Annotated in this window: 50 protein-coding genes and 10 pseudogenes (1 of these 60 cut by a window edge); 30 read left to right on the top strand and 30 right to left on the bottom strand. The window is 68.5% G+C overall.

The features are described 5' to 3' along the window. Positions 1 to 853, top strand: the 3' portion of a protein-coding gene (locus ACFY0K_RS05425; RefSeq protein ID WP_390638698.1) for an endo alpha-1,4 polygalactosaminidase. The gene continues 50 nt to the left of window position 1, outside the view; the window shows 853 of its 903 coding nt (coding positions 51-903); its start codon lies beyond the left edge, outside the window; its stop codon occupies positions 851 to 853. A gap of 91 nt (positions 854 to 944) precedes the next feature. On the opposite strand, the gene ACFY0K_RS05430 is transcribed toward ACFY0K_RS05425, so the two are convergent. The 9 genes and pseudogenes from ACFY0K_RS05430 to ACFY0K_RS05470 form a co-directional block, all read right to left on the bottom strand. After that, positions 945 to 1,652, bottom strand: coding sequence for a polysaccharide deacetylase family protein (locus tag ACFY0K_RS05430; protein WP_390638699.1), 708 nt, complete (start codon positions 1,650 to 1,652; stop codon positions 945 to 947). A 474-nt stretch (positions 1,653 to 2,126) separates the two neighbouring features. After that, complete coding sequence (locus tag ACFY0K_RS05435; RefSeq protein ID WP_390638700.1) at positions 2,127 to 2,708, bottom strand: ATP-binding protein; 582 nt, start codon at positions 2,706 to 2,708, stop codon at positions 2,127 to 2,129. A 4-nt stretch (positions 2,709 to 2,712) separates the two neighbouring features. Then, positions 2,713 to 3,105 (bottom strand): DUF2267 domain-containing protein, encoded by a 393-nt coding sequence (locus tag ACFY0K_RS05440; RefSeq protein WP_390638701.1) that lies wholly within the window; start codon positions 3,103 to 3,105, stop codon positions 2,713 to 2,715. Positions 3,106 to 3,665: 560 nt separating this feature from the next. Beyond that, complete coding sequence (locus ACFY0K_RS05445) at positions 3,666 to 4,166, bottom strand: Hsp20/alpha crystallin family protein (protein WP_390638855.1); 501 nt, start codon at positions 4,164 to 4,166, stop codon at positions 3,666 to 3,668. Between the two features lie 54 nt (positions 4,167 to 4,220). After that, entirely contained in the window at positions 4,221 to 4,904 is a 684-nt protein-coding gene (locus ACFY0K_RS05450) for a general stress protein (RefSeq protein WP_390638702.1), read from the bottom strand. Between the two features lie 776 nt (positions 4,905 to 5,680). After that, positions 5,681 to 6,379, bottom strand: a complete 699-nt coding sequence (locus tag ACFY0K_RS05455) for an HAD family hydrolase (RefSeq protein ID WP_390638703.1) — start codon at positions 6,377 to 6,379, stop codon at positions 5,681 to 5,683. Positions 6,380 to 6,395: 16 nt separating this feature from the next. Further along, complete coding sequence (locus ACFY0K_RS05460; protein WP_390638704.1) at positions 6,396 to 6,887, bottom strand: MFS transporter; 492 nt, start codon at positions 6,885 to 6,887, stop codon at positions 6,396 to 6,398. Positions 6,888 to 7,348: 461 nt separating this feature from the next. Continuing rightward, positions 7,349 to 7,846: pseudogene (locus ACFY0K_RS05465) on the bottom strand (erythromycin esterase family protein); the annotation flags it as partial. Next, positions 7,800 to 8,009 (bottom strand): hypothetical protein, encoded by a 210-nt coding sequence (locus ACFY0K_RS05470; protein WP_390638705.1) that lies wholly within the window; start codon positions 8,007 to 8,009, stop codon positions 7,800 to 7,802. The pseudogene ACFY0K_RS05465 and the gene ACFY0K_RS05470, both read right to left, overlap by 47 nt. Before the next feature lie 325 nt (positions 8,010 to 8,334). On the opposite strand from ACFY0K_RS05470, the gene ACFY0K_RS05475 reads away from it, so the two are divergent. After that, on the top strand, positions 8,335 to 8,688 hold the full coding sequence (locus ACFY0K_RS05475) for a hypothetical protein (RefSeq protein ID WP_134404607.1): 354 nt from the start codon (positions 8,335 to 8,337) through the stop codon (positions 8,686 to 8,688). Between the two features lie 324 nt (positions 8,689 to 9,012). After that, the gene (locus ACFY0K_RS05480) at positions 9,013 to 9,264 is read left to right on the top strand and encodes a hypothetical protein (RefSeq protein WP_390638706.1); all 252 of its coding nucleotides are present in this window, start codon (positions 9,013 to 9,015) and stop codon (positions 9,262 to 9,264) included. Positions 9,265 to 9,909: 645 nt separating this feature from the next. Here the strand turns inward: ACFY0K_RS05480 and ACFY0K_RS05485 are convergent. After that, positions 9,910 to 10,491: a TetR/AcrR family transcriptional regulator gene (locus tag ACFY0K_RS05485; RefSeq protein ID WP_390638707.1), complete on the bottom strand. Its 582-nt coding sequence runs from the start codon at positions 10,489 to 10,491 to the stop codon at positions 9,910 to 9,912. A 183-nt stretch (positions 10,492 to 10,674) separates the two neighbouring features. Between ACFY0K_RS05485 and ACFY0K_RS05490 the strand changes: the two genes are divergently transcribed. Continuing rightward, the gene (locus tag ACFY0K_RS05490) at positions 10,675 to 11,136 is read left to right on the top strand and encodes a cupin domain-containing protein (protein ID WP_390638708.1); all 462 of its coding nucleotides are present in this window, start codon (positions 10,675 to 10,677) and stop codon (positions 11,134 to 11,136) included. Then, positions 11,133 to 11,477: a hypothetical protein gene (locus ACFY0K_RS05495; protein WP_390638709.1), complete on the top strand. Its 345-nt coding sequence runs from the start codon at positions 11,133 to 11,135 to the stop codon at positions 11,475 to 11,477. Before ACFY0K_RS05490 ends, ACFY0K_RS05495 begins: the two co-directional genes overlap by 4 nt. A 111-nt stretch (positions 11,478 to 11,588) precedes the next feature. Here ACFY0K_RS05495 and ACFY0K_RS05500 read toward each other — a convergent pair. Further along, a pseudogene (locus tag ACFY0K_RS05500) lies at positions 11,589 to 11,965 on the bottom strand (transposase); the annotation flags it as partial. Between the two features lie 18 nt (positions 11,966 to 11,983). On the opposite strand from ACFY0K_RS05500, the gene ACFY0K_RS05505 reads away from it, so the two are divergent. The 3 genes and pseudogenes from ACFY0K_RS05505 to ACFY0K_RS05515 all read left to right on the top strand — a co-directional run. Beyond that, positions 11,984 to 12,433, top strand: a complete 450-nt coding sequence (locus ACFY0K_RS05505; protein ID WP_390638863.1) for a hypothetical protein — start codon at positions 11,984 to 11,986, stop codon at positions 12,431 to 12,433. Between the two features lie 286 nt (positions 12,434 to 12,719). Continuing rightward, the gene (locus tag ACFY0K_RS05510; RefSeq protein ID WP_390638710.1) at positions 12,720 to 13,439 is read left to right on the top strand and encodes a DUF6082 family protein; all 720 of its coding nucleotides are present in this window, start codon (positions 12,720 to 12,722) and stop codon (positions 13,437 to 13,439) included. A gap of 32 nt (positions 13,440 to 13,471) precedes the next feature. Then, positions 13,472 to 14,038 (top strand): annotated as a pseudogene (locus ACFY0K_RS05515) (transposase family protein); the annotation flags it as partial. 200 nt (positions 14,039 to 14,238) lie between these two features. Here the strand turns inward: ACFY0K_RS05515 and ACFY0K_RS05520 are convergent. Then, positions 14,239 to 18,321 (bottom strand): carboxypeptidase regulatory-like domain-containing protein, encoded by a 4,083-nt coding sequence (locus ACFY0K_RS05520; RefSeq protein ID WP_390638711.1) that lies wholly within the window; start codon positions 18,319 to 18,321, stop codon positions 14,239 to 14,241. Positions 18,322 to 18,906: 585 nt separating this feature from the next. Here ACFY0K_RS05520 and ACFY0K_RS05525 point away from each other — a divergent pair. Next, positions 18,907 to 19,932: a LuxR C-terminal-related transcriptional regulator gene (locus ACFY0K_RS05525; RefSeq protein WP_390638712.1), complete on the top strand. Its 1,026-nt coding sequence runs from the start codon at positions 18,907 to 18,909 to the stop codon at positions 19,930 to 19,932. Between the two features lie 70 nt (positions 19,933 to 20,002). Here ACFY0K_RS05525 and ACFY0K_RS05530 read toward each other — a convergent pair whose 3' ends face one another. Next, the gene (locus ACFY0K_RS05530) at positions 20,003 to 20,746 is read right to left on the bottom strand and encodes a TetR family transcriptional regulator (protein WP_390638713.1); all 744 of its coding nucleotides are present in this window, start codon (positions 20,744 to 20,746) and stop codon (positions 20,003 to 20,005) included. A gap of 102 nt (positions 20,747 to 20,848) precedes the next feature. Between ACFY0K_RS05530 and ACFY0K_RS05535 the strand changes: the two genes are divergently transcribed. From ACFY0K_RS05535 to ACFY0K_RS05545, 3 genes and pseudogenes are all read left to right on the top strand, one after another. Further along, positions 20,849 to 21,331 carry an SRPBCC domain-containing protein gene (locus ACFY0K_RS05535; protein WP_390638714.1) on the top strand — a complete coding sequence of 161 codons (483 nt, stop codon included), beginning with the start codon at positions 20,849 to 20,851 and terminating at the stop codon, positions 21,329 to 21,331. Positions 21,332 to 21,365: 34 nt separating this feature from the next. After that, a pseudogene (locus ACFY0K_RS05540) lies at positions 21,366 to 21,572 on the top strand (TetR/AcrR family transcriptional regulator); the annotation flags it as partial. Positions 21,573 to 21,664: 92 nt separating this feature from the next. Next, positions 21,665 to 22,642 (top strand): L-threonylcarbamoyladenylate synthase, encoded by a 978-nt coding sequence (locus ACFY0K_RS05545; protein ID WP_390638715.1) that lies wholly within the window; start codon positions 21,665 to 21,667, stop codon positions 22,640 to 22,642. A 306-nt stretch (positions 22,643 to 22,948) separates the two neighbouring features. Here ACFY0K_RS05545 and ACFY0K_RS05550 read toward each other — a convergent pair whose 3' ends face one another. Beyond that, positions 22,949 to 23,590: a carbonic anhydrase gene (locus ACFY0K_RS05550; RefSeq protein WP_390638716.1), complete on the bottom strand. Its 642-nt coding sequence runs from the start codon at positions 23,588 to 23,590 to the stop codon at positions 22,949 to 22,951. 69 nt (positions 23,591 to 23,659) lie between these two features. Between ACFY0K_RS05550 and ACFY0K_RS05555 the strand changes: the two are divergent. From ACFY0K_RS05555 to ACFY0K_RS05585, 7 genes and pseudogenes are all read left to right on the top strand, one after another. Continuing rightward, positions 23,660 to 24,122, top strand: a pseudogene (locus ACFY0K_RS05555) (glutathione-dependent formaldehyde dehydrogenase); the annotation flags it as partial. 380 nt (positions 24,123 to 24,502) lie between these two features. Beyond that, positions 24,503 to 25,276, top strand: coding sequence for an SDR family NAD(P)-dependent oxidoreductase (locus tag ACFY0K_RS05560; protein WP_390638717.1), 774 nt, complete (start codon positions 24,503 to 24,505; stop codon positions 25,274 to 25,276). 135 nt (positions 25,277 to 25,411) lie between these two features. Further along, positions 25,412 to 26,422, top strand: coding sequence for an aldo/keto reductase (locus tag ACFY0K_RS05565; protein ID WP_390638718.1), 1,011 nt, complete (start codon positions 25,412 to 25,414; stop codon positions 26,420 to 26,422). 57 nt (positions 26,423 to 26,479) lie between these two features. Then, positions 26,480 to 26,896 carry an SRPBCC family protein gene (locus tag ACFY0K_RS05570; RefSeq protein WP_390638719.1) on the top strand — a complete coding sequence of 139 codons (417 nt, stop codon included), beginning with the start codon at positions 26,480 to 26,482 and terminating at the stop codon, positions 26,894 to 26,896. Positions 26,897 to 26,937: 41 nt separating this feature from the next. After that, a complete protein-coding gene (locus ACFY0K_RS05575; protein WP_390638720.1) occupies positions 26,938 to 27,984 on the top strand; it encodes an aldo/keto reductase in 1,047 nt (348 codons plus the stop codon). Positions 27,985 to 28,337: 353 nt separating this feature from the next. After that, positions 28,338 to 28,667: a GPR1/FUN34/YaaH family transporter gene (locus ACFY0K_RS05580; protein WP_390638721.1), complete on the top strand. Its 330-nt coding sequence runs from the start codon at positions 28,338 to 28,340 to the stop codon at positions 28,665 to 28,667. A gap of 592 nt (positions 28,668 to 29,259) precedes the next feature. Next, a complete protein-coding gene (locus tag ACFY0K_RS05585; RefSeq protein ID WP_390638722.1) occupies positions 29,260 to 30,135 on the top strand; it encodes an SDR family oxidoreductase in 876 nt (291 codons plus the stop codon). A gap of 226 nt (positions 30,136 to 30,361) precedes the next feature. Here ACFY0K_RS05585 and ACFY0K_RS05590 read toward each other — a convergent pair whose 3' ends face one another. After that, the gene (locus ACFY0K_RS05590) at positions 30,362 to 31,438 is read right to left on the bottom strand and encodes an NAD(P)-dependent alcohol dehydrogenase (protein WP_390638723.1); all 1,077 of its coding nucleotides are present in this window, start codon (positions 31,436 to 31,438) and stop codon (positions 30,362 to 30,364) included. A 330-nt stretch (positions 31,439 to 31,768) separates the two neighbouring features. On the opposite strand from ACFY0K_RS05590, the gene ACFY0K_RS05595 reads away from it, so the two are divergent. From ACFY0K_RS05595 to ACFY0K_RS05610, 4 genes are all read left to right on the top strand, one after another. Beyond that, the gene (locus ACFY0K_RS05595) at positions 31,769 to 33,151 is read left to right on the top strand and encodes an NADP-dependent succinic semialdehyde dehydrogenase (protein WP_388720050.1); all 1,383 of its coding nucleotides are present in this window, start codon (positions 31,769 to 31,771) and stop codon (positions 33,149 to 33,151) included. Positions 33,152 to 33,294: 143 nt separating this feature from the next. Beyond that, entirely contained in the window at positions 33,295 to 34,170 is an 876-nt protein-coding gene (locus ACFY0K_RS05600) for an NAD(P)-dependent oxidoreductase (protein WP_390638724.1), read from the top strand. A gap of 32 nt (positions 34,171 to 34,202) precedes the next feature. Continuing rightward, entirely contained in the window at positions 34,203 to 35,003 is an 801-nt protein-coding gene (locus ACFY0K_RS05605; protein ID WP_390638725.1) for a maleylpyruvate isomerase family mycothiol-dependent enzyme, read from the top strand. A 10-nt stretch (positions 35,004 to 35,013) separates the two neighbouring features. Further along, positions 35,014 to 35,493 carry an alpha/beta fold hydrolase gene (locus ACFY0K_RS05610; protein ID WP_390638726.1) on the top strand — a complete coding sequence of 160 codons (480 nt, stop codon included), beginning with the start codon at positions 35,014 to 35,016 and terminating at the stop codon, positions 35,491 to 35,493. Positions 35,494 to 35,544: 51 nt separating this feature from the next. Here the strand turns inward: ACFY0K_RS05610 and ACFY0K_RS05615 are convergent. The 3 genes and pseudogenes from ACFY0K_RS05615 to ACFY0K_RS05625 all read right to left on the bottom strand — a co-directional run. Next, positions 35,545 to 35,637, bottom strand: a pseudogene (locus ACFY0K_RS05615) (IS5/IS1182 family transposase); the annotation flags it as partial. A gap of 64 nt (positions 35,638 to 35,701) precedes the next feature. Further along, complete coding sequence (locus ACFY0K_RS05620; protein ID WP_390638727.1) at positions 35,702 to 36,943, bottom strand: IS110 family transposase; 1,242 nt, start codon at positions 36,941 to 36,943, stop codon at positions 35,702 to 35,704. 230 nt (positions 36,944 to 37,173) lie between these two features. Continuing rightward, positions 37,174 to 37,699, bottom strand: a pseudogene (locus tag ACFY0K_RS05625) (transposase family protein); the annotation flags it as partial. Between the two features lie 235 nt (positions 37,700 to 37,934). Here ACFY0K_RS05625 and ACFY0K_RS05630 point away from each other — a divergent pair. The 3 genes from ACFY0K_RS05630 to ACFY0K_RS05640 all read left to right on the top strand — a co-directional run bounded on the left by ACFY0K_RS05630 (position 37,935) and on the right by ACFY0K_RS05640 (position 40,498). Beyond that, on the top strand, positions 37,935 to 38,891 hold the full coding sequence (locus ACFY0K_RS05630) for a serine hydrolase domain-containing protein (RefSeq protein WP_390638728.1): 957 nt from the start codon (positions 37,935 to 37,937) through the stop codon (positions 38,889 to 38,891). Between the two features lie 110 nt (positions 38,892 to 39,001). Beyond that, complete coding sequence (locus tag ACFY0K_RS05635; protein ID WP_390638729.1) at positions 39,002 to 39,256, top strand: hypothetical protein; 255 nt, start codon at positions 39,002 to 39,004, stop codon at positions 39,254 to 39,256. 381 nt (positions 39,257 to 39,637) lie between these two features. Continuing rightward, positions 39,638 to 40,498 (top strand): alpha/beta fold hydrolase, encoded by an 861-nt coding sequence (locus ACFY0K_RS05640; protein WP_382722922.1) that lies wholly within the window; start codon positions 39,638 to 39,640, stop codon positions 40,496 to 40,498. A gap of 58 nt (positions 40,499 to 40,556) precedes the next feature. On the opposite strand, the gene ACFY0K_RS05645 is transcribed toward ACFY0K_RS05640, so the two are convergent. Beyond that, the gene (locus ACFY0K_RS05645) at positions 40,557 to 41,087 is read right to left on the bottom strand and encodes a YbhB/YbcL family Raf kinase inhibitor-like protein (RefSeq protein ID WP_390638730.1); all 531 of its coding nucleotides are present in this window, start codon (positions 41,085 to 41,087) and stop codon (positions 40,557 to 40,559) included. Between the two features lie 192 nt (positions 41,088 to 41,279). On the opposite strand from ACFY0K_RS05645, the gene ACFY0K_RS05650 reads away from it, so the two are divergent. After that, positions 41,280 to 41,417: a hypothetical protein gene (locus ACFY0K_RS05650; RefSeq protein WP_390638731.1), complete on the top strand. Its 138-nt coding sequence runs from the start codon at positions 41,280 to 41,282 to the stop codon at positions 41,415 to 41,417. Positions 41,418 to 41,957: 540 nt separating this feature from the next. Here ACFY0K_RS05650 and ACFY0K_RS05655 read toward each other — a convergent pair. From ACFY0K_RS05655 to ACFY0K_RS05695, 9 genes and pseudogenes are all read right to left on the bottom strand, one after another. Further along, positions 41,958 to 44,108, bottom strand: a complete 2,151-nt coding sequence (locus tag ACFY0K_RS05655) for an FUSC family protein (protein WP_390638856.1) — start codon at positions 44,106 to 44,108, stop codon at positions 41,958 to 41,960. Between the two features lie 197 nt (positions 44,109 to 44,305). Beyond that, positions 44,306 to 44,760 (bottom strand): annotated as a pseudogene (locus ACFY0K_RS05660) (formate dehydrogenase); the annotation flags it as partial. 336 nt (positions 44,761 to 45,096) lie between these two features. Next, the gene (locus tag ACFY0K_RS05665) at positions 45,097 to 45,624 is read right to left on the bottom strand and encodes a gluconokinase (RefSeq protein ID WP_390638732.1); all 528 of its coding nucleotides are present in this window, start codon (positions 45,622 to 45,624) and stop codon (positions 45,097 to 45,099) included. Next, entirely contained in the window at positions 45,611 to 47,044 is a 1,434-nt protein-coding gene (locus ACFY0K_RS05670; protein ID WP_390638733.1) for a glucose-6-phosphate dehydrogenase, read from the bottom strand. The genes ACFY0K_RS05665 and ACFY0K_RS05670 overlap by 14 nt, the downstream gene beginning before the upstream one ends. Next, complete coding sequence (locus tag ACFY0K_RS05675) at positions 47,041 to 48,888, bottom strand: glycoside hydrolase family 15 protein (protein ID WP_390638734.1); 1,848 nt, start codon at positions 48,886 to 48,888, stop codon at positions 47,041 to 47,043. The genes ACFY0K_RS05670 and ACFY0K_RS05675 overlap by 4 nt, the downstream gene beginning before the upstream one ends. Positions 48,889 to 48,956: 68 nt before the next feature. Next, positions 48,957 to 49,808 carry a zinc-binding dehydrogenase gene (locus tag ACFY0K_RS05680; RefSeq protein ID WP_390638735.1) on the bottom strand — a complete coding sequence of 284 codons (852 nt, stop codon included), beginning with the start codon at positions 49,806 to 49,808 and terminating at the stop codon, positions 48,957 to 48,959. 283 nt (positions 49,809 to 50,091) lie between these two features. Next, positions 50,092 to 50,391: pseudogene (locus ACFY0K_RS05685) on the bottom strand (DUF2267 domain-containing protein); the annotation flags it as partial. Then, entirely contained in the window at positions 50,288 to 50,974 is a 687-nt protein-coding gene (gene grpE, locus ACFY0K_RS05690; RefSeq protein ID WP_390638736.1) for a nucleotide exchange factor GrpE, read from the bottom strand. The pseudogene ACFY0K_RS05685 and the gene grpE, both read right to left, overlap by 104 nt. 147 nt (positions 50,975 to 51,121) lie before the next feature. Next, entirely contained in the window at positions 51,122 to 51,616 is a 495-nt protein-coding gene (locus ACFY0K_RS05695; protein WP_390638737.1) for a MarR family winged helix-turn-helix transcriptional regulator, read from the bottom strand. Positions 51,617 to 51,821: 205 nt separating this feature from the next. Here ACFY0K_RS05695 and ACFY0K_RS05700 point away from each other — a divergent pair, with 205 nt between their 5' ends. From ACFY0K_RS05700 to ACFY0K_RS05710, 3 genes are read left to right on the top strand one after another with little or no spacing between them, the layout of a single operon-like run. Continuing rightward, complete coding sequence (locus tag ACFY0K_RS05700) at positions 51,822 to 52,574, top strand: SDR family NAD(P)-dependent oxidoreductase (RefSeq protein WP_390638738.1); 753 nt, start codon at positions 51,822 to 51,824, stop codon at positions 52,572 to 52,574. Further along, positions 52,571 to 53,431, top strand: a complete 861-nt coding sequence (locus tag ACFY0K_RS05705; RefSeq protein ID WP_390638739.1) for an MBL fold metallo-hydrolase — start codon at positions 52,571 to 52,573, stop codon at positions 53,429 to 53,431. The genes ACFY0K_RS05700 and ACFY0K_RS05705 overlap by 4 nt, the downstream gene beginning before the upstream one ends. A gap of 12 nt (positions 53,432 to 53,443) precedes the next feature. Continuing rightward, complete coding sequence (locus ACFY0K_RS05710; RefSeq protein ID WP_390638740.1) at positions 53,444 to 53,629, top strand: hypothetical protein; 186 nt, start codon at positions 53,444 to 53,446, stop codon at positions 53,627 to 53,629. On the opposite strand, the gene ACFY0K_RS05715 is transcribed toward ACFY0K_RS05710, so the two are convergent. Both ACFY0K_RS05715 and ACFY0K_RS05720 read right to left on the bottom strand, forming a co-directional pair. Continuing rightward, positions 53,611 to 53,817, bottom strand: a complete 207-nt coding sequence (locus ACFY0K_RS05715) for a hypothetical protein (RefSeq protein WP_390638741.1) — start codon at positions 53,815 to 53,817, stop codon at positions 53,611 to 53,613. The two genes, ACFY0K_RS05710 and ACFY0K_RS05715, sit on opposite strands and share 19 nt — an antisense overlap. Beyond that, a pseudogene (locus ACFY0K_RS05720) lies at positions 53,814 to 54,356 on the bottom strand (transposase); the annotation flags it as partial. The gene ACFY0K_RS05715 and the pseudogene ACFY0K_RS05720, both read right to left, overlap by 4 nt. Positions 54,357 to 55,122: the final 766 nt, after the last annotated feature.

Raw genomic sequence — 55,122 nt, forward strand, 5'->3', positions numbered from 1 at the left:
CGCTGTCGCTGTCGTCCTGGCCACAGCCTCCCTCACAGCAGGCTGCTCCAGCACCACAAACGACACGGGCACCACCTCCGAAACGGGCACCACCACTGCAACGGGCAGCGCCTCGAAAGCCCCGAGGGCGAAAGTCTCCACACCGCCCGTCCATGCCGGCGTCGACTACCAGCTCGGCGGCGCCTACACCCCGCCGAAGGGCGTCTCCGTGGTCTCCCGCGACCACACGGCGTCGCCCGCCGCGGGCCTGTACAACATCTGCTACGTCAACGCGTTCCAGGCCCAGCCCGACGCGGAGCAGGAGTGGGACGCCGACCTCCTGCTGCGGGACGCCGCCGGGAAGGTCGTCATGGACGAGGACTGGGGCGAGGCGATGCTCGACATCAGAACCCCGGCCAAGCGCACGCGGATCGCGAAGAAGGTGGACGACTGGATCGACGAGTGCGCCGACAAGGGATTCGACGCCGTCGAGCCGGACAACTACGACAGCTACACCCGCGCCCCGCACGGACTGCTGACCGCAGCCGACGCCGAGGCGTTCCAGACCCTGCTCACCCGCCACGCACACTCCCGGCACCTTGCCATCGCCCAGAAGAACACCCTCGAACTCGCCAAGGACCGCAAGCGGGTCGGCCTCGACTTCGCGGTGGTGGAGGAATGCGGGCAGTACGACGAATGCGGGTCCTACGTCGACGCGTTCGGCGACCACGTCATCGTCGTCGAATACACCGAGAAGGGCCTGAGGAAGGCCTGCGCGGGCTGGGGCGACCGGATCAGCGTCGTCCGGCGTGACCTGGACGTCACACCGGCCGGTCACGACGGCTACCTGCGCGATACCTGCGACCGTCACTGAGGACGGCCCGCCAGCTGTCGACGATGCCCCGCGACGGCATCTCCCATGGGCCCGGAGCTGTACGACGACGTCAGCGGGGTCACCTGCCGGTTCACCTGGTCGGCGGCTGGATGTAGTCCTCAAGGCGGGCCACGGCGAAGCCCTGTTCATGGATGCGCCGGAGCAGGTTGGCGAACATCTGCGTCATCGTGGTGCCCTTGAGCTCGGACGGGCCGCGGAAGTGGGCCAGGATGATGTCTCCGGGGTGCAGCTTCCTGTCCGCTGACTGGTACTGCATGGTGCGGATCTGCATGGACTCCCGCCACCACACGATCGCGCGGGGTCCGCACTCTCCGACCGCGATCTTGGTGTTGGTGTTGTACGCCCCGTAGGGCGGGCGGAAGAGCAGCGGCGCGGTGCCGTACTCCTTGGTGAGGACCTTCTGGTCGCCGCACACCTCTTCCTTCTGGCGGGCCAGCGGGAGGGTGCTCATCACGGGGTGGTGCAGGGTGTGGTTCTGGATGTGGTTGCCCAGTGCCTGCAGCGGCCGGAAGTACGCGTAGTCCGATTTGACGGCGTCGTTCATCAGGAACATCGTGATCGGGACCCTCAGGTCCCGCAGCATCCGGATGAAGGCGGGGTCCTTCTCCTGCCCGTCGTCCATCGTGATGAAGACGACCTTCTGCGTGGTCGGTATGCGGGTGAAGACCGGAACGGTTCCGGTAGCCGAGAGCCGAACCGGCTTCTCGGCCGGCGGCCGCGGGGCAGCGGGCAGTGGAGTCAGGCCCCACTTGCGCCAGGTCGCCGCGGAGTCGGACATGGCGGGCGCGGTACTGACGGCGCCGTTCGGTACGGCGGGCCGGGAGGCGCGGGCGACATCACCGGAACCGCCACCGGCGCCGCAACCGCCCACCGCCAGGCCTACTGCGACCGCCCCTGTCACTGACCGGTACAGCCTGCCCCGGTTCCTGCGCTTTTTCACCGTGACCGTCCTTCAGCTGACGTCGATCTTTGATCAGCCGAAAGATAATCCAGCAACACTAAAAAAGGATCAACAGTCAGGTGTGAGTGCACCAGGTCGTGCCCTTTTGCACCTGAGGAGCGTGCTCTCCCGACAGCACGAGTCGCCTGCGTGTCGTCGCGTGGACGAGTACGGCGGGGAGGCCGGCGGCGTCCAGGAGGGTTCGCTGTCCCCGTCCGTGCCGCGTTGCGGCCCTGAACGCCCGCCTGCGCCGGTGCGACGCCCTTGGAGATGCCCAGGTGGGCTGCCGCCGGGTGTCCGTGCTGGTGGCCATCAGAAATCCATGCCTGTGGCCAGCGGTGTTCCGCTAGGCGGCGTCGACGATTCGGTAGTCGCCTCGGCGGCGTCCCCGCCGACCGGAAGCAGGCCGATATCGCGGATGGCAATCAGATCGGCCCCGCAGATCCGGAAGACCGTGCGGGCGGTGGAGCCGTCGCCCTTCGACTTGCCGATCGCGGCGGCGAGGATCCCACGACTGAACCAGGCCACCCGCGGGTCCTTCTCGATCGCGGCCAGGGCCAAACCCTCGATGAAGTGTGACTTGCCGGTTCCGACCGGGGCGAGTACGACGTTCTCCGTGCGGCCGTCCCACTCCAGGGTGATCAGGGAGTTCCGGGTGGGTCCGCGATGGTGGAGTCCTCGGTCCGCTATGACGCGAGGGTCTTGCCGGCGGGAAGGTTCGCCGAGTGACGGGAGAAGGCGCCGGGTTGTCGCATGCGGCGCATCAGCTTGTCGAGCTGCGAAGGCCTCCTCGACGTCCTTGAGGAGCCGGGTTGGCCTTGTCCAGCATGGTGTCGAAAGAGGAGAAACCTGTATCAACCTTCTTTCGTGGCCCTTTCGTTCCGGGCGCCTCACGGGCTCAGTCCCCGAGGTCGGCCTTGCCGAACAGGACCGCGTAACTGGAGGGGAGTTGGCTGATGATCTGATTCAGTTCTCCACCGGTGACGGTGTCGGCAACGGTGGTCAGGACCGCGCTGGCGTCCCACTGCGCGGTACGCGGCCGGGCATGGGTGCGTTCGGCGACCCGGCGGTAGAACTCTTCGATCCCGAAGCCTCGCTCCTGCTGCGGCGCGGCGTGGTCGAGAACTTGTCGCAGTGGGCCGGGCAGCTGGGATGCGAGGTCCTTGACCTCTCCCGGGCTGATCCGTTGGGCCAGGACTTCCAGCACTGCGTTGGTGACGTCCGCGGCTTCGTCTTGGTCGTTGTATTCGCCTCGCTCGCGCACACGGGCGAGGAATCCGTCGTATTTCATAGCTGCCTTCCTTCTGCACGCCCCGGTCACCGTTGATCGAGGGGGGTCGTCAGGTGCGCCGGCGGGCCGACCGGGTCCGCCCGCCGGTGCGTAGCTGCCGTTCGCAAGGAGTGCCGTACGGACTTCACGCAGGGGACGGCGGAAGCCCCCGGTGCTCAGGAACGGTCGGCAGTTCCCTCTCGTGTGTGGCCTGCCGGATGCGCGCCGGCCGGAGGCGGTCTCGTGCATCCTGTGACGCGGGCTCGTTGTGTCGGGCTGCCTCGGTTTCCTCAGCGGTGAGTGGACGGGCAGTGTTCTCCAACAGGAGGGAAGCAAGCGATATCCCACGGCCCAGACGCGGAGCGTTGCGCACGGGCATTCGACCGCGAGATCTGGCGGGCACGGGCCGACGAGCACCGCTGGTTCTGCTACCCCTTCGGCTGCTGCGCACTTGGCCTCCGCGGCGCCGAAAGGAAGCCGGTGGGGATCCACGTAGCGCGTCTCCGCCGCCGTGAGTGGTGTCGAGTCTCGCCGGCCCGGCCGCAATCCGGATGGGTGCCCGGAACCGCGGCGCCCGCGTCTCAGCCGCTGCTCTCGGTACTCTCACTCGTCTCGGTGATCTCGACGTGTCGCGGCTTCGCGACGTCGGCCTTGGGGACGGTGATGCTGAGCACTCCGTCCTGTATCTCGGCCTTGACCTTGTCCGAGTCCAATTCCCCGGGCAGCCGCAAACGGTACTCGAAGGCTCCGACGCGGCGGGTGCTGCGGCGCAGCACACCCTTGCGCTCCCGCTCCTTGATCTCTCCGGTGACCACGAGTTCGGGACCGTTGGCCTCCACGTCAATGTCCTTGCTCTTCACGCCGGGGAGTTCGATCTCTATGTGGAACGCGTCCTCGGACTCCGACACGTCCGCAAGAGGCGTCCACGCAACCGCGGGTGCCGCGCCCACCGTGGACTCCAGCAGGCCGCTCATCTGGTTGAGCAGGTCGTCGAACTCGACCAGGGGATTGACAGGGGTGGGTGCCCAGACTGGCCTTTCCTGCAGGCCGCCACCACGGTGGCGCCGGACGGGCATGGCCATCGCCATCGCCATCGCCTCCTTCTTCCTTCTCGTGATCTCGTCGTCCGCCATTCGTCATGCGAGCCATGCGGACTCTTTGTGACGTATGCGTGGGGAGACGTCCGAGTGGCCCGTGACAGCTGACGCGCCTGTGGTGCCGGGTACGGCCGAGTGCCCCAGGTGTCGGTGCACGAAGTGGATGGCCATCGCGCCCTCACCGGGCGCGGGGGCTACCCGCTTCACCGAGCCGCTGCGCGGGCGGCGGCCCCTGGAGGAGGGGCTCTCCGGGTTCGCGCCGGCCCCGCTGTCCGGCCCGGCGACCAGCTGGACGGCGTCGTCGACGGCGTCCTCGTCGGCCACGACGTCGTGGCGGCTGGGCTCGATCGAGCGGACCGATGCGAAGTTCCGGCGGCCGCCCCGGGCCGCGTGCAGGAGCACACCGAGCAGCGCGCCGACGACCGCTCCGAAGATCAGCCCGTACAGGGCGAGGAGCAGACCGGAGACGACCGGATTCAGCCAGTTCAGCAGCCCGAAGAGCCAGCCGACGAGTACGCCGGGCAGCGCTCCGGTGGCTGCGCCGTGGAGGGCGGCCTCGCCGTACCCCATTCGCCCGAGCACCTGTTGGACAAGGCGCAAGTCCTGACCGGTGATCGCCACCTTCTGAAGGGGAAATCCCTGGTCGGCGAGGTGATCGACGGCAGGTTCGGCCTCCTGGTACGTCGAGGACGTGGCAATGGCCCTGCGGGCCTGCTCGGTCATGGGACTCCTTCTGCCGACGGACCGCCGAGCGGTCCCGACAGGCCCCAGAGTGGCTGTTCGCCCGGTCGCCCCGCCTGCGCCCAGCGGGTCGAAAAGTGGCACCGGCGGTCGGTCTGCGAGGACAGGGGGCGGGACGACGATTCGGGGTCGTGGCTCGCTGCGGGGTACCTCAGGGTCCGGCCCGACATGTGACGGCGGGGCTCGATGTTCCGACGCTAGGGATTCTCTCCCCCGCTTGGACGCTCAGGAGACGGGGTGGCACCCGGGACGCCACCGTGCCCACGGACGGGCAGCGGCATGGACCCACCCGAACGGCCGCCCCGCTCGGGGCCGACGCCACGAACCGGCGGCCGTACGGAGGCGACCGCCACGGCTGACCGGCCCGTGGGGTGGAGAGCGGGCCCAGCGGGCCCACTTCCACCGTGCACCGCCTGCTCCCACCGCGTGCGACCAGGCCGCCGGATCAGCCGGGCGTGGGGTGGTGCGGCCCGGGCAAACTGCTCCACGACGGCGGCGCAGAAGGCAGGCAGGTCGGCTGGGCTGCGGCTGGCGACGAGCTGCCCCGCATCCATGAACAGCTGCTCGCGTGCCAGTGCGGACTGGGGCAGCGGGTCCACACCACCGCCGTGCAGTGCGCACCGATGCGGTGCGCGTCGGTGGTGGACACGCGGTATCCCCGGTGCGGATACGGGGAACCGTCCCGGATTCGGGTGTCGGGCACAGGATCCCCGGCCCCCGGGTGCCGGCCGGACCGCCCGGGGACGGGTACGTCGCGCTCAGGCGCCGTGCGCGTCCCGGACGCCGAGTTCGTCGATGTGCCCCAGCAGGTCGAGGGGGTCGGCGTACGCCCGGAACGCCTGGGCCCGCTCCAGTTCGTCCTGCCCGTATCCTCCGGACAGCAGCCCCACTCCGAGTGCCTCCGCCCGCCGTGCAGCCAGCAGATCCCACACACTGTCTCCGACGACGACACAGTCGCGGGCGGGGATTCCGAGCCGCGCCGCACCCGCCAGGAACAGATCGGGGTCGGGTTTGGCGCGGCTGACTTCCTCGCGGGTGACCGTCGGCACCTCAGGCGGCACGGAGAGTTTCGCGAACATGGGTGTGGCGTCGTTCCTGCGGGCGCTGGTGGCGATCGTCCAGGGCACGCCGCGGTCCGTCAGCGTCCGGAGAAGCTCGGCGGCTCCTGGCAGCGGCCGGATGGCGTCCATCCAGCCTTCGAAGTGGCGGTGGTGGGCGCTCTGCAGTTCATCGGCCTCCTTCGGCGTCAGCCGTACGCCGGTCTCACGCATCATGGCCTGCACGAGCAGGCCACCGCTCATCCCGATCCTCCGGTGGATCCGCCAGATCGCCAGGCCGACGCCCATCTCGCTCAACGCCTGCTGCCAGGCGATGACGTGCTGGTAGACGCTGTCGACGAGTGTCCCGTCCAGGTCGAAGACGAACGCCGCGGGCCGGGTGGCCGTACCGTCGGACATCTTCCACATCCTCCCGTCAGCGGCCGGCTCGGGCCGGCGGGGTACAGGCACCGGAGCAGTCGCCAGAGCAGCAGCGGACCGAGAAGTTGCCGATCGCGAAGAGAAATATGCAGCGCGGCATCGCGCCAGGGGCCACCGCGAAGTAGCCGCTGACTATCGTGCCCAGGTCGAAGCTCACGGCGTTGTACAGGAACGCCTGCCCGAGGGAGAGGGCCAGGCCCAGCAGCGTCCGGCGCGGATAGCGCTGTGCCGCCACCCGAGCGATCTCCCGGAACGGGATCGACGCCTGCTGCCGTCCGGCGAGGTACCTGCTGGTCGGCGGCAGTTCGATGCCTTCCTGGGCTGGCATTTCCGACTCGATGCGGTCCACGATCTTCTCGGCTTCCTTCTCCCACCCATGGATGAACAGCCAACGAGCGCTATCCGGAACGTTTCGGCGGACCAGCATGACCCCCAGTCCGAGCAAGCCGCCGTTGCCGAAGGCCACCCGCCAGCCGCGGGGAACCATGCGGTGTTCAGCAGGACGAAGCGCCCAGGCTCCCGACGGCGGCCCCGACCCAGTAGCTGCCTTTGATGGTCAGGTCGACCCGTCCGCGGCTGCGGGCGTGATGAACTCACCGGGGCCGACATCGGCGTGAGCACTCGGCGGTCGACGAATGCCATGCTGCGCGCCGGGCATGCGATCGGCATCGGTGCACCGTGACCAAATCGCGCGGTCCGAATCGACCCAGCGGGCTGAGACACCACGGACGAGCGGGCGGTTCGCGGAAGGCCGGCAATGTACGGCGCATGGGTCAGGAATCCGGCCTGTCGCGAGACGGCACCGGAGCAGTTGGGTTGAGCTACGACCTCCACCCCAGCGGAGCTCTGAGGGTCGTCCAGCTGCCGGTCGGACTGCCTGCGGCAGTGGAGTCCGTAGCGCTCGCGAGCCCGCTTCGCCGCCTCGGGATCGACGCGGTCCAGGTAGCTGATGACTTCCTCGATCGAGCGGTACAGGCTGTACAGGTCGAGACCGTAGAAGCCCGCTCTCGCGCGCTCACCGCCGGAGACCCGGTCGTTGTGTTCCCGCAGCCATCCCACGAAGTCCAGCACGGCGGTGTTCCGCCACATCCAGGTGGGGAACCGCCGAAAGCCGCGCAGTGACTCCTCGGCCGTGACGTCGTCGCTGCGGTCCCGGACGTAGCGGTTGACCCGGTAGGCGTCGGGCCAGTCGGCCTCGGCCGCGACCGCGCAGAAGCCCTTCTCCTCGATCAGTCGCTGCGTCGTGCAGGCGCGCGCCTGGTAGAAGTCGTGCGTCCCGTGAGAGGCCTCACCAGGACCACGGGTGTCCTGCGTTCGGGGCCAGTACCGCCATGCACACACCGTGACGAACGGTCGACATGCCACCGAGACACACCAGACCCAGTTTGAGGCGCCGTGCCTACGGACTGCTCTGGCGTTTCGCCCGGCGGCGCCGGTAGAGGCCATGCAGGCTGAGGACGACCATCACGCCTGCCGTCAGCGGCCACCACCACGAGCTCCCGTCCTGGGCCGTCTGTATGCCCTTCCACAACAGAGCGGTCGAGAGCAGCAGCCCGAGCAGTCCCATGGCGAGGTCGAGCGGGCCGTCATCCCTGAACGGATTCTGCATCTTCGTGTTCTCTGCTCGGCGGGCGCGCGCGATCACGGCGTCGGCGAGTGCAGTGACTACCTTCTTGAAGTCATCGCCTGCATGCAGGTTGAGAAACGCGCGCGCACGCGGAGTGACAGTAGGTCAGTCCCTCAGCACCACCGCACCGCTCGACTTCGAAGACCCCGCAATCCGCGACGTCCAGGTCGTAAGCGTCTGGATAAGGGCCGTCCCGTAACTGCTGGTCACGGTGTGGAAACTGCGTGGCTGATGAGTTCGCGGTGCCGGTATCGTCCGCTGTCCCTACCTGCCGCACCAGCGGCCCACGTTCAGAGAGCGATGCAGAGTGACCAGCCAGCAAGCAACGACGACCCTGTGGCGCCCCACCGGCCCCAAGGAGCTGGATCTGGTTCGGGAGCTGAACTGGCGTGCCTGGCCGCCCCGGCTGCCCGAGCAGCCGATCTTCTACCCGGTCCTCAACGAGGACTACGCGGTCAGGATCGCGCGGGACTGGAACGTGAAGCACGATGGCGCCGGCTTCGTCACTCGTTTCGAGGTCGAATCGGAGTTCTTGAGCCGGTATCCCATCCAGCAGGCCGGTGGGCAGACGATCCTCGAGCTCTGGGTTCCGGCCGAGGAGCTGGACGACTTCAACGCCCACATCGTCGGCGAGATCCAGGTGGTCCACGAGTTCCGTTGAGGCGAGAAGGCCTGCCGGCGGGGCACGCTACGGTGCGAGGATCCCGGCGTGGCGGGTGTGATCACGGTGCCGGAGCCGTCCTTGCGTCAGAACGCACTCGTAGCAGCCTAGCCCGCACAGCCTCACAGCCGGGATTTCAGCACGTCGACCTCACATCGTCCGCAGGGCCCGCTCGGACGCCGCGTCGCGGTCCGGTTCGTACTCGATGCATGCCGGCTCGGTGTTGCGCGTCAGCGGTGCTCGACGTAGGCGACGAATCCGCCCACTGATGCTCCTATTGATCGTCAAGGTGGGCGCTCGCAGGGAGCGAGGTACCTTCACTCCATGTCACTCACTCCCGACAGCGAGGTCAGTAGCCGCGACGAGTTCGTCGCCTTCGTCCGAGAACTGCACCAGGACTACCTCCGTCGGGGGCACGAATGGGAGAACCAGAGCCTCGATCAGTTCCTTGAAGCTCTCGCGGCGTGGATGGATGCCTCGCCGGCCTGGTACCGAAACCTCGGGAAGGAGATTCCGGAAGAGGGGGATTGGACCTTCCTGGCCAGGGCCCTTCAAGCCGCCACCGTCTATGAGTGAATCCGCTCCTGAAGCAGTCAGGCCGCGGTGAGCTGGATCAGCAGGTACTGCACCAGCACGGGCGTACCGAACACGTCAGGGTCCGACAGATTCAGTGGTCCGCCGGCGACGGCATGGGTGACAGCGCCCCCTCTGTACGGTCACCGTCCTCGACGGCCCACCGCTGGCTCCGATCGAGGAGAACGGGCTCATGGGCTGGAAGTGGGTGGTAGGCGGAACTTACGCGGTGACCGTCGATCCGCAGGACCATGCCCCGCTCAGGCGAGGGGACAAGCCCGGACCCCCGGTGATCCAGCAGTTCCTGCAGATCCCGCCCGGCCTCGGCCTGGCCTTCGCCCTGCGGCGGCCCGCAGGGTTGCTCCTGCGTCGACGACGCGTCCCGTCAGCCGGGCCCACTCAGCCGTAGCGGCTGTGAGTGAGCGGCGCCTGGTCGCCGACAGTCTCACCCGCTGGTCCTGGGACCCGGTCTGGCGCTCCCGGACAGCGATGTGTCCGGTATGGCGGGCCGGCTCCGGCTCACGAACTGGCGGGCGGGTGCGCACCTGCCGCACGGTGATGCTGACGGCTATGGATCCGAGGTCTCGTTCGCCAGGGCCGGCGACTCGGGCGAGGCCGCCCGCAGGGCGATCCCAATGAGACCACCTGTCAGTCGGTGGCGGGTCCGGCGGGGTTGGCTGCGATTGCCGCTGCGGTCATCTGCCGTGCGGTGGTCGCGAGGCTGGCGATCGCGTCGTCGGGGGTCAGGCCGCAGAGATCGATGAGGGCGAACAGTGACTCGGCGCTGATCACGAGGGCGAGACCGCGGACCAGTTGTTCCACGTCCGCGCGCTGCGTGGAGCCGCACCTGTCGGTCCAGGGGGCAAGGGCGTGCTCGATGAGGGCGAAGCGGCGGACGGGACGGTCCTTGGACGTCGCGGGTTTCGCGATGGCCGAGGCGACGACCACGCGGACGGCACCCTGCCTGCGCAGCACCGCCCGGCCGAGGATCTCTGCGGCCTGACCGATCCGTTCGACCGGGTCGTCGCTGCGCGTCGCCGATCGCAGGACCGCGACCAGGTCCTCCGTCATCACGGCGGCGCGCAGGAGTGAGAGGAGGTCGGGGAAGTAGCGATAGGCGGTCGCTTCGGAGACCCCGGCCTCGGCCGCGACTGCCGGCATCGTGATCTCCGCCCCGGTGTCGGCGAGGTCGCGGGCCGCCGTGACGATCGCCGACCTGGTGCGTTCCATCGTCTTACTGAGCCCGCTCGGGCGACTCCGCTCGGCCATGATCACCCTTCCGTACCGGACGACAGCATATCGGGCGAGGCCGCCGAATGAGAGTGGACTCTTTTTTTGAGAGTCCACTTGCATTGGGATCCGGATCGATCATATGGTCCTGGCGTTGACCACCCCACCAGTCAGGGAGACTCCATGGCCAAGGTGTCCATCACCGGTCCCGGCGAGGGCGAGCTCATCGTGAACGGCCCGTCGACGATCAGGATCCTCGAGGACGGCAGCAACACCGACCACCGCCTGGGGATGGGTGAGATCACCATCCCGCCGCACACCGCCGGTCCTCCGCAGCACCGCCATGCACAGCACGACGAGGGCTTCTACATACTCTCGGGCAGCGTGCGGTTCACCGTCGGGCAGGACGACTACGACGCCGGAGCCGGTACGTGGGTCATGGTCCCGCCGGGCGCACCGCACACGTTCGCCAACGTCACCGACGAGACCGCGGTCATGCTCAACACCTTCACCCCGGATCTGTACGTGCAGTACTTCCGTGACCTCAAGGCGATGGTCGAGTCCGGGCAGCCGTTGTCACGCGGTGCCGTCGCGGAGGTCTGGACGAAGTACGGCACCGAACCGTCGACCGAGTACGCCTCGTGAGCGTTCTCCTGGCGGCCAACACTGTCGGTGCGGTCGCCGGCATCGTTTTCGCCCTGGTGGGAGGTGTGCGCCCGGCGGTGCTGAGTGAGAGCGGTACGCCGACCGCCGGCGAGCGCTTCTACGGCTGGATGTACGCGACCAGGGGAGTGCCACTGGGGGTCGCGGCCCTCGTCGCACCGCTCGCGTGGTCGGGTCCCGCCGGCTCGCTCATCCTCTGCGCGGCCGCCACGGCCCAGGTGGGCGACGCCGTCATCGGAGTCGCCACTCGGAAATGGACGATGATCGCGGGTGCCTCGCTCCTGACCGCGGTCCACGTCGCAACGGCCGTCGCCACCGCGTGAGTGCGACCCCCCTCCCGATCCAGGCAGGACGCGTGCGGGGTGCAGTGCGACGTCGCGTACGAAGTGCCGGCGGCCCATCTCGATCAGGTCCGTGACCACCTGGCGGAGCTAAACGGCGGCGTCGTCCTCGGGCCCGAGACGAGCGGCGTCAAGGAGCTGGCATCAGGACGTCGTCCCGATTCGAGGGCGGCGACGAGCGAGTACGGCCGGCCAGGGAGGAACTGGTCTGATGACCGAGCGCTGCGGTCGTAGACGTGGCGGAACAGACGCTCCGCGCTGGCCGGCGCGTCGGGGCGGAGCCAGTTGCTGACGTCCACCGCCAGGACCAGGCGGCCGTCTGCGGCCTGCGGCATGGGCAGACCAGCCAGCACCTGCCGCAGCCGGGGCACATCCACGTTCCCGCGGTTCACTGCCTCGTACATCGCGCCGTGTCCGCGCCGGTGCTCGGCCACCAGTGTCAGGTCGATCGGCAAGGTCACCCGACCGTCCGCCCCGTGTGAGCTAGGGTGATCACCATGCGATGGGGGGATCGCCCGGTGTGGATCCGGTGCACGGTCGCGGTGTACGTGGTCGGATTCCTGGAAGGGACGGCAGCGCACGGGTACCTGCTGGCGACGGGCGGGCTGAATGCCTACGACTACGCGCCGGTACTCGTCCAACTGCTCTTCCATGTGCTCTTGCTGCTGGATCCGCTTGTCGCGCTGGCGATCATCCGTGCCCGCCCTGCTGGGCCGTTGTTCGCTGCCATGGTCATGCTTGCGGATGTGCTCGGCAACTGGAGCGTTGCGTGGAGCGCGATCATGACGCATCCCACCGCGTTTCTGCGTCCGACAGGGCTGTTGCCGATCACACTCTTCGCCATCTTCGTTCTGCTCACGGCGCTTCCGCTTCGTCGAGCCCTGGCGTCAAGTGGTGACGTCGATGTCTGCGTTTCATCTCCGGCCGAGGCACGATGACGCTCAGCGCGTCGGCCCGGCGGGCGTCTCCCGTGGCTCAGACCACAAGGGACAAGCTGAGTGCCTGTTCCTGAGCTACGGGCTGTCCCGTAAACGATCTTCGGTCGGTGTGGCGGAGTTCTTCCGGCGGGCGACGGTGACCTTGTGCAGGCGGACGATGCCGAGCAGACGGGCTGCACGTAGGCTGCCCCCTGGCTCGGCCTAGTCACTGGGACAGGCTCGCCTGGGGGTGATTTACCTGATAGCTCGTCATCGGTCTGTAGCTGCAGTAGCAGTGGCTCGCCGGGTGGGCAGAGCTCTGGGGCTGGTCGCCGCTGCGGCGGCCGTGCTGGCGGCGCTGCTGTTGTCGCCGTTCGTGCTGGAGGACATCTCCGGCTCCAAGGGCGTGGACTGGAACAGGTTGAGTCAGGTCGGCGCGGCGTACGGCTTCACGTCGGCGATCGTCTCGGCGCTCGCGTTGGCCGGCGTCGCTGCTTCGCTGGTTGTTCAGAACCGCCAGGCCAGGGCGGAGCAGGTCCAGGGAATCCGCAGTTACTACCTTGAGCTGGTCCGCCTGGAACTTGATGACATGGCGCTCTACCAGCCTGTTTGGGGCGCCACGGACATCGCCGATCCCCATGACCGCAAGCGGCATGTCTATGCCGATCTGATGATGAACTACGCGTGGATGGGCTTCGAAATAGGGACCATTCGCGAGCCTCTCCTGCGGGACATGCTGGCCGGGATGTTCACCGGAGAGGCTGGGCGGCACTACTGGAGCAGGGCCCAGATCTCATGGACCGCCAGCTCGTCCGGAAGCCGTATCGGTCGTCGATTCCTGGCCATCGTGGACGAGGAGCACGCTCGCGCCATCGCTGCCGGACCACCAACGCCGTCGGCCGTCGCACCCCGTCCACCTGACGTGCCCGTCGCCGGAGCAGCGCCGGCATGGCAAACGTCAGTCGGCGCCCTGATCGGCCTGGGCGCCGGCCTGGCGCTCGGATCCCTCCTGCGCAGCCGACGCTAAAGGCTGTCATCCACGGGTTGGATGATCACGGTGTGACTGGTGTGATCACGGCGTCGGAGCCGTCTTGGACAGCCCCGTTCTCGGGGCTGAGCCAGCGCTGCTTCGGGAAGTTGGTGACCTCGCTACGGAGTGAGGGGGTCGGCGCGGTTGGCAGAGGACGGCCCTGGAGCCTGTCCCTCGAGGACCGAGTGCTGCTGGTCGCGGCCTACTGGCGCACGATCCTGACAATGCGCCAGCTGGCCCTGCTGTTCGGCATGTCCAGGAACTGTCGGTACGCCACCAACCACCAGGTCGTGATCGACGCCGACAGTCGACTCGTCGTCGTGGTCCGTCGACCGCTGCCCGGCAACCGCAACGACTGCAAGGCGTGGCAGCTGTCCGGAGCCAAGGACGCCGTCGGCAAGACCACGGTGATCGCAGACGGCGGCTACCGGGGCACCGGACTGGTGATTCCGCATCGCCGCGAGCGCGGTCAGACCGAACTGCCGGCGAGGAAAGAGGAACACAACGCCTCCCACCGCAAGGTTGGCGCCCGTGTCGAGCATGCCTTTGCCCGCATGAAGGGCTGGAAGATCTTCCGCGACTGCCGACGGGCCGGAATTCCCTGCGAAGATCAGGAGACGGAACCTCCTGACGGCGGCGCAGCCTGCGCCGACCATTGGTGTTTCGGGACTTCCGGCGGTGCGCAAGTAGGCGGTGGTCCTGGAGGAGAGCGTTGGTTCCGGCGGGCGGGTTGTGCCGAAAGCCGGGGTGAGCCGGCCCCGTTCAGGAGCGCCTCACCCCGGCCATCGGCCGTTCTCTACTTTCTCTTGAGGGTGAAGTCCTTGGTGACGGCGGACTTCTTCTTGATCTTCACCGTCGCGACGGTCGGCTGGAAGCCGTCCTTGGCGACGATGACGGTGAGCGGGTTGTTGCGGACGTCGAGCCACAGGGCGTACCCGCCCTGGGTGTCCGTCGTCAGCGTGTAGCTCGTGGCCCAGGTGTCGATCTGGACGGTGGCCCCGGCGATGGGCGCGGTGCCGCCGTCCGCGGTGACCCCCAGCACGGTGCCGGTGATCTTGCCCCAGGTCTTGGGCGGCGCGACATCCATCTCCACAGGGAGAGCGGGCAGGGAGTACGGGGTGTCTGAGCTGACGGACAACCGGGCGGTGAAGTCTCCCGGCTGGGTCACCTCGGCCACGGAGGCGTCCAGGGTGACCGTCACCTTCGAGCTCTTGCCGGGCTGGAGGGTGAACTGCTGCTCGCTCTCGCTCAGCCAGCTGACGTCGGCCGTTTCTCCCTGGTCGTAGCCCGGCAGCACCTCCACCGTCGTTGCGGGGGTCGCGAGCGCGACGCCGCCACCGACCTTGAAGAAGCCGAGCGCACCTCCGCCGCGGTAGGTGGCGGTGTCGGCGTTGGGCAGGGCGGTCCACGTGCCGGCCTTCGGGTCGAAGGCGAAGGCCTGGTTGGTGATGCTGTTCTGGGTGACGCCACTGGCGGTGACGAGCAGGCCGTTGGCGGAGGTGTAGGCGGCGCCCCAGAGGGTGACCGGCAGGTCGGCGACCTGTGACCACGCGTTGGTGGCGGGGTCGTAGACGTAGGAGTGCTTGTCCTCGCTGTTGCCGTTCAGACCGCCGGCGCAGTAGAGCTTGCCGCTGATGCCGGCGCAGGAACTCCAGGAGATCGACTCCGGGTAGTCGGCCACCGTGGACCAGGTGTCGGCGGCCGGGTCGTAGACGGTGACGTCCGTGCTGCCGCAGGATTGTGCCCCGCAGCCGCCGACCACGTAGAGCTTGCCGTCGAGCACGGCGTTGCCGGAGCCGGCGTAGGGCTTGGGCGAGGCGGCGCCGGTGGTCCAGGTGTCGCTTCCCGGGTCGTAGATCTCCAGCTTGGAGTCGGGGTCGCCGCCGGCTCCCCAGCCGCCGACGGCGTAGAACTTGCCGTCGATGAAGCCGTGGGCGGGATCCTCCCGGGTGTCCGCCGCGCCGGCCAGCTTGGTCCAGGTACCGGCGACCGGATCGAGGACGTACATGTCCTTGGTGTCGGCGCTGCCGTTGAAACCGAAGGCGGAGTAGATCTTCCCGTCGTTGGTGGCGACAGCGTTGTCCATCAGCTTGACCGGCAGGTCGGGGGCCGCCTGCCAGGCGTCACCGGCGGCTCCCGGAGCCACCTTGGCGGTAGTGCCCGCGGCGGTCGCGGCGACCTTGCTCGACAGCGGGGAGTAGGTGCCCTTGACCAGTTTCAGCGGGGCGCCGCCCGCGGACTCGATGCTGAACCCGCCGGGCTGTTCCCCCAGTTTGACGGTGGCGGCCGCCGTGCCGGTGTTCTTGACGGTCAGGGTCTGGGTGGTCCGCTCGCCCCAGCCGACCGACGCGGTGAGCGAGGTCTTGTCGAGCGTCAGCTGCCCGGCACCGAGCGCGAAGTCCGCGCCGACCGCACTGTCGGCCGCCACCTTCACCGTCTTGTCGAGGCCGGTGTAGTGCGGCTTCGCCGCGGTGAAGCCGTGGCTGCCGAGGGAGGAGAACAGGGCGTAGACGCCGTCGCCCAGAGCGGGGTCGTCGGGAGTGGCGAGGGTGACGGTGCTCTGCTTGTCGTCGTCCTTGTTCGTCACGGTGGCGCCGACCAGGCCCGTGGCGGTGTTGGCGTCCGTCACGGTGCCGGTGAGCAGACCGCCGGGCAGGGGCGTGACGTGGCGCTCGCCGACGAAAACGTTGTCGACCTTCCACCACCAGCCGAACGAGCCGGTGAAGTGGAAGCGCAGCTGGACCGATGCCTTGCCGGCGTAGTCGGTCAGCGGGAGCTCGACCTTCTGCGCGCCGAAGGTGGTCTGCGTGGCGGACCAGAGACTGGTCCAGGTGGCACCACCGTCGGTGGTCACGTCGACGCCCGCGCTCTGGCCCCCGATGGCCAGGTAGTCGTTGGCGAAGGCGATCTCGGGTGCGGAGTTGTCTGTGAAGTCGTATACCGGGCTGAGCAGTTGCGTGTCCTGGTGCGCGCCGTTGCCGTAGTGGTCGCTGTCGACGACGGCGAACCCGCCGGCGCCGCCGGTGGTGTTGCCGCGTGAGCCCGGGTCGTCGAAGGCCCAGCCGCCGGTCGTTCCGTCGGCGTTGACCACGCTCCAGCCCTTCGGGGCGGAGTCGGTCGCGTCGAACGTCTCGGTGGTGCCTTCGTCGTGCACCGAGTAACCGGTGGGCGCGGTGGCCCCCCACGGGTCGGCCGGGACCGCGACGTTCAGGCTCTGGTCGGAGTCCGCGACGGTGATCTTCTTGGTGGGCGACGTGTAGCCGGGATAGGCGCTGGTCACATGCAGGGTGTAGTCGTGGCCCTGGGGCAGCTTCAGGTCGAAGGCGCCGGTGAGCGGGTCGGTCCACACCGGGCCGCCGGGGACGCCGTCCGCGGTGATCTTGGCGTAGAGCGGCCAGCCGTGGCCGGAGCCGTCGGTGACCTTGCCGGAGACCGTCCGGCTGGGGACCGGGGTCAGGGCGAAGTTCTTGGTGAGGGTGTCGCCGTCGCCGACGGACACGCCGGAGGCTGTGCCGGTGGCGTAGCCGTACGCTTCGACCGTGATGTCGTAGCTGCCGACCGGCAGGACGAGCGAGTAGGTCCCGTCGGCAGCGGTGTGTGCGGTGCCGCCGCCCTGGGTGGTGACGGTGGCTCCGGCGACCGGCTTGCCGGTGCTGTCGTCGGTGACGGTGCCGGAGAGCCTCCCGTGCGGGCCGCTGCGGAACGCGGCCAGCCCGTCGGGGGTGCCCAGGCCGGTCGGGCCGTCGTAGCCGGCACCGGCGGTGCACAGGTACGCGGGGGTGCAGGTGCCGTTGTCGCCTGTGGTCACGTCATTGAGACCGGTACCGGAGGCGTACGGGTAGGAGTTGGGGTACGTACCCGCGACGGGGGTCCCGGCGGCCGCGTACACGGCGGCGATGATCGGTGAGGCGGCGCTGGTGCCGCCGTACACCTGCCAGCCGCCACCGCCGTAGGTCTGGTAGACCGCGACGCCGGTGGCCGGGTCGGCCACGGCGGAGACGTCGGCGACGGTGCGCTTGTCGCATCCGGTGTCCGTCTGGAAGGCAGGCTTGGGCTCGTAGAGGGAGCAGCCGGATCCCGGGCCGTAGCCGTCGCGGTTCCAGACCGACTCGGACCAGCCGCGTGCGGTGCCGGAGTCCCGGACCAGTGAGGTGCCGCCGACGGAGGTCACGTAGGGGGAGACGGCAGGGTAGGCCACCCCGTAGTCGCTGTCGCCCGAGGAGGCGACCACGGCGACACCGGGGTGGTTGTAATGGGCGTCGTACGTCGTCTCGTCCGGGGTCTCGCCGCTGCCCGGGGTGCTGCTGTAGTTGGTGCCGTAGGAGTTGGAGACGTACTTGGCACCGAGCGCGACCGCCTGGTCGACGGCCGCCCCGAGGTCCTCGAAGCTCGGCTGGTCCGCCTCGACGAGCAGGATGTGCGCGTTCGGCGCGGCCGCGGAGACCATGTCCAGGTCGAGTGAGATCTCGCCGGCCCAGCCGGAGTCGGGCGCGGGGTAGTCGGTGCCGCCGCGCTGGTCGACCTTGGTGAAGCAGCCGTTCGCCGTGGTGCAGGCGGGCAGCCCGTACTGCTCGCGGTAGACGGCCAGGTCGGCCTCGGCGCTGGGGTCGTCGTAGGCGTCGACGATGGCGATCGTCTGGCCCGCACCGCCGTCGGCGGGAAGGCTGTAGGCGCTCTGCAGGTCTCCGGCGCCGTAGCCGCTGGGGCTGACGGAGGCGGCCAGCAGGCCCTTGACGGCCTTGGTGTCGGTGCGGCGCAGGGCGAAACAGGAGGCCTCGCCCTTCTTGGGCGTGGAACAGGAGGGTTCGAGGGCGACCTTCTTCTTGGCCGAGGACGCCGAGGCAACGGACGGGGGCGCCGCGTGGGCCGGGATCTGCATGCCCAGGACCGTCATTGCGGCGGCGCTCAGGACCGTCAGGCAGGCGGCGGCTCTTCGGCGTAAAGCCCTACCGGTTCTCGGTGAGACGCGCAAAACGTTACTCCTCAGGTTGCATTGCAAGGGTCGACTCGTTTCCGGTTCCCGGTCGACGGCGGATACGGGTAGTCGCATTCGCCACCATCAATTGGCGTACGCCGAAGGGCAATTGACAATAAGCATCGTGTTACATGTACATGTCGTTGGACGAATCCGCGCAAGGGGACTGCGACCCGGTCGGAAATTAATTTCCATGCCGAAGGAACCCCGCCGCTGAAATCAAAAAGCGTGGGGCCTATTTCTGCACGGTGATGATTTCCAGTCGGCTGCGGGCGGCCGGGGACCGGGGCGCGCACTCTGCGGCAGCCAGGGGAGTTGTCGGTCCGGACATGTGGTCAGAACGGAGATCACCGCACCGGTGACCTGTGATCATCCTGATCTCGGCAGCTCCGCCTGACAAGATCCACCGCTTGCGGGCCCGCGCAGTTGCGCACTTGCGTAGCATCGGCGTGAACCTCGTTCCGATCTTCCGAGGAGTCGCTGGTGGACGTGTCCTCCCCAGATGCGTTGTGGCCAGGCACCGGCCTGGGCGGCCTCGCCCGGCAGGCGCTGGAGTACCTGGTCGGCCATCCGGACGCGGACGAGGAGGCGGTCGCGGCAGGGATCGGCGTGCCGGCCCCGGCGGCCCGGACCGCCCTGCGGTCCCTGGAGGCCGAACTCCTGGCCGTACGCGTCGGGGAACGGCCCACGCGCTGGAGTGCCAGCCCGCCCCGCTCCTCGCTGGGCGCCCTTCTCGCCCGTAGACGACAGGAGTTGGCCAGGGCAGAGCTGTACGCGGAACAGCTCCACGAGGTCTATCGCACGGCCCCGGGCCGGCAGATCGCCTCGGACCTTTTCGAGGTGGTCGAGAGCGATGAACAGGTCGGCGCCCGCTATGCACACCTTCTGAGGAGCAGTCGGCAGGAGGTCCTGCATTTCGCGAAGCCGCCGTATGTGACCTCGCGGATCGCCCCTACCGACGCTTCCACCTCGGCGGGCGCCGCGGTCCGTCCCGGCGTCCGGCTCCGGTCCGTGTACGACAGCGACGGAATCGGGGACGACGGGTGCCTGGAGGCGGCTCTCCGGGGCGCCGCGGAAGGGGAGTTGCGGCTTCTGTCCGGACTGCCCATGAAACTGGTCATCTTCGACGCCGTAGCGGCGATCATGCCGTTACGGAAAGACGATCCGGCCGCGGGCTCACTCGTCGTGCACTCCTCGACGCTGCTGGACGTGCTGACCGCCCTCTTCGAGAGCGTATGGGAGCGTGCGGTGCCCCTTTCGCTGGAAAGCCGGCCCGTCTCGCCCGCCGCGAGCGCCGAGAGACAGGACGGCGCTCTCGACAGTCGGACGCGGGACATACTGCGCCTGATGTCCGCGGGGATGAAGGACGACGCCATCGCCCGTGCCCTGCGGCTCAGCCGCAGGACCGTTCAGACACATATCAGCGATCTTGGCAGACAGCTGGGCGCACGGACCCGCTTCCAGATCGCCCTGCTGGCCCAGGAACGCGGCTGGCTCGGAAACCCGAAGACCTAGATGTTCTACCCGCAGAGGTCGGTGACAGGGTGGGGTCGACCAGGGGAAGCTGCGGTCGCGGCGCTGTGGCTTACGGCGCCCCGGGGCCGGACGTCTGAATCTCTGACTGCTCCAGCCGGGTCTCCAGCGAGTTGAGTCCGATGTCGATGAGTCGGGCTGCGCGTTGGACGTCGGCACTCACGGCGTCGTGCAGTTCTTCGAAGGTCTGGGTGCGGTTCAGGTGCTTGCGCAGCGCCCGGAACTGGATGGGCCACAGAGCGAGCAGGGCGGTTGCGGCGATCTGCGATTCGGGGTCGTCCGGGCTCATCCCGGTCCGCTGGGCCAAGACTTCGGCGGCTACGGCGACTTGCCTGTCGGCGGTGTCGCGCTGATAGGCCCGCAGAGACGGAGTGGATCCCATCAGCATGCCGAAGCGCAGAAGCATGGCCTTCGCCTCGGCCGGGTCGTTCTGAGAGCTCAGCCATGACGTGATGTTGGCCAGCTCGCTGGAGAGGATCTTCAACGCCGCGTCGACCGGCGCCAGGTCTGGATCGGCCAGGACGGCTCTCAGCGAGGCCACTGTGACCTCGCCCAGATCGAGGACGAGGGATTCCTTGGTCGGGAAGTAGTTGAACACCGTCTTCTCCGAGACCCCGCAGGCGTCTGCGATCTCGGCTACCCGTACCGCGTCGAAGCCCCTCTCCATGAACATCTCGGTGGCTGTGTCGGACAGCTGCCGTCGAAGAAGCCGTTTCTTACGCTCCCGTAGCCCCTCGACGGCGGGTACCTCGTCCTGCGGGCGCAGGGCCGTCCAGTCCACGGTGCGCATGGTCATCACCGAAGCATAGTCCAGTCCCCAAATATTTTCTGCTACTGTAAGTTTACAGTCTCTGAAAATATGTGCTGGCTTGACGCCTGCATGCGAGAGGAGCCCTCAATGAGCGCCATCCACATCGTCCGCGACTACCCCCATCCACCGGAGAAGGTCTGGCGCGCAGTCACCGATCCGGAGCTGATTCCGCTGTGGACGGCCACCGGCGCCGGCGCTCGGCCAGCGGGCTTCGCCACCACGGTCGGCACCAAGTTCAAGTTCATCGCGAACCCCAAGCCGGGCTGGAGCGGCGTCGTACTGTGCGAGGTGCTGGAGGTACGCGAGCCTTCGCTGCTGCGCTACTCGTGGCAGGACGAAAGCGGTGGCGAGGTCACTGAGGTCGCCTACCGACTCACACCGCACGGCAGCGGAACGCGCTTCACCTACGATCACACCGGCTTCACCGGGGCCGGAGGCTACTTCATGGCCAAGATCCTTGGCACCGTCCGCACCAAGATGCTCACCAAGGGGCTGCCTGCGGTGCTGAGAGACCTCGACGACCAAGGCAACCTGCGCCCGCAAAGCCCCCTGGGTCCCAAGCGGCCCTGAGCATGCGCGACAAGCCGCTGCCACATCGACCACTGTGCGAGGCACCGCCATGATCGCCCGTCTCACTGCCGAGCGGGAGTTGGGGTGCCTGGCCGGTGACACCGACATCGACACAGCCGCCCCCACTCTCGTCGGGACCCTGCACCTGCTGTTCGCCGGTCGGGCCGGCGCCCCGCCGCAGAACGTCGCCATCCACAAGATGGTGACCACCGTCATCGTCGGCTCCTTGCGACCACTGCAGCGTCGTGCTGCAAGCGCCCAGGTTGAACGTCGCCACCCCGCCGAGAGTGATCAAGACCGTCGCCGGTCCTTGACACACCTAGGATTGCGAGAATGACGGCAAGAACCAGTGACATCGAGAAGGCAGCCGGTGTGCTGCGCGCCGGCGGTCTGGTGGCCCTCCCGACCGAGACCGTCTACGGGCTTGGTGCCAACGCCGAGGACCCCGCCGCCGTCTCGCGCATCTTCCAGGTCAAGGGGCGCCCACCCTCGCACCCTCTGATCGTCCACATCAGTGGCGCGGAACACCTGGACGACTGGGTCCAGGAGGTACCCGCGACCGCCCGCCTGCTGGCCGGACGCTTCTGGCCGGGGCCCCTCACGTTGGTCCTGCGGCGCGGTCCCCGGGTGCCACTCGAAGCAACCGGTGGCTTGGAGACGGTGGCTGTGCGCGTGCCCGACCACCCCGTGGCTCTCGCGCTGCTGTCTGCTTTCGGTGGCGGTGTCACGGCTCCGTCCGCCAACCGCTTCGGCTCGGTGAGCCCCACGACCGCGGACGACGTCCGTGCCGAGCTCGGCGGCGCCGTCGATTTCGTGTTGGACGGCGGCTCCTGCGAGGTCGGCGTCGAGTCGACCATCGTCGACGCCACCGGCGAGATCCCGGCCATTCTGCGGCCCGGCGGGGTGACGCGCGAGGACCTCGAAGCGGCGCTGGGACGCCCGCTCGCAGTCCCGGTCAGCAGCGCCATCCGGGTGCCGGGCCAGCATCCGTCGCACTATGCCCCGCGGGCGCGGGTCGTCCTCGTCGAGCCGGAGAAGGTCGTCGCCGAGGCGGAGTTGGCGCGGGAACTGGGGCACCGGGTCGGCGTCTTTCTTCCTGCCGCCTTCGCCGACGCTGAGGTGAAGGCGCACGCGGTGGTGCAGGTCCCCGGTTCGATGGCCGCTTATGCGCGGGGGCTGTACGGGTTCCTTCGCGAACTCGACCAGCAAGAGTGCGACCTCATCGTCGCGTCCCTGCCCTCGGAGGAGGGGCTGGGACTGGCGATCGCCAACCGGCTGCGCCGCGCCGCGGGGCCCCGGACCACCGTGTGACCGGCACGACGCCGTGCCCTTACCGCTCCCGGATGCGGGTGCCTGGCGGATCCGGCCGAGCTTTTGCCGGGCTGGCAGGCCGGGCACAGCTCGTGCCGCCCGTCGCGGGTGACAACCGTTTCCCATGCCCCGGTAACCTCGCAGCCCGCGGCGGGTCGGCGCGGGCGGGGGCGTGGTCGGCTCCGTGAGCCATCGGGCGCCCTTCGGAGCTGATCGAGCGGTGGACCCGGTGGGTTCCCCATCCACGTATACGGCTCTCCTGCGACCTGGGCGAATCACGTCAGGAGAGGCGCACGGCCGACATGGTCAGGAGGCGGCAGGGACCGCCGCATCAAGGCCGCGAGAAGCGACGAGCTGTGCACTGCCGTCGGCCAGCCGGTAGGACAGCCCCACCACACCGAGGCGGCCGGCGGCCACCTGCTCGGCCAGGACGCGGGAGCGTTCAAGCAGCAGGTCCACGGTGTTCTCGATGTGCTCGGCCAGGATCCCGTCGGCCTGGTCGCGTCCGGCGGCGCGGGCTGCCAGCACGCTCGGCGTCACCCGTTCGACAACATCACGGACGAAGCCGCCGGGCACCCTGCCGCCGTCGGCTGCGGCACGGGCGGCTGCGATGGCCCCGCACGAGTCGTGGCCGAGCACGACGACGAGCGGGGCTTCGAGCACGCGCACGCCGTACTCGATCGAACCGAGGACTTCCGCACCGGCGACATGCCCCGCCGTACGCACCACGAACAGATCGCCCAGGCCACGGTCGAAGATGATCTCGGCGGCCAGCCGGGAGTCGGAACACCCGAACAGCACGGCGAAAGGCTGCTGGGAAGGTGCGATCTCGGTGCGGCGTATGGCGTCCTGGTTCGGGTGTTCGGGGGCGCCTGAGACGAAGCGCTGGTTACCGGCCATGAGCAGCTCGAAGGCGTCACGGGGCGTCGGGTTCTGGATCTCGGTCATGGCGGCAGCCTACGAGCGGGCACCCGCCGTCGCACCACCTGGCCGTCGGAGGTCGCCGGATCGGACCAACTCGGGGACGCGGTGCGCGAACTGACCGACGGGCGCGGCACCGACGCGGTGATCGACGCGGTCGGAATGGAGGCGCACGGCAGCCCGGTGGCCAAGGCCGCCCAGTGGGCGACCGGACTGCTGCCCACTCGCTGGCCCAGCCGGTCATGCAGAAGGCAGCCGTGGACCGGCTCGGCGCGCTCTACACGGCGGTCGATCTCGTACGGCGCGGCGTACCGTCTCGATTTCCGGAGTGTACGGCGGGGCCATGGACCCCATGCCGCTGCTGCGCCTGTTCGACAGGCAACTTCAGTTCCGGATGGGCCAGGCGAACGTGTGGCGCCGGGTACGGAAATTCGGCCCCTGCTCGGCGACGGAGACCCCCCTCGGCGTGGCCGGGTTGGCCACCGACCACCTGCCGCTGGAGGAGGCGCCACGGGCGTACGCGGCCTTCCAGGCCAAGCAGGACGGCATGATCAAAACCGAAGGCATGCGGTATCCGGACGGGGGCGGGCTGACCGCCGAGCGGCGCAGGCGCCGCGAAGAGGTACGGATGCGGGCCGTTGACCCCTCCGAGGAGAGCGGGCCGGCGTTGACGCGACTCGGCCCAGTGGCTGGGATGTCGTCGGCGCACCCCACGCGATGTGGCCCGAGGACCTGCTGGTGTTCTCCGTATCTCCGCCGCCTGGCCCATACAGAACCCGGAGGACGGGCCGTCGACCACCGGAGGAGGCCTGCAGGGCGAAACATCTCCCTCGGCCGCCAGGTCCGTCCGCGGAACGCTCGCTCGTGCGCGGATGCGTGTGAGCATCAGTTGGCCGAAACTGAGGTCCTAGGGTCACGACCGGTGAGGGTTACCGTGGCATGAACATTGACTTGAGCGGTCGTACCGCCTTGGTCACCGGGTCCACAGCCGGGATCGGAGCGGCGGTCGCCGTGGCGCTGGGCACCGCCGGAGCCGCGGTTGTGCTCAACGGCCGGAACGCCGAGCGCGTCGCCGAGACCGCCCGACGGCTCGGCGCGCGAGGCGTGGCCGCGGACGTCGGAACGCCGGAGGGATGCGACGCGCTGACCCGGCAGATTCCCGAAGCGGACATTCTGGTGAATAATTCCGGGATTTTTGCTACACAGCCCGTCTTCGAGATCCCCGACGAGGAATGGCTGCGCTTCTTCAGTGTCAACGTTCTCTCCGGAATTCGCCTCGCCCGCTACTACGCTCCGCGAATGGCAGGGCGGAAATGGGGACGAGTCGTCTTCGTCAGCAGCGAGGCAGGAGTACAGACGCCGACGGACATGGTTCATTACGGCATGACGAAGACGGCCCAGCTGGCGGTGTCACGCGGTATGGCACAAGAGCTCGCGGGCACCGGCGTGACCGTCAACTGCGTCCTGCCGGGCCCGACCATGAGCGACGGCGTGCTGGCGATGTTCGACGAGCTCTACCCGGGCCTGGACGCCGCAGAGCAGGAGCGTCGGTTTGTCGCCGAAGGGCGGGCTTCGACCTCCTTGCTGCGGCGCCTGATCCGCCCGGAGGAAGTGGCCAGCCTGGTCACCTACGTCGCGTCGGACCGGTCGGCGGCGACCACCGGCGCGGCCCTGAGCGTCGACGGGGGCCTCGTGCCCACCATTTTCCCCTGACACACCCTGGCCGGGAAAACGACGTCACAGGCACCACACCGCATGAAGCTCGCGCCATGCTTCGGGTGCGAGGAATTCCTTTTCTCCCGCGCCGCACAAACGAGTTTGCATCATGGAATCGGAGAGAGACTCATCATGTCACTCAAGGATATTCTGTCCGACCGTATCGGCTTCGGAACCGCTCCTATGGGAAACATGTTTCGGGCTGTCTCCGACGAGGAGGTGTCGGCAACTCTCGACGCTGCCTGGGACCAGGGAATCCGTTACTACGACACCGCTCCGCTGTATGGCGCCGGCCTTGCGGAGATCCGTCTGGGCAGCCTGCTCTCGAGCAAGCCCCGTGACGAGTACCTGCTTTCCACGAAAGTGGGCCGGGTCATCCTGGACGAGGTCGAGGAAGGAGCCCGCGACCTGGGCGAGAAGGGCAGCTTGTTCGCGGCGGGGCGACCGAACAAGATCGCCCACGAATGGACCGCCGACGCCACGGAGCGCTCCATCGAGGGCAGCCTGAAGCGCCTGGGCGTGGACCGGCTCGACATCCTCTGGGTACACGACATCGCTCAGGATTTCCTCGGAGACCTGTGGCTGAGCAAGTTCGAGGAGGCCAGAACCGGTGCGTTCCGCGTCCTGACCCGCTTGCGCGACGAGGGCGTCATCAAGTCCTGGGGCCTCGGCGTCAACCGCACCGAGCCGATAGAGTTGACCCTGGCCCTCGACGAGCCGCAGCCCGACGCCTTCCTGCTGGCCGGCCGCTACACCCTCCTCGACCACGAGCATGCCCTTGAGCGGCTGCTGCCCATGGCGGAGGAGCAGGGCGTCAGCATGGTGGTGGGCGGCCCCTACAGCTCGGGCATCCTGGCCGGCGGCGCCCACTTCGAGTACGCGGAAGCGCCGCAGGCCGTCATCGACCGCGTCAAGCGGACCAAGGAGATCGCCGACCGCAACGGGGTCTCGATCAAGGCCGCGGCCCTGCAGTTCTCTCTCGCCCACCCGGTGAGCGCGGCGGTCATCCCCGGCGCGACCAAGCCCAGCCGTATCAGCGAGGATCTCTCGGCTCTCGACGAGCAGATCCCTGACTCGTTCTGGCGGGAGCTGCGGGAGGCGAAGCTGGTCAGCCCCAAGGCTCCTCTCCCGAACGGCATCTGATCACTCCTCCCTTCCAGGAACGGCCGTATCTACCCTTCACAGTGATTGGACAACTTCATGGCATCCACGTCGGTGAGTCGGACGCTCCCGGTATCACCAGAGCGGGTATGGCAGTTGATCGGGGGATTCGGCTCTCTCCCTGACTGGCTTCCCTACATCCTCTCCAGCACCCTGGAAGAGGGAGGGCGCCGCAGAAGGCTCGCCAACCCGGAAGGGGACAGCATCGTCGAGCAGCTGGTGGCGTTCAACGAGCAGGAGCGCTACTACAGTTACGCCATCCTCGAAGCCCCCTTCCCCGTGACCGACTACATCTCCACACTGCGGGTCCACGCAGTCGCCGGCGCTCCCGGCACCAGCGAGGTCCAGTGGTCGGGGCGGTTCGTTCCCACCGACGCCTCGGAGGACGAGGCCGTCGCCCTGTTCACCGGCATCTACAGCGACGGCCTGGAAGCTCTGAGCCAGGCCGTTTCCTGAGCGGCGTCCCCGGCGGCACATTCAGCGGAGGAGTATCGACCATGGAAGTGCGACAACTGGGCACCTCCGGCCTGCTGGTCTCGACGATCGGCCTGGGCACCATGGGCTTCGGCGGCAAGGACGTCTTCGGCAACGTGGGCAACACCGACGTGACCGGGGCCCGCCGACAGGTCGACATGTGTCTCGACGCAGGGGTCAATCTCATCGACACCGCGAACATGTACTCCAGAGGGGCGTCCGAGGAGATCCTCGGAAAGGCACTGGACGGACGACGGGACCGCGTCATCCTGTCGTCGAAGGTGCGCCTGCCCATGGGGGACGGGCCCAACGACGAGGGTCTGTCGCGCCGGCACATCCTGGACCAGATCGAGGGCAGCCTGCGCCGCCTGGGTACCGACTACCTCGACATCTACCACGTGCACGAGTGGGACGGGCTGACTCCGCTGGAAGAGACCATGGAGACACTCAACAGCCTGGTGACCTCGGGCAAGGTCCGGTATCTGGGTGTGTCGAACTTCTCCGGCTGGCAGCTGATGAAGTCGCTGTGGGTCGCCGACGCCAACGGGTACCAGCCGTTCGTCAGCAACCAGATCTATTACTCCCTCGAATCAAGGGACGCCGAGTACGAGCTCATTCCCGCATCGGTGGACCAGGGACTCGGAGTCCTGGTCTGGAGCCCGCTGGCCGGCGGACTGGTGAGCGGAAAATACCGTCGCGACCAGCAGCCCGAGAACGGGCGTCACCTCACCGAGTGGTCCGAACCTCCCGTCCGCGACGAGGACAAACTCTATGACACCATCGACGTCCTCGTGGACGTGGCGTCCGTCCGCGGCATCTCGCCGGCCCAGGTGGCGCTGGCGTACCTGCTGGCGAAGCCCGGTGTCACGACCGTCATCGTCGGCGCCCGCAGGGACGAGCAGCTCGCCGACAACCTCGGGGCGGCCGACGTCCACCTCACGCAGGAAGATCTGGACCGCCTCGACAAGGTGAGCGCGCCCGATCTGATCTATCCGCACTGGCACCAGGCGAACCTCGTGTCCTCCCGGTTCAGCGAGGCGGACCAGGTGCTGCATCGGCCAGCCCGCTGAGCTCCGGCTGCCGCCGACGACGACATTCAGCGCTGGGCTACCGCACCCCCATCGAGTACGAAACTACTTATTGGGCTTGAGGTGTCGTACCGAGATCTTGTATGCCGACCTATTAGTGTCGAGTGATCGTTTCGGTGACATCTCCGCTGAACTGTGAGTAGGTTGCTGATCAGCGTATTCCGTGTCGCAACCCTCGCTATCGGCACCGGTGGCTCCGCAGCCCGGACTCGCCGCGCCCGACCCCGCGACGCTCGGCCTCATCGCGTTCAGCTTGGCAAACATTACCCAGAGTTTCTTCAAACGCCGGTGTCAACCCAGCCCTCTTCCCGGCCGCGTTCCCGCTGGAGTTCTTCGTGATCGTCACTCTGCCCGAGGGGCAGGCCCACACAGGGACGGGCCTGTGTCTGCTGCCCTGGGCAGTGCTCCCGTTCGTACTCACGATTGCGGCAGTGAGAACGACCGCTGCCCTCCTGGCTGCATTCCTCTCCACCACGGTCACCATTTCCGTGCTCACTGTGGGCCAGTTCCTTCAATCCGACACACTGATCAGGGTGGGGGGAGGCTTCGGCTTCCTCACCGCAGCGCTTGGCCTCTATGGCGCGTTCGCCGGCCTCGTCAACGGGACCTGGGGCCGAGACCTGATCTCTGACCCCCACCTACCCCGACCCCGGCAAACGGCTTGAGCGCCCTGCCCGCGACAAGCCACGCCCCACCTCGGTCACCTCGGCCGCCGCGGAGCACGTTGAGCCCTCCAGCTGAGCTGCATCGGACCGCCGAGACGTTGCTCGCCCGAGGCCGGAGGCGCCGACCCCGGCGGGGAGGGCGTTCGACGGTGGGCCAGCGGGAACTGGAGGGCTGCGGCCTCGGTGCTCACCCCATAGGCGCCCCCCACGGCCACACCGACGCGGTATCGCGCGTCTTGCCGGCCAGCAGGCCATCGAGCAGGATTTCCGCGAGGCCCGCTCCGTAAAGCGGGGCCGTGTCGTAGTACCTGATGCCCGTCGGCACGGTCCCGGAGCCAATACGTCGGTGATTAGCTGCGGAGGTCCACGGTAGTTTTCCTTTCTTCTCTCGGGGCGCGCACCGGCTTTGAAAGCGGCGATCAAGACGCGAATGCCTGCGAACGTTTTTGAGGCCAGTAGCGCTTGGCCAACAGGCTTTGGCACTCGAATTCAATTTTGGACAGATCCATTTCTGCGAGTTGCCGCCAGTCGCTAGGGGGGCCAGACTGGTTCTTGGGGTGTGGGACGAAAATCTTGAGAGGAATCACTCGACATGGCGAATACAGCACTGAAGAAGATCCTCATCACGGGAGCAGGCACCGGCTTCGGGTTCGAAGCCGCCATGCGTCTCGCCGGGAAGGGCTTCGACGTGATCGCCGGGGTGGAGATCTACGCCCAAGTGCAGACGTTGAAATGGCAGGCGGCTGAGCGCGGTGTCAGGCTTCGGGTGGAGAAGCTCGACGTGACGAACGACGGAGACCGTCGCAAGGCCCTCGACTGGGGCGTGGAGATTCTGGTGAACAATGCCGGTGTAGGTGAGGGAGGCTCCACGGTCGACATTCCCGAGTCGAACATTCGGCACCAGTTCGAGGTCAACGTCACCGGACCGCTCGTCCTCACCCAGGGCATCGCCAAGCAGATGATCAACCGCGGGGCCGGCCGCATCGTCTGGATGTCCTCGCGGGAAGGCCTGAACGTCAATCCGTTCACCGGCATCTACTCTGCCTCGAAGCACGCGGTCGAGGCGATCGCCGAGACCATGGCCGACGAGCTGCAGGAATACAACATTGAGGTCGCCACAGTCAACCCGGGGCCCTTCCTGACGGGCTTCAACGACCGAATGTTCCAGACCTGGGAAAGCTGGGAGGACGACCCGTCGCAGCGGCTCTTCGACTATTCCAAACTCGCCTTCCCCCGCCCGCAGTTCGATCCCGAAGCGGTCTTCGCCACGCTGACGGCCGTCGCCGCCGGAGAAGTCGACAGCTACCGCAACCTGGAGCCCAAGTCGATGCTTGAGGAGACCAAGCGCCTCCAGGAGGTTCCATGGGAGCGCAAGGTCACGGACGGTCTCGGAACCCGCCACCCGGCCATCCAGCACTCCTACGAGATGCAGCCCGAGACCCCTGTCGGGTCATCACCTCGCACGTGACAGCAATAGTCCCCGCGCCTCAAGTGGCGCCATGTTGAATCCAGGGCTCACGGGCCCGAAGCGCAGGACTCCGTCCACCGTGAGGACGGTGGCCCCTGCCGGAGCGTGAGCTCGGGAAGTCGGGCGACTGGCCCGGCACGCTTGTGGAGCGCCGAGTCCGGGCCGCCGCGCGGACCTCGTCACACGCCCCCGGAAGGCGCGACGGCCGGGTCGGCCCGACGGAATTTCACCCGAAGACGACGACCTGGCGTCCGACTACGTCTCCGCGCCCCAGAGCCTCAAGGTTCTCGTTGATGTCCTCCAGCGCGACCTTGGTGACGTTGTGTTTGACGAGGCCGGCTTCGGCGAGCGAGAGGACCTCGACGAGGTCCAAGTGGTTGCCCCAGAAGGAACCGAGGTAGGAGAGCTCGGTGCCCACGAAGGGGAACTGCCGGTGCTCGACGCGCTGGCTCATGAGGCCGACGGCCGCAAGCGCGCCCTCGGGGCCCAGCAGATCGAAGCCCATGGAGATGGAGGACTCGCTGCCGACGCAGTCCAGGATGGCGTGGATCGTCCGGCGGCCGGTGAGCCGCTCCAGTTCGGCCTGGATGGCCTCCGTGGCCTTGTTCCTGACGTTGATCCCGTAGTCCGCGCCGTTCTCCTTCGCCACGTCCAGCTTGCTGTCGGTGCGCGCGAGCGCCACCACGGTCGCACCGCCGCCGAGCAGTTTCGCGTACTGGATCGCGTAGCTGCCCAGCCCGCCGATGCCCGTGACGGCGACGGTCCGTCCGGGACCGAGCTTGCCCGCGTCCCGGAGCTTGCGCATCCCCCGGTACGGGGTCATGCCCGCGTCGGTCATCGGGGCCAGGAGCTCCGGCGCCCGCGCCGCCTCCTCCGAGACCGGGATCGCGTGGCGGCACTCCACGGCCATGTACTCGGCGAAACCGCCCGGCGGGCCGAACCCCACCCACCGGCCGTCACCGCTGCACAGCTGTTCGTTGCCCTCCCGGCACTGCCGGCACGTGCCGTCCCCCCAGCTGGGGTTCACCACGACCATGTCGCCCTCCGAGTAGCCCACCGTCGGTGGCACCTCGGCGCCGAGTCCCGCCACCCGGCCCGTGACCTCGTGGCCTGGGATGTAGGGCAGGTCCACCGGGAACGGTCCCTCGAAGTAGCCGTTGAGGAGCTGGTAGTCGCTACGGCACATGCCGGTCGCGGCGACTTTCAGGAGTATCTCTTCCGGCCCGGGCTCGGGCACCGGAACCTCTTCGATCCGAAGGGGTTCCTTGTATCCGTGCATCCGGGCCGCCCGCATCTGCGTCATGGCTGTCTCACTCTCGCCGACCAGCGGAAAAGCGGCACGGCGCGTGCGACACGGACAGGAAACGGGTCCCGGCGCCGGGTCACCACGGCCGCCGCTTCGGACTTCACCATGGTTGCGCAGCTGGGGTTGCGATGCATCCCGTGTCGTGCCAGGTGATCAGCAGCCGGCGGGTCGGTAGCCGCCTGGTGCGTTGGCGCTGCTGGACGTGGAGGGGTGCTGGTTCAGCCTGGGAGGCGTGACTCCCTGCCGACGGTGAGCGACGCTTCCGGGGTCGACAAAAGGCCAAATGGGTGAATTGCCTACCATACCGGGTGGTTTTATCGTGGATCCATGGCTATCGCAACGACGAGTCCCGTGTCAGGTGAGGTCCTCAGGACTTTCGACGAGCTGACCCCCGAAGAGCTCGAAGACAAGCTCGCCAGAGCTGCGGCGGCAGCTGCCTCGTACCGGCTGACGGGCGTCGAGCAGCGGGCGGAGTGGCTGCAGCATGCGGCCGACCGTCTGGAGAAGGAGGTCGAGAGCGTCAGTGGAATGATCACCACGGAGATGGGCAAGACATTCCGGGCAGCGGAGCAGGAAGTGGCCAAGTGCATTCACGGACTGCGCTTCTACGCCGCCGAGGGCCCCGCGTTCCTGCGGGATCTGGAAGGTGACGCCCAACGCGTGGGTGCGAAGCAGACGTTCGTCACGTACCAGCCGATCGGTGTCGTCCTCGCGGTGATGCCGTGGAATCTGCCGTTGTGGCAGGCCATGCGGTTCGCCGCGCCCGCGCTGATGGCGGGGAACGTGGGTCTGCTCAAGCACGCCTCGAACGTGCCGCAGTGCGCCCTGTACCTGGAGGAGCTCTTCCGTGACGCTGGCTTCCCCGAGGACGTGTTCCAGACCCTGCTGATCTCTGCGAGGAGGGTGGAACAGGTGCTGCGTGACCCCCGGGTGGCGGCCGCGACTCTGACGGGCAGTGAACCGGCCGGACGGTCGGTGGCCGCCATCGCCGGTGACGAGATCAAGAAGGTCGTCCTCGAGCTCGGCGGCTCCGATCCCTTCATCGTCATGCCCTCCACGAACCTGGAGCAGGCCACCGATGTCGCGGTCCGGGCACGGACCCTGAACAACGGTCAGTCCTGTATCAACGGCAAGCGCTTCTTCGTGCACGAAGCCATTGGTGACGCGTTCATCGACATGTTCGTGGCGAAGATGGGAGCGCTGGTGGTGGGCGACCCGATGGACGCGGGAACCGACGTCGGACCGCTTGCCACCGAGTCCGGCCGGCAGGACGTGGAGTCCTACGTCGAGGACGCCGTCGCCAAGGGCGCGACCGTGCTGTTGGGTGGCGAACGCCCGGACGGGCCGGGCTGGTTCTACCCGCCCACCGTCCTGACCGGCATCACTCCGGAGATGCGGATGTACCACGAGGAGGTCTTCGGCCCCGTGGCACAGGTGTGGACGGTCTCCTCCCTGGAGGAGGCCCTGCGGGAGGCCAATGGCCATCCCTACGGCCTCGGGTCGAACCTGTGGAGCGAGGACGAGGCCGAACGCGAACTGTTCGTGCGTGACGTCCAGTCGGGCATGGCCTTCATCAACGGCAACACGACCAGCTACCCCGAGATCCCGTTCGGCGGCGTCAAGCGCAGCGGCTACGGACGCGAGTTGTCCGACCTCGGCATGCGGGAGTTCATGAATGCCAAGACCGTCTGGATCGGTCAGGACGCCTGAACCAGTCAGGTTGCGGGTGGGTCTGTCGGATCACGGGCCTGCGCACTGCTCGCCGCTGTTGCTGCACGCGTGTTGACCGAGCGTATGGAGGCCCGACGATGAGTGGAAGGAACCGGACCGCGCCACCCGGTCGGGGAAGACCTGTGGTCGGGGTGCTCGGCACGGGCACCATGGGGGACGCGATGGGGGACGCCATGGTGCGGAACATCGCGGCGGCGGGACTGGGGCTGCGGGCATGGAATCGCAATCGCGCCGCCGCCGAACCACTGGCCGCCCTCGGTGCCGTGGTGTGTGACACGCCGGCCGAGGCCTGCCGCGGCGCGGATGTCGTGCTGACCGCGCTCTTGAACGAGAAGGTGGTCGCCGACGTGATGGACCAAGCCCACGATGGTCTGGGCGGCCGCCAAGTGTGGGTGCAGACGTGCACGGTCTTCCCGGACGGGAGGCGCGGACTCGCGGAACAGGCGGCCCGTGTGAGCCTCGCCTACGTCGAAGCGCCCCTCCGCGGTACCAAGGATCCGGCGGTGGCCGGCACGCTTACCATCATGGCCGCCTCGCCCCAGCAGGAGGTGAGGGAAGAGGTGCGACCCGTGCTCGAGGCGGTGGGCATACGCACTGTGTGGCTGGACGAGGTCGGCCAGCCCAGCAGCCTCAAACTCGCTTACAACGCCTGGGTCCTTGCCACCGTCGAGGGCATCGCGGAGTCCCTCACCCTGGCCGACGCCCTGGGGGTGGATCCACGCCTGGTCATCGACGTCATCGACGGCAGCGGACTCAGCAGCCCGTACGTCCGGACCAAAGGTCCGAAGATGATCGACGACGACCTCGACACCCCTTCCTTCCCTCTGGACGCGGCTGCCAAGGACGCCGGCCTGATCACCGATACGGCCCGCGCCGCCTGCCTGCACCTGGGTATCGCCGAAGTCGTGCCCGGACGCCTCCGCCGCGCGGCCGACGACGGGCTCGGTCGTGCCGACGTCGCCGCGACCTACCGCATGTCCCGGCAGGCCGCAGCCTGACCTGGCAGTCCCTTCGAGAGGCTAAAGGAACCATGACCCGAGCCGGTCTGGCCGCCGCGCGTTCGAGCACGGCGCAACTCGCCGAAATCGTCCCCAAGGTGGACAACGGACAGTGGGAGCTGCCGTCCGCGTGCGCGGGCTGGCGCGTCATCGACGTGGTGGCCCACCTCGCGGCGCTCGCCTCCGAAGCCGTGGACCCGCCTCCGCCCGACCCGGCGTTGCCGAAGAACCGCGAGCGCTACCACGACCTGCGCGTCGACGAACGCCGTGGCTGGAGCCATTCCGAAGTCATCGACGAGTGGCGGCACAGCACCCCCCGGCAGTTGGACCTCCTGGCAGCCGCCCAGGAACCGCCCGGTGCGGACGAGCCCGTCGAGGTGGCCGGGCTCGGGACGTACCCGCGCCATCTCCTGGCGAACACCATGGCGTTCAACGTCTTCTGCCACCTGCGCAACGACCTGCTCGCCCCGGACGGCCCGCTGCCGTTCACATTGCCGGAACCGACCGACGACCAGGTCACCCCCGCCATTGACTTCATGCTCGCGGGCCTCCCGCAGATGCAGGGCCCCGAACTCACCGCCACCGTCCGCCAACCCCTCGTCCTGGACCTGACCGGACCGGGCGCGACCACCGTCACGATCCTCCCCGCGACCGCAACGGACGGACAGCTGACTGTGACACCCGACGCGGACTCCACCGCCACCCGGATCCACAGCTCGGCCCTTGACTTCATCGCCTGGGCCACCACCCGGAAACCCTGGCGCGATCACTGCCGCATCACGGGGGACGCATCCGCGGCGACCCCCTTCCTGGACCACCTCAACATCATTTAGCGGGTCCTCCGTGACGTCGGTCATCTCCGGGGTGACGCCGTACCTGCTCAAGACGCCCGAAACGCGCCATGGGGTGCCCCAGAAAGTCCTCGACCGGATCGCGGCGGCCCCGACAGCGGACTGGGCGGCGTACTTCACGGAGTGGAACAAGAACTTCTTCGACCTCGACGTGACGCTCGGCAGCCGGATCAGCGCCGAGGCCGTGCAGGACGCGTGGAACACGACGGTCGGCGCGTCACCCATCGCAACCGTCGCCGGCGTGGCCACGTGGCACACCGACTTCCGCACCGATCTGTCGAAGATCGACATCGCGGTGCTGATCCTGCACGGTACCGAGGACCGAGCCCTGCCGATCGAGGCCTGCGATCCACGCACGGCCGAACTCATCCCCTCGAACGAGTACGTGGCCATCGAGGGCGCTGACCATGGCCTGTGCTGGACGCACGCCGACGACGTCAACGCCCAGTCGCTCAGGTTTTTCGCCGACTAGGCGCTGTCCCGCAAATGATCTACGACGCGCTGGTTGATCTGCCCGTCTTCGTTACCCAGCGAGCGTGAGGTTGTGCAGGCGGGCGGTGCCGAGCATGGCGTGGTGTACTCCGTCGCCCTTGAGGCGGCAGTCGCGGAGGATCTGACTCGAAAATGGCCGTACGAGGGCATGGCTGATTGCCCTGGCCGCGAGGCTGGGGTGTGGGAGATCAAGCGGGTGTGAGGCCGGATGTGTCGATTCCGAGGGCGCTCAGCTCGGCGATGAGCCGTTGCTGCCGTCGCTTGACCTGGTGCGGGTGCTGTTGCCAGTGGCTGGGTCCAAGGTCCTGGTAGTCGGTGTCGTTGGTGAGCATGTGCCATGCGGCGATGACGATCTTGTGCATGACCGCGACGAGAGCGCGCTTCTTGCCCATGCGTCTGGTCAGCCGGCGGTAGTGAGCGTTGAGGTAGGTGCCCTTGGTGTGTGCCGCTGCGGCAGCAGCATCTCCAAGGGCACCCTTCAGCCAGACGTTGCCGTGCGTCGTGGCGCCTGAGTAACTCCGCCCCGCTGACTGGTTGTTTCCAGGAGCCACGCCACTCCAGCTCGCCAGAGCGGTCGCAGTGGAGAAGCGTGTCATGTCGGCGCCCGTCTCGGCGATCACTACCTGTGCGAGGCGGGTTGAGACGCCGGGGATGGTGACCAGGAGATCGCGCTGTCGGCGCAGAGGCGCGGTCTCGGCATCGATGCGCTGATCGAACGCGGCGATCTGCGCATCGATGGCGTCGATGTGGGCCAGGGCCTGGGACGTCAAGAAGGCGTGGTGGTCTTCGAAGCGGCCGGTCAGGGCCTCGCGGAGATCCGTCATCTTCGACCGGGCCTTCCCGACGGCCAGATCGGCCAGCACCACCGGGTCACGCTCACCGGCAATGAGTGCTTCGAACATGGCGCGGGACGACATACTCAGCGTCTTGGTCAGCACGAGCGAGGTCTTGATGCCGGCGTCCTCGAGCACTTTCTCCAGCCGATTCAGCGCGCGAGAACGCTCTCGGACCAGGCTGGTGCGCTGCCGGGTGAGGTCACGAAGACGGCGAATGCGCGGTGGCGGCACGAACGACGGCGAGACCAGCCCGTGTTGGGCCACCTGCGCGATCCAACGGGCGTCGGAGACGTCGGTCTTACGGCCTGGCACCCGCTTGATGTCGCGGGCGTTGACCAGCCAGACCTCAAACCGTTCCTCAAGCAGGTAGAACACGGGTTTCCAGTAGTCCGCTGTTGCCTCCATGACGACCAGCTGAACGTCCTGCTCGGCCAGCCAGTCCGACAACAACAGCAGTGACCTGGTCATCGTCGTGAAGGTACGGACCTCATCCCGATAGCGTCGTGAACCCTGGGAGATCGGCCCCCGGACGCAGACCTTCACATCACCCTTGGAAACATCGAGACCCGCCACTCTCTCGACCAGCACATCCATAAAGTCACCCCCTCGGAGACCGACATCGCCAAACGGCCCCGGCCTGGTGAGGGCACAGCCAACTTAAGAATCTGACTCGCGTGCTCAGAGGCAACAGTCCAGGGCGCCTGCCCCAGCCCTCGCGTCAAGCTTCCACACGGACTCAACCGCACCAAGATCCTTCGACGTCACCCAAGCCGAGGTCGCCGTCAGAATTTTCCCCAGTCAAGGACGCCGCAAAGCGGCCCGGACAGCTTCCAGGTCTTCATGCGGGCGAAGGCGTGCTCGACACGGGCGCGGACCTTGCGGTGGGAGGTGTTGTGTTCCTCTTTCCAGGCCCGGAGTTGGGTTTGGCCGGGTTCGCGGCGGTGTGGGAAGACCAGGCCGGTGCCCCGGTAGCCGCCGCCCGCGATCACCGTGGTCTTGCCGACGGCATGCCTGGCGCCGGACAGCACTCACGCCTTGCAGTCGTTGCGGTTGCCGGGCAGTGGCCGGCCGACGGCGATGACGAGCCGGGTGTCGGCGTCGATGATGCGGGCGGCCGCGGAATGGGACACCCCGCACAGCGGCGCCAGTTGGCGCAGGGTCAGATTGGTCCGCCAGTAGACGGCGAGCAGCAGCACTCGGTCCTCCAGCGGCAGGCTCCACGGCCGGCCCTTGCGCACCGGATCCGCGCCCTCGCGCCGCAGCGCGTTGACCATCTTGTTCAACTGGCGCGGGCTCAGCCCGGTGAACGGAGTTATCCAAGACGGCTCCGGCCGTGATCACACCAGCCATCTCAAGATCATCCCAAGGCGCCCCCCAGGTCAGTGCGCCGGTGACCGTCGGGGGCTCGTGGGGTAGGAGCATCAGGACGTTCCGCAGACGCGTAGAGGGCGGGGTTGATGGAAAACGCAGGGCAGTGTCTGGACAGGGGCGGGGATGCCGGCGACCCGTGGTCGGGGTGGATGCCGCCCGGCTGGCACGTGCCGCGAAGGAACAGGCTGAGCGCACGATACCGGGTGTCCAGGACATGAAGTCCTACCTGGCCGCCCAGGTCGGCGATGTCTCACATCGGGAGGTGCTGGGCCCTCTGCTCGACGGGCAGGGGGCGAGCGGTGTCGTCGTGCGGCGCGGCGTGGTACTGGCTTCCTGGGGAGATCCGGAGCGGACGGAGATGGCCTTCAGCGCCACCAAGAGCGTCCTGTCCCTGGTGGCCGGGCTGGCCTTCGATGACGGACTGCTCCGGCTGGACGAACCCGTGTGCCGTTCAGTCGACCTGCCGCAGTTCGGCGGCGCACACGCGCGGAAGATCACCTGGCGGCATCTGCTGGACCAGTCCAGCCAGTGGGAGGGCGAGCTGTGGTCCAAGCCGACCTGGGCCGACGCCCAGAGCACCCGCGAGGGAACGGAGTCAGCCGGCGGACCGCCCGGAGCGGGCTGGGCCTACAACGATGTCCGAGTGAACCTGACCGCCCTCGCGCTCACCGTCCTGCTCCGTCGGCCCCTGCCGGAGGCGCTGCGCGAGCGGATCATGGAGCCGATCGGGGCCTCGTCCGGGTGGTCCTGGCACGGTTACGCCGGCTCCGCGGTTGAGATCCACGGCCGCCGCATCGCCGTAGTGTCCGGCGGCGCACACTGGGGCGGCGGACTGTGGATCAATGCTCTCGACCTGGCCCGGATCGGGCAACTCTGCCTTCGGAACGGGCAATGGGGCGGGCGCCGACTGCTGTCCGCCGCGTGGATCGAGGAGATGTGGCGGCCCTGCCCGGTCAAGCCCAACTACGGGCTCTCCTGGTGGTTGAACGACCACCGCACGGTGTGGTCCAAGGCCCCGTCCACCGGGCGCTGCGCCCGGGGAAATGGCGGCGGCCACCTGCTATGGGTCGACCCGGCACGGGACCTGGTGGTGAGCTCGCGTTGGGGAGCGGAGGTCGAGTCGCTTCTCGCTGAAGTATCCGCTGCGATCGAGCCAATGCCGCCAGCCTGAACACGCCCCTGGCGGCCCCGCCATGCATCTCGCCCCCTTCGAAGATCATTTACGGGACATCCCTTGCGGACGCTCGCATCCTCGTCACGGAAAATGACCGGAGGTAAGCCATGACTGAGGGAAATGGGCCAGCAATCACTGGCCTGCACCACCTGTTCTTCACCGTCACGAACCTGGAAGACAGCCTGGACTGGTACAAGCGAGTTTTCCGGGCCGAGCAAGTGGACTGCAAGTTCAACCACCTCTACCGCGAGAGGACGGGCTACGGCATCCTGCTGGTGGTTCCGGAATCGGGGCCTGTGATCGGGCTTCACTCCACCACAGGTAACCGGCATGAGGATTACTCGAAGCCCGGACAGGTCTAGATCACGTGTCGTTCCAGGTGGGTATGCGTGCCGAGCTGGAATCCTGGATGACGTGGCTGGACGATTTGGGAATCGAGCACACTCCGATCAGGGACGAAAAGGAACCGTTCGTGGACTCGACGGTCGTATTCCGAAACCCGGACAACATTCAACTCGAGTTGGTCGCCGTCGGCTAGACGGGGAAATTGAAACCACTGGGACGAAGCGCTGCGAATCCGGCAGATGTCCTGGAATTCGGCGAACAATCCTTGCCTACCCGCGGCAGTGATGTCGCGGGGCTGTGAGTTCACTCGAATGGCCCCTGAGCCAGGACAGGCCGTCCGGTGCCGTCGAATATGTAATCCCGGGCGTCGTTCGACGTCCCCGCACCGAAGGAACGGCATGCGAATATCCCGCGAGTCCCTCCGTACCGTGCACATGGCCCGTTGGGCTGCGGCTCTTCTGGCGGTGTCGGGTATCACCTCCGCACTGACAGTCGGAATGGCGCAGGCCGGTGGCCCGAGCGGGGATCCCGGCCGGGAGAAGCCCACCATCGTGCTCGTGCATGGCGCCTTCGCCGACGCGTCGAGTTGGAACGGGGTCGTGCAGCGCCTCCAGCAGAACGGCTACACGGTGGACGCACCCGCCAACCCCCTCCGCGGCATACCTCAGGACTCGGCCTACCTCGCAAGCTTCCTGAAATCCGTCAAGGGACCGATCGTCCTGGTCGGCCACTCCTACGGTGGAGAGGTGATCTCGCAGGCCGCCGCCGGAAACGCCAACGTCAAGGCCCTCGTCTACATCAACGCGATCATGCCGGACACCGGAGAGTCCTTCTCCAGCCTCTCCGCGAAGTTCCCGGCCGCCCCGCTCACCAAGGCCCTGAAGCAGGTGCCCTTCAGGAACGGCGACGGCACCACCGGTACGGACGTCTACGTGCAGCCGGACAAACTGCGCCAGGTCTTCGCCGCCGACCTGCCCACCAGCCAGACCAACCTCCTGGGAGCTACCCAGCGTCCGATCGCGCTCTCGGCGTTCGCGGACAAGCTCACCGCCGCCGCCTGGCGGAACAAGCCTGTGTACGTCCTCGTCGGCAGGCAGGACCAAGCGATCAACCCGGCCCTGGAACTGTTCGAAGCGAAGCGCGCGCAGGCCCGGAAGACGGTCGAGATCAATTCCTCGCACGTGTCCCTGGTCTCCCACCCGCAGTCGGTCAAGAACTTGATCGTCGACGCCGCCGAGGACTACATGTGGAAGAAGTGAGACAGGGCGGCCGTATGAGGGCCCGTCGGGTTGCTGACGGGCCTCATGCTCCTTCGGGTCAGGCCCGCTCGAAGGTCCCGTGCAGAGTCGCCCTGGCAAGTGCGTGGCTGAAGAGGAGGAACTCCAGGTAGGCGGGGGTCGTCGTCCCGGACACCTCCAGTTCTTCCACGTCGACGGCGTGCACCACGAGGAAGTAGCGGTCGGGACCGTTGCCCGGAGGCGTTGCCGGACCGAGGTACCTTCTGTAGCCGGCGTCGTTGGCCAGGGTCACCGCGTCACCCGGCAGATCCCTGCCGTCTCCCGCCCCCGCCGGGAGGTCGGTCACGGAGGCGGGCAGGTTGGCCACCGCCCAATGCCAGAAGCCCGAAGCGGTAGGCACATCGGGATCGAACATCGCGACCGTGAAACTCTGGGTCTCCTCGGGAAATCCGGACCAGCTCAGCTGCGGTGAGACGTCCGATCCCCCTGCCCCAAGGATGCCGCTCACCTGCTCGCGGGCCAGTTGCTCGCCGCTGACCACGGAATCAGAGGTCAACGAGAAGGTCCTGATCTGCGGCAGGAAATCGTAGGGGCCATAGGGTCTGATCATGACAATCCTCCGAACATTCTGCTGTCGGGGCCGCGTAAATCCTATTACCGCTTCTCGGCGCTCACATGCGATACGCGTGCACCCATCGGTCGCAACGTGCCGACTCCGAGATTCCCGCTCATCCTTGTTATGCAGGTCTCAAACTGGTCGAACTACGCCCTCCCCGAGTGTCGCCCTCCAGAGGAGCATTCCATGGCCAAGATCCTTTGCGTGATGACCGGCGCAAGCTATTGGACCCTGAAGGACGCGGACCGCAACCTCATCACGGGCCAGAACCCGGCGTCCACGGGCCCCCTCGCATTGGAACTCGTCAAGGCTCTATCGTCCTGAAACGACGTCGTTCGCCGGGGCGGTCGAAATCAGCGCACCACCTATGGTGAGGGGCCACCGCGGGAACCAGGGTCAATATCGGATTCGTGATTCGGATGGAATTTCGCTGCCATGAACCGAACTTCGGCGCCGCAAGCGGAACGTCCCTGCGCAGCGGCGGAGTTCTTGGCGCCCTCGTCCGAAGATCTTGAGTCGGTCGTCGAGGCGGTCGACTCGCTCAACCCGTACATGCACGCCCGCGGCGTGGCCTGCATGGTCGACAACTGCTCGACCACCGCACGTCTCGGCACGCGCAAGTGGGCCCCGCGCTTCGACTACCTGCTCACCCAAGTGGCCTACCCCGCGGTGGACGACAAGGCGGTGATCCCACGCTGTTCGCGGCGTTCGAGGGGCACGTGCCGCACCAGGTGCTCGACGTCTCCTCGCAGATGCGCCCGTCCGTGGTTCCCCACCGTTCCGGCACGGTCCAGGACATGCCAGGATGACGAGGACCTCGGCGTCATCGGCCGGCCGGGCGGCGCCGAATCCGGCGATCGCCGGTCACTCGCCTGCGGTGCCGGCTGCCGCTGCCAGGCTCGGCAGCAACTGGTGTGCGGACTCCAGGTACTTGCTCGTCCAGACGATGCGCACGACATTGGCACGCGTGTCTCCCGACCCGAGCAGATTGCGATACACCGACTCGACAAGACGCAGGTCTGCGGCCGGGCCACCGAGCGGGACCGTGGGGGAGCGGCGCTCGATGCTCGCGGCCAGGACACGGTAGGACGCGGTGACGCCCTCCGCGGCGTGGACCAGTTCGCGCCGCGCGGGGCCGCTGCCGGTGTGCAGCCGGGTCTCGCCGGCCCGCTGCCAGAGGTGCTGCAGCGCGTCCGCCATGAGTCTGAGCCTGGCGACACCGGTCACGAGTGTGGTCATGGCCGCGAGCGACACCGGCTTGGCGCCCCGCTCGGCGAGATAGGTGCGGAAGGAGTCGTCGAGTCGGCGCGAAGCGGCCGCGGCCTGCCACTCTTCCTCCGTGGGGGAGAGCGCGCCCTTGTCGGCCTCGTCCGGCAGGCCGAGGCGGTGTTCCACCACGCTCTGCAGGTACGCCGCACAGGCGGTGTACGCCTCGGCCAGGGCCCTGCCCACGGCCGCCGTCGCGCCGCGCGGCCAAAGGCACACCGCCACCAGCAGGCTCACCCCGCAGCCGAGTACGACGTCCTGAAGCCGGAGCAGCGCGAGGTGCCAGTCCGGATTCTGGCCGATGCTGAACACCACCACGAGCGCGACCGTGAACGCCGTCTGCCCGGCCGCGAAGGAGATCACTGTCGGAGCCGCGCCCATGGCCATGATCGCCAGCGGGAGCACAATCCACAACACGGTGCTGTGATGTCCGAGCAGCTGCAGCAGCGCGGCTCCCACGATCGACCCCACCACCGTCCCGGCGACCGCGCGCAGCGCGTTCTGGCCGGTGTTCAGGGCATTCGAGCGCAGCGCCGACAGCGTGCCGAGCAGAATCCAGAACGCGTGCTGAAGATTGGTGATGTCCGCCAGGGTGACGGCGATGCCGAGGCCGACCGCGGCGCGCAGACTGTTGCGCACCCACACCGACGTCAGGGTCAGGTGCGCGCCCAGGCGTGCCCGCGCGGAGGAGACGGGGCCGCCCGACGCGTCCGGTTCACGCCCGAGCAGCCGCTCGAACCAGCCGCGCCGCTCGGCCGCCGCGACCACCTCGACGTTGTGGGCGACCTGCAGGGTCGCGAAACCGAGTTCCTTGGCACGGAAGGAGGCGTCCAACGTCGCGAGGACCGCGCGCTCCTCGGCATCGGCACCGCCGGTGGGGACGTGGTGCGGAGGCTGTGCCGCCCGGCTTTCGATCAACGTGTCCATGGCGGCACGCAGAAGACGGGTGCCCTCTTGTACCGGCTCCAGGGCGCCTAGCGGATTCTCGAGCAACGCGGCGGAACCGTCGAGCAGATCGGCCGCCGCGCGGCGCACCGCACAGGCTTCCGGCCGACGGTTCGACGACGGTTCGTGTGCGGGCACCCCGTCGTCCGCGACGGCGCTGAGCCAGAGGAGCTCGTCCACCAGGCGCACCAGAGCACGCGAACTCGTCGACAGACCTGTCGGCCGATACGGCGTACCGTCGAACGCGCGACGCAGATCCCGGGCCGCTGAACTCGCCTGCTCGGCGTCGAGCGCGCGTGCTGTGGCGCTCGGCTCCTCGATGTCACCCGCCGACGGTGCGGCCTCGTCGCGCAGCCGGACAGCGGTGGTCCTGCACACACGGATCGCCGGCGCACTGAGCGGATCGGTCGAAGCACGCGGCCACAGCAGCCAGATCGCGAGCATCGAGGCGCAGGAGGCGAGCCCCACGCCGGCGAGCCGGTCGATCAGCTGGGAGTACGGCACCGGCGAGGTCACAGGGATGACGAAAGCGAGCAGCAGAGCCGTCGAGCAGCTCGCGATCACCGAGCTGACCACGCCGGACAGCAGAATGAGGAACGCGACCACCACGGTCGCCGTCACCGCCAACCAGGTGACGCCGGCCGTGAGGGTGCCGAGGGTCACCAGAGCGGCCCAGGCGACCGCCAGTCCGAGGTGCAGCCGCAGCCGTTGTGCCATGGGACCGGTGAACTCGACGAAGAGCAGCATGGAGAAGCAGCCGAACGCGGCGTAGTAGGCCATCGCCGGCGAGTGGAACACCCGCATGCTCACGGCGAACAGGGCCGAAGCGACGACGGAGGCACGACCGGCGCGCCGCGTGGCGGCCAACCCGGGGTCGCGCGAACGCAACCAGGCTGACGCCGCAAGGCCCCAGCTGCGGACGTGATGACGCATGCGTTCAGGTGCCCCATTTCAGTCGACGTCGCTCATGCCTCGTCCGCTGCCACTTCTGCAGCGTCCGAGTGCATGAACACCAGCGTCCGGAGTCTTGACGCCCCGGTCGGTGTTCCACTGGTCGTGCGACCGAATGGTGCTCAGGACCAGCGTTCCCGGCTGGGGGACCACGTCGAGCAGAGGAGCGGCGAAGAACTCCGCCCGCTCCGCCGGCATGTAAAAGACCAGTTCACGGGCCGGCTGCTGGATACGGGAGCGCAGCGGCCGGCGCACCCTGTGATTGAAGTCGTCGAACCCCTCCAGAGCTTCCGCCATGGTGTCGCGGATACGGTCGTAGTCGTCGACGTACCACTCCCGGGGAGTGCGGCTCTCCGGCAGGGTGGCACGGGCGATTCCGGCAATGATGGCAGGCTCGGACAACAAGCACGGTGAGGCGGGGCGCTTCATCCGACGGACAGGTGAACCATGCTCATCTCATCGCGTCCTCGACCGATGTGCGCTGGATGCCGTCACGCTGCTGGTCCGCCTTCTACGTGATCCTCTTCCCTGCTCGAAATGTCCCCTCACCCCTGCGTAAGGCCAGTACCTCTACGTCAGCCTCACGCGAACCTGACCTGACTGACGCTCAGCGCGAGGGTGCGCAGGAAGAATATGCGGGCCTGCGGCCTGCTTCTGGTTGCCCGGCTCACCCGGCGCTGGGGAACCTGGCATGCCCGGTACGGCAAGACCATCTGGGCTGCACAGGACCTTCCCGGCTCCCTGTAAGAGCGCGCGTGAACCTCGGCACAGCGGCCCTCATCTCGCGCTTTCGTCCACCGGTGCGGACGCGGCGGCCCGACGACGCACCGATGCACCGAAGTCAGTGAAGCTGCCGCGCCAGTAGGTCTGCGGCCAGGTTGGCGAGGATGTCGGGTGGCTGCGTCGCGTCGAGCTCGGCTCCCGGCTCGTCCGGTTCGAGGGGTTCGAGCGTGGCGAGTTGCGAGTCGAGGAGTGAGCTCGGCATGAAGTGGCCGGTGCGTCCGCCGAGCCGGTCGGCCAGCACGTCGCGGCCGGCGGTCAGGTGCAGGAAGATGGCGCCAGGGCAGGCCGCTCGCAGGATGTCGCGGTAGCGCCGCCTGAGTGCGGAGCAGGCGACCACGGCACCTGTGCCCGCCACATCCCGCTGGTGCAGCCAGCGGCCGACGGACTCCAGCCAGGGGCGACGGTCGGTGTCGTCGAGCGGTGTGCCGGACGACATCTTGGCGATCTCGGCCGCGGAGTGGAAGTCGTCGCCGTCCGCGAAGGGCACGCCCAGCCGCTGCGCCAGCAGGCGGGCCACCGTGGTCTTGCCGATCCCTGCGGCGCCCGTGACGACGACGCACGGGGACCGGCGCTCAGTGCGGTCCATCTTCCGGTAGCGCTTCGGGATGCAGCAGGTCGCTGCGCCGCCGTTGGGCGCCCTCGTGCGGCCGGGGAGGCGGACCGTCGGACCCGGCCGGATACTCCTCCAGCGGGACCCGGTTGCTCTCCCATGCGCTCAGGACAGGTGCCAGGACCCGCCATGCCTCCTCGGCCTCGTCGCCCCGGATGGACAGGGCGGGATCACCCTTCATGACGTCCAGCAGGAGCCGCCCGTAGGCGGGCAGGTCGGGCGGTTCCATCCGCGCGGTCAGTGAGACCTGGGTGAGGGCTTGGGCGCGTGCGCCGATGCCCGTCATGTCGAGGGTCATCCCTTCCGGCTCCAGCCCGAAGCGCAGCACGTTGGGCTGGGCCTGTCCTTCGTGCCCGAAGGGCAGGTGGGGCACGGACCGGAAGCGCACCGCGACCTCCTTGCGGTCCTGTCCGAGCGCCTTGCCGCTGCGCAGCCGGAACGTCGTCCCCGACCAGCGCCAGCTGTCCAGTTCCAGTTCGACCTCGGCGAAGGTCTCCGTGTGCCGCCCGGGGTCCACACCCGCCTCGTCGACGTACGCGGGGATGGCGTGGTCACCGATCCGGCCCGACAGATAGCGCGCGCGGCGCGTGCGGTGCACGACGTCGTAGTCGGTCAGGAGCCGCACGGACCGCAGCACGTCGACCTTCCGGTCGCGCAGGTCGCGCTCGCCGAGGGTGATCGGGGGTTCCATGGCCACCAGGCACAGCAGTTGCAGCAGGTGGTTCTGCACCATGTCCTTCAGCGCGCCGACGCCGTCGTAGTAGCCGGCCCGGCCTTCCAGGGCGAGGGTCTCGTCCCAGACGATCTCGATGTCCGAGATGTGGGTGCTGTTCCAGATGGGCTCCAGCATGCGGTTGGCGAGCCGGCTTCCGAGCACGTTCTGGACGGTCGTCATGGCGAGGAAGTGGTCGACCCGGAACACCGCCTGTTCGGGCACGAGACCGGCGAGCAGCCGGTTGAGGTGGCGCGCGCTCGCCAGGTCCTCGCCGAACGGCTTCTCCAGCACGATCCGGCTGCCCGGCGGCAGGCCCCCCTCGTGCAGGGCCGTGACCATGCGCGGGAACAGCGCCGGGGGAAGGGCGAGATACACGGCGACCGGGTCGTCGCCGGCGACGACCGCGGCGACGTCGGCGGGGTCGGTGACGTCGGCCCGCCGGTAGCGAGCCGAGGCTGCGACGGCCTTCCTGGCATCGGCGGGATGGGAGCCGCCGTGGCGGTCGAGCTGGTCGGCGCACCAGTCGCGGAAGTGGCCGGTGTCCCAGTCCTCCCGGCTCGCGCCGGTCAGCTGGAAGCCGTCGTCGATGTGTCCCGCGGCCCGCAGGGCGGCCAGGGCCGGAAGGAGGTAGCGGGCGGTGAGGTCGCCTGTCGCGCCGAAGACGGCGAGCCGGTTGATCATGTCCGTACGCCTGCCTTCGCCCGGGCGAGGTTCACACCGCTGGCGATGATCCCGATATGGCTGAACGCCTGGGGGAAGTTGCCCATGAACTCTCCAGTGGTGGGGTCGATCTGTTCCGGCAGCAGCCCGAGCGGGCTGGCACGGGCGCACAGCGAGGCGTAGACCTTCTCGGCCTCTTCGATCCGGCCCTGGGCGGTCAGGTTGTCGGCCAGCCAGAAGCCGCAGAGCACGAAGGCGCCCTCGTCGCCGGGCAGGCCGTCGGGCGACTCCTCGTGGAGGTAGCGGTAGAGCAGGCCGTCGCCGGCCGACAGGCGTTCGGCGACGGCGGTGGTGGTCGCCGCCATCCGCGGGTGGTCGGCCGGCACCACGTGGCGCAGCGGGAGGGCGAGCAGGCTCGCGTCGAGCGCGCCGCCGCCGTCCAGGTGTGCGCTGAGCGTCTGGGCGTCCTCGTCCCAGGACTCCTCCAGGATGCGCCGACGCAGCCGGTCTGCCGAGGCTCGCCAGGCCGAGGTCGGTCCGGGCAGGCCGAGTCGCTCGCCGATGGCCGCGGCCCGGTCCAGTGCCACCTGGCACATCCCGGCCGAGTACGTGAACACCCGGCCGTCGCTGCGCACCTCCCAGATCCCCTGGTCCGGCTGGCGCCACGCCTGCTCCGCGGTGTCGGCCAGCCCCGCCAGGCCCGCCCACAGGGCGGGCTCCACCTCGCGGCCCGAGCGCAGCCACTGGTCGGTGCGCAGCCACTGGTCGGCGCAGTCCAGGATCTCGCCGTAGACGTCGTGCTGGCGCTGGTCGGCCGCGCCGTTGCCCCACCGCACCGGACCGGAGCGGCGATACCCCTCCAGTTCGGTGTCCTCGATCTCGTCGGGTACGGGGCCGCCGTCGAGGTTGTACATGATCCGGGGGATCCGGCTCTGCTCCACGGCGTCGAGGACCCAGCCGAGGAAGGCGTCCGCCTCGCCGGTGAAGCCGATGCGCCGCAGGGCGAACACGGCGTAGGCGGCGTCCCGGATCCAGGCGTAACGGTAGTCCCAGTTGCGGACTCCGCCGATCGGCGCGGGCAGGGAGGAGGTGGGCGCCGCGACGAGGGCGCCGTTGGCCCAGTCGTCGCACAGCTTCAGGGTGATGGCGGCACGCCGGACCAGTGGCTCCTGGGGACCGGAGTAGCCGAAGTGTTTCATCCAGCGCCGCCAGGCGTCAGCGGTGTCCGCGAGCATCGTGTCGGCCTGGAACCGGTGGTGGCGGTGAAAGCGGCCCCAGGACAGCACGAGGTCGAGGCGTTCCCCCTGTCTCAGGTCGTGGGTGCTGTGCAGGCCGGGCAGCGCGCGGTTGGAACGCAGGTGCAGGCGCAGGTCCGGCCGCCGCGAGGGCCTGAGTTCCAGGCCGCTGAACAGTGCCTGCGCCGTGCCGCCGCCGCGGGGCTCCAGGTCCATCCGCAGCCGGACGTCTCCGGAGACGACCACGGCCGACCGGACGAGCTCGCACCGTCCGGCCGGGGCGTCGTCGGTGAGGTCGGCGCCGGTGCGCACGGTCAGCGCGTCGGCGACCCGTACCAGGCCGGTGCTACTGCGCATCTCGGTGGCGAGTACGCCGGTGTCGGGCTCGTAGCGCTGGCGGGCCTCCACCAGGTCCTGCGGCGCGAGGGTGAAGTGGCCGCCTCGTACGTGGTCCAGCAGGCCGCAGAACAGGGGGTCGGAGTCGAACCGGGGCAGGCACATCCACGGGATCGAGCCGTCCAGGCCGACCAGCGCGGCCGTCGTACCGTCCCCGATGAGGCCGAGGTCCTCCAGTGGCAGGTAGCCCTCGCGCCTGCGGACCGGGCGGAACGGGGGGTCGGGGTCGTGCATGGCTCCTCGCTTCCGCGGCGCCGCAACGTACCGTCCGGCGCGCTGCGCAGGTCCGGGAAGGACAGCACCTAGAAGGTGATCAGCACCTTCACGACGTCTTCGAGCTTCTTGTCCGCGACCTCGAAGGCCCGCTCCATGTCGTCGAAGGGAAACGTGTGGGTGGTCATGTGCGTGGGGTCGACGCGCTTCGCCTCCAGCACGCGCAGCAGCCGTTCCATGCGGAGCCTGCCTCCGGGGCAGAGTCCGGTCGCGATCGTCTGTTCCGCCATGCCGACGCCCCACTCGACGCGGGGGATGCGGATGAACTCGCCCTCGCCGAAGTAACCGATGTTGGAGATGGTGCCGCCGGGTTTGGTGATCTTCACGGCGGTCTGGAAGGTGATGTCCGCGCCCAGTGCCTCGATGGCGGTGTCGACCCCTTCTCCTCCGGTCAGCTCGTGGATGCGCTCGACGACGTCCTCGCTGGTGAAGTCCACGACCTCGTCGGCGCCGTACTCGTGCGCCAGTTTCTGCCGGCTGGGGACCGACTCGACCCCGATGACCCGGCCGGCGCCCCGGAGCCTGGCTCCCACCGTGGCCATCAGGCCCACCGGTCCTTGCGCGAGGACGGCCACGGTCCCGCCGATCGGGATGTTGCCCTTCTCCGCTCCCACGAATCCCGTCGACAGCATGTCGGCGCAGTAGACCGCCACGTCGTCACCGATGGTGTCGGGAATCCTGGCGAGATTGGCGTCGGCGTCGTTGACATGGAAGTAGTCGGCGAAGATCCCGTCCTTGCGGTTGGCGAACTTGAATCCTCCGAGCGGTCCGCCCGACTGCGAAGGGAACCCGTTCTGGGACGCCAGGTCGCCCCAGTCGGGGGTGATGGCACCGACCAGCACCCGGTCGCCGGGCCGGAAGTCCTTCACCTCGCTGCCCACCGCGTGCACGATGCCCACCGCTTCGTGGCCCAGCGTCAGGTCCTTCCTCGGGCCCGATGCCGCCGTGAACGGTGTGGGAATCGGAGGTGCAGATCAGGGCACTGGTCGTCCGGACCACCGCGTCGCTCGGACCCGGCTCCGGAACAGGCTTCTCCATGAAGCCCACCCGTCCGATTTCCTTCATCACGAACGCCTTCATCCGCCTGTCCTCCTCTCCCGACTCACTGGTTGACCGGACAACCGTGAGCCGGTCGAATCGACTCCGGCATTCGACGTCAGCCCATCACTCCTGCCACTGTCGCAAGGTCCTGGCCCGGTCGCGACTCGACCGGACGACGGCCCCGGTCAGGGGATGCGGGCGTGCGGGCAGGTTCAGCAGGACGGCCTGGTTGAGGTCTGCCCCGGGTGACCCGCTGTCACGGCACTGGCCTCGGCGGCGAAGGCGGCCGCCACGCGGCTGGGAGGCAAGGTCGTCGACCTCACCCGGGCTGATGCGCCGGGCGAGCACGCGCAGCACCGCGTCGGTGACCTTCGCGGCTTTGTCCCGGCAGGCGTATTCGCCGAGTTGGCGTACGCGAGCGAGGAACGCGTGGTGCTGCCTGGTTCGTCACCTCTGCTTGCCAATGGTTCTCAGGGCATCGAAGGCGATGCCCTCTTCTCTGTACCCAGGCGGGGGCTAGCCCGTCAGCCCCGCTCGACAGGCAACCGCGGCCTGACTGGGCGGGCGGATGACCCCCGTCCGCCGCATCCCGGCGCCGGTGCGCTCCTCGTGGGCTGGGCGGATCCGGTGACCTCCACAGTCGCCGGGCGCAGCAGGTTCTCGCCCAGCCGGTAGCCGGGAGGACCGCCGAGCACACGAAGCCATCGGCCTCCGGAGCGACATGGTGCGTCGTGGCAGGCTGGGTCGAACGATCGCCCACCTCACCGAATGAGGTCACGCCCAGCGAGCCGAGCTGCTCCCTGAGGCTGTCGGCGATGTCCCTCAGGCCAGGCGTGAGCGGCTCGTTGGCGCACGCCCGGTCGGCGGCGTCCAGCACGGGCAGCAGCGCCCGGACCACGTTGGCCGCAGCGATCTCGCGCACGGCCAGGCGGTCCCGCCGGACCCCCTTGCGGTAGGTGTCGTACTCGGCCTTGACCCGCTGCAGGTCGGCGGTCCGCTCCTGCACCAGGCGCCGCAGCTGGTCCAGCTCGCTCGGCGGCTTCCTCGCCGGAACCGGACTCGACCTCGTCCCACCACCGTCACCCTGAAACGCTGATCTCAGGTCACCCCGTGTCCAACATCCGGGGTCAGCCCCTCCGGACCGCTCGGGCTGTCAGGCGGGCCCATGCCGGTGTGCCTCCAGGGTTTTCGCCAGGAGGGCGTGGAGCTGCCGACGCTCGTCGGCGTCCAGTCCTGCCAGCAGTTCGGCCTGGGCCTGGTCGGCGTGGGACTGGATCTCGTCAAGGTAGTGCAGGCCCGCCCGGTTCACAGTGACGACATTGCGGCGTCGATCCTCCGGGTCGGCGCGACGGTCGACATGGCCCCCGGACTGTAGCCGCTTCACGATGCCGCTGACGTCGTTGCGGTCCAGGCCGAGCCGCCTGCCGAGATCGGCCTGGCTGAGCGGGCCGTACTCCTCCAGGGCGGCCAGGACGGCGAAGTCCGCGCGTGCGGTCAGCGGCATGTGCCGTGCCGTCATGCGCGCTCCGACCGTGGACACCTTGTTGGCCTGCCAGCTAGTGAGTGCCCGCAGTCGTGCCGGCGCCTGGAGGTCGTCCTCCGCCTCGCCCGTCCCTCCACTGCTGCTCATGTCCTGAGCGCTGCTCATGTCCTCACTATAACCGTTGGGATGGCCCACAGATTCGTGCTACGTTGGCCTGGTCAACGTTGGGCTTCCCAACATAAGGCCCGGTCTGCCGTCGGTCCAGCCCTGCCGATCCGGTCTCACCGAGTCCGAAGCCCTCAGGTCCAGGCCCAGAGGCACGACCCACCGACCCGGTCCACGAGCCCAGCCCTGCCAAGGAGGCAGTTCCATGTTCGACCACACTTCGCTCCCCGACCTCTCCGAACGGCGCGTCCTGATCCCCGGCGGTACCGGAGGAGTGGGGGAGGGTGCGGTGCGCGCCTACCTCGCCGCCGGCGCCCAGGTCGTGGTGCCCACACGCAGCCAGGAGCGCGCGGAGGAGTTCCGTGCCCTGCTCGGCAAGGCGGCGACCGAGCGTCTGCACCTGTTCGAGTTCGACTACACGACCTTCGCGGGCGCCGAGACGCTCGTCGCGACCATGGCCGAACGCCTCGGCGGCGTGGACGACGTCGTCGTCCCGATCGGCGGCTGGTGGCACGGCAAGCAGTTGTGGGAGATCGACGAGGCCGACTGGCAGGCCACCTTCGTGGACCTGGCGACCGCGCACATGGCCGTGCTGCGTGCCGCCCTGCCCCGGATGACGGACCAGGGCGCGTACTCGGTGGTCGTGGGCCAGTCCGCCCACTTCCCGATCCCCGGCAGCGGTCTGGTGAGCATGGAACAGACCGCGCTCCTGATGATGCAGCAGGTGCTCGCCGCCGAACTGCAGGGTGCCAAGCGGGTGTTCCTGCTCGAACTCGGCCCCGTGGCCACCCGCTTCGTCGAAACCCCCGACCCCGCCCAGGTGACGTCCGCGCAGATCGGCGCGGTCGCCGTCGCCGCCTCCGCCTCGACCCAGCCCGGCCGCCAGGTGCAGCTGCACGACTCGGCCCAGGCCGAGGCCGCCCTCGTCTCCTTCGGAACTCTCGGAGCCGCCCTGTGAACGCCATCGGTCTGACCTACGAGATCCTGGTCTCCGAGACCATTCCGCTCGCCCTTCCGGATCCCCTGCCGGACGGGGGCGCCCGCACCTGGGCGCCGGTCTCCACGACGCTGATCCTCGGCCGCGGCGAGGCGGTTCTCGTCGACCCGCCGCTCACCGCTGCCCAGGCGGACGTCGTCGCCGAGCGGGTGCAGGCCAGCGGCAGGAAGCTGACCTACATCTTCTCCACCCACGCGCACGGCGACCACTGGTTCAGCGCTGCGAGCATCGCCGAACGGTTCCCCGACGCCCAGGTGGTGGCCACGGCGTCGACCATCGAGCAGATGCACCGCACCGCCCAGACACGCGCGGGATTCTGGGACCGCATCCTGCCCGGACAGATCCCGGACTCGCCCGTCACCGCCACCTCCGTCGAGGAGCTCGGCAACCGGATCCTCCTCGAAGGGCACGAGCTGCGTGTCATCGAGGTCGGGCACAGCGACACCGACGACACCAGTGTGCTGCACGTCCCCGACCTCGACCTCGTCGTCGCCGGCGACGTCGTCTACGACGGTGTCCACCAGTACCTCGTCGAATCCCGTGACGGAGGCCTCGACGCATGGCGCCACGCCATCGACGTGCTCGAGGCCCTGGGCGCGCGCAACCTCGTCGCAGGCCACAAGAACCGGAACCACGACGACGACGCCGAGCGGCAGATCTTCGGGACCCGTCGCTACCTCGACGACGCCGAGGAGCTGCTCAAGGTGGAGCCGACGGCGCAGGGCTTCTACGAGGCCATGGTCCGGCGGTATCCGGACCACCTCAACCGCAGCAGCCTCTGGGGCAGCGGCCAGGCCCTCTACGCAGGCCACAGCTGAGACTCCGCGCGGATGGCGCAGGAAGCAGGAAGGACGACGGATGGGCATGCCTTGATCAAGGATCCGTGGGGCCTGGAGGGTCTGCCCACGTCCGCATACGTGATCGCAGCCGTGCAACTGACCGGCAGCGACGAGGAACTGCCCGAGTGCCGGTCGAAGGTGGTGGCGACGCTCGAGCCCTACGGCGGCCGCAACTGAAGGGCGAGGAAGGCCTGGGCGGCGGTGACGAGGGTGACGTGGTGGTGCCGGCCGCGCCAGGTGCGGCCTGCGAAGTGGTCCAGGCCCAGGCCGTGCCTGAGTTCGCGGACGTCGTACTCGATGCGCCAGCGCATCTTCGCCCAGCGCACCAGGTCGGCGACCGGGGTGGTGGCGGGCAGGTTGGTCATCCAGTAGCCGGTCGCTCGGTCGCCCTCTCGGGCTGTTCGACCAGCAGACTCCGCAGCGGCAGCACGCCGTCCCACCGGCTGCGTCCACCACCGTGTTCCTGCGCTGCGCGGGTGGCTTCCTTGCCCGACGGCCGCACCTTGAGCACTGCAAAACGGGAGGTCATCGGTGCCTTGCTGCCCTGGCGCCAGGGCACGCTCTCAAGGCGGATGGACGCATCGGCCAGCTGACGCAGGGGACGGGCCGGCTCGCGACAGCGCGGCAGAGTGGGCGGACCCAGCCCCTGGTAAGGCAGCAGACACGGGACGGCACCGGCCGGGCGGGCGACCTCCTTGGGCTCAACGGCCATGACGTAGGACCAGCCGCGCTCCTCCAGCGCCGGGCGGAAGGCGACGCTGCGGCCGTAACCGCAGTCGGACGCAAGGCGGCCGGCCGGCTTCTCCAGCAGTCCCAGGGCCAAGTGCGGCTTGCGGAAGCTGGCGCATCGACCACGTCCTGACCGGCGCGCCAGACGACGCCTGGGAGCGGATCTCGTGCGACAGCGACGGAAAGCTCGTCGAACCCTGGGGCAGCAGCGACGAACTCGGCATGCTGCGCCAACTCGGACTCACCGAGGTGTGACCCCGAGAGCGGGATTTCCGACGGTACCGAGAACAACCAGCTCGCACGCGATCGGCCACCGTTCCTCTCCATGCGGTGCCGAGAGGACGCTTCGGGTCGGCGGAATGTTGAGCTCCTCGGATGGCAAACGGCCAGGTGCGCGGCCCGCCGGCTCAACTGCCGATGATGGCGTTTCACGCATCCGTGCTGGACGGAGTCGCCCGCAAGGGTGCGGGCTGCTCCTGCATACGGACCCGAGGTGTACCACCCGCGAACAAAGGTCGCGCCGCTCCCGGAACCGCGTGCGTCCGCCTGCTCGACGACCCCGCCCCTGCTGTCCGGGCGGCACTGCCGGACTCGCCGCATTTGGCGCCGTCGTTCGTGGCCTCGATGGCCACTCGTCACAGTTCTGCAGCGCGCCGGAAAGCGGTGCGTGCAGGGGAGATCCTGCCGCCGGGCGAGCGGTCGGCGCTGCTGGCCGCCCCTGACCCCGGGGAGCGGCTGGCCGCCGCACTGTGGGAGTGCCGGCGGGACGCACGCGTCACCGCCGAACTCCTCCGCGATCCGAAGTCCCCCGCCGAGGCGCTGAGCCGAGGGCTCCTCGCCCGCACCGGCGCCGAGCGGTGCGTCGCCGAGCGGACGCACTTGGCGGCCCTCGCCGAGAACCCGTCGTTGCCCGCCGAGCTCGTGGAGCGGCTCGCCGTCGA

The sequence above is a fragment of the Streptomyces sp. NPDC001507 genome (assembly GCF_042894765.1).
Classification (GTDB): domain Bacteria; phylum Actinomycetota; class Actinomycetes; order Streptomycetales; family Streptomycetaceae; genus Streptomyces.

What these genes read in the sequence shown, in the direction of transcription:
- ACFY0K_RS05430 (WP_390638699.1), bottom strand. Translation starts at nt 1,652, where the DNA reads ATGTCCGACTCCGCGGCGACCTGGCGCAAGTGGGGCCTGACTCCACTG.
- ACFY0K_RS05440 (WP_390638701.1), bottom strand. Translation starts at nt 3,105, where the DNA reads ATGAAATACGACGGATTCCTCGCCCGTGTGCGCGAGCGAGGCGAATAC.
- ACFY0K_RS05445 (WP_390638855.1), bottom strand. Translation starts at nt 4,166, where the DNA reads ATGGCCATGCCCGTCCGGCGCCACCGTGGTGGCGGCCTGCAGGAAAGG.
- ACFY0K_RS05450 (WP_390638702.1), bottom strand. Translation starts at nt 4,904, where the DNA reads ATGACCGAGCAGGCCCGCAGGGCCATTGCCACGTCCTCGACGTACCAG.
- ACFY0K_RS05455 (WP_390638703.1), bottom strand. Translation starts at nt 6,379, where the DNA reads ATGTCCGACGGTACGGCCACCCGGCCCGCGGCGTTCGTCTTCGACCTG.
- ACFY0K_RS05460 (WP_390638704.1), bottom strand. Translation starts at nt 6,887, where the DNA reads ATGGTTCCCCGCGGCTGGCGGGTGGCCTTCGGCAACGGCGGCTTGCTC.
- ACFY0K_RS05470 (WP_390638705.1), bottom strand. Translation starts at nt 8,009, where the DNA reads ATGCAGAATCCGTTCAGGGATGACGGCCCGCTCGACCTCGCCATGGGA.
- ACFY0K_RS05480 (WP_390638706.1), top strand. Translation starts at nt 9,013, where the DNA reads ATGTCACTCACTCCCGACAGCGAGGTCAGTAGCCGCGACGAGTTCGTC.
- ACFY0K_RS05485 (WP_390638707.1), bottom strand. Translation starts at nt 10,491, where the DNA reads ATGGAACGCACCAGGTCGGCGATCGTCACGGCGGCCCGCGACCTCGCC.
- ACFY0K_RS05490 (WP_390638708.1), top strand. Translation starts at nt 10,675, where the DNA reads ATGGCCAAGGTGTCCATCACCGGTCCCGGCGAGGGCGAGCTCATCGTG.
- ACFY0K_RS05520 (WP_390638711.1), bottom strand. Translation starts at nt 18,321, where the DNA reads ATGCAGATCCCGGCCCACGCGGCGCCCCCGTCCGTTGCCTCGGCGTCC.
- ACFY0K_RS05530 (WP_390638713.1), bottom strand. Translation starts at nt 20,746, where the DNA reads ATGACCATGCGCACCGTGGACTGGACGGCCCTGCGCCCGCAGGACGAG.
- ACFY0K_RS05535 (WP_390638714.1), top strand. Translation starts at nt 20,849, where the DNA reads ATGAGCGCCATCCACATCGTCCGCGACTACCCCCATCCACCGGAGAAG.
- ACFY0K_RS05545 (WP_390638715.1), top strand. Translation starts at nt 21,665, where the DNA reads ATGACGGCAAGAACCAGTGACATCGAGAAGGCAGCCGGTGTGCTGCGC.
- ACFY0K_RS05550 (WP_390638716.1), bottom strand. Translation starts at nt 23,590, where the DNA reads ATGACCGAGATCCAGAACCCGACGCCCCGTGACGCCTTCGAGCTGCTC.
- ACFY0K_RS05560 (WP_390638717.1), top strand. Translation starts at nt 24,503, where the DNA reads ATGAACATTGACTTGAGCGGTCGTACCGCCTTGGTCACCGGGTCCACA.
- ACFY0K_RS05565 (WP_390638718.1), top strand. Translation starts at nt 25,412, where the DNA reads ATGTCACTCAAGGATATTCTGTCCGACCGTATCGGCTTCGGAACCGCT.
- ACFY0K_RS05570 (WP_390638719.1), top strand. Translation starts at nt 26,480, where the DNA reads ATGGCATCCACGTCGGTGAGTCGGACGCTCCCGGTATCACCAGAGCGG.
- ACFY0K_RS05575 (WP_390638720.1), top strand. Translation starts at nt 26,938, where the DNA reads ATGGAAGTGCGACAACTGGGCACCTCCGGCCTGCTGGTCTCGACGATC.
- ACFY0K_RS05585 (WP_390638722.1), top strand. Translation starts at nt 29,260, where the DNA reads ATGGCGAATACAGCACTGAAGAAGATCCTCATCACGGGAGCAGGCACC.
- ACFY0K_RS05590 (WP_390638723.1), bottom strand. Translation starts at nt 31,438, where the DNA reads ATGACGCAGATGCGGGCGGCCCGGATGCACGGATACAAGGAACCCCTT.
- ACFY0K_RS05595 (WP_388720050.1), top strand. Translation starts at nt 31,769, where the DNA reads ATGGCTATCGCAACGACGAGTCCCGTGTCAGGTGAGGTCCTCAGGACT.
- ACFY0K_RS05605 (WP_390638725.1), top strand. Translation starts at nt 34,203, where the DNA reads ATGACCCGAGCCGGTCTGGCCGCCGCGCGTTCGAGCACGGCGCAACTC.
- ACFY0K_RS05620 (WP_390638727.1), bottom strand. Translation starts at nt 36,943, where the DNA reads ATGGATGTGCTGGTCGAGAGAGTGGCGGGTCTCGATGTTTCCAAGGGT.
- ACFY0K_RS05630 (WP_390638728.1), top strand. Translation starts at nt 37,935, where the DNA reads ATGAAGTCCTACCTGGCCGCCCAGGTCGGCGATGTCTCACATCGGGAG.
- ACFY0K_RS05635 (WP_390638729.1), top strand. Translation starts at nt 39,002, where the DNA reads ATGACTGAGGGAAATGGGCCAGCAATCACTGGCCTGCACCACCTGTTC.
- ACFY0K_RS05640 (WP_382722922.1), top strand. Translation starts at nt 39,638, where the DNA reads ATGCGAATATCCCGCGAGTCCCTCCGTACCGTGCACATGGCCCGTTGG.
- ACFY0K_RS05645 (WP_390638730.1), bottom strand. Translation starts at nt 41,087, where the DNA reads ATGATCAGACCCTATGGCCCCTACGATTTCCTGCCGCAGATCAGGACC.
- ACFY0K_RS05650 (WP_390638731.1), top strand. Translation starts at nt 41,280, where the DNA reads ATGGCCAAGATCCTTTGCGTGATGACCGGCGCAAGCTATTGGACCCTG.
- ACFY0K_RS05655 (WP_390638856.1), bottom strand. Translation starts at nt 44,108, where the DNA reads ATGCGGGTGTTCCACTCGCCGGCGATGGCCTACTACGCCGCGTTCGGC.
- ACFY0K_RS05665 (WP_390638732.1), bottom strand. Translation starts at nt 45,624, where the DNA reads ATGGACCGCACTGAGCGCCGGTCCCCGTGCGTCGTCGTCACGGGCGCC.
- ACFY0K_RS05670 (WP_390638733.1), bottom strand. Translation starts at nt 47,044, where the DNA reads ATGATCAACCGGCTCGCCGTCTTCGGCGCGACAGGCGACCTCACCGCC.
- ACFY0K_RS05675 (WP_390638734.1), bottom strand. Translation starts at nt 48,888, where the DNA reads ATGCACGACCCCGACCCCCCGTTCCGCCCGGTCCGCAGGCGCGAGGGC.
- ACFY0K_RS05695 (WP_390638737.1), bottom strand. Translation starts at nt 51,616, where the DNA reads ATGAGCAGCGCTCAGGACATGAGCAGCAGTGGAGGGACGGGCGAGGCG.
- ACFY0K_RS05700 (WP_390638738.1), top strand. Translation starts at nt 51,822, where the DNA reads ATGTTCGACCACACTTCGCTCCCCGACCTCTCCGAACGGCGCGTCCTG.
- ACFY0K_RS05710 (WP_390638740.1), top strand. Translation starts at nt 53,444, where the DNA reads ATGGCGCAGGAAGCAGGAAGGACGACGGATGGGCATGCCTTGATCAAG.
- ACFY0K_RS05715 (WP_390638741.1), bottom strand. Translation starts at nt 53,817, where the DNA reads ATGACCAACCTGCCCGCCACCACCCCGGTCGCCGACCTGGTGCGCTGG.